Consider the following 57,671-nt stretch of genomic DNA (forward strand, 5'->3'; position numbering starts at 1 on the left):
TGCCGTGAATATACACATATCGGTCATTGAAGTCATTAGGGCATTGTGTCATTTTTTTATATGGATGCCTTGATTTTGTGCAATACTTTCATTAAAACATGTTTAGTAGTTGGCTCGTGCGCGTGATGTGTGCTTTACAAGTCCGGTAACTCATGTATTGCATTTATCAGTATAGCTATTCAAGATGCGTGCTATAGCCTGACTTATTTGCTCCGTTTATAAATGCAATGCTTGTTGAAAATAACAGATGGCAAGCCTTTCCTTTCAATGAATTCTGTTTGTTCAACAGTGTGAAGTCGTTCTGAATTTAATTCGACAATGTCAAAATTCAGGTATCTCATTCTGATTGTATCCTTCTGAATTACTATAATATTGGGAATGAACGACAATGTAGCTATCGCTCTTTGGTTATTAATAGTGATTGCAAATCTCCCCTCCTCACTACCCCCAACATCATCGTTCATCCCTTCGCGTGAGTACCGGAATCCCTCCTTTAAAATAAATTTACTAAAAGTGGTGGCTTTATAATATTTACCAGATGGGGTCGATGCGCTGTCTAATATCCAGGTACCAATTATCTTCTTATTTATCTTATCAGGTTCAGTTGAAGAAGAGCAAGAAAACAGGAGTTCCATCAAAATAATTAGCAGAATATATTTAAATGAAGAAGCCATGTTTTGATAATTATTGCTTTATATCGCCTTTTTCCTTCTTATTAGCATTTTTAGGCAGTTTGTAGCTGATCCTAATATACCTAATTTAAACTCTCACGTGTAATAACATACCGAACTTAAGTTAAAAACTTAAGCTATTGTACACCACGGGTTACGTTATCGCTAAACCCGCGGCAGATACAGATGCAATTAAAAATGTCATTGCGAGGAGCGGCAGAGGGTAGAGCGCGGCAGCGACGTGGCAATCTCATAGCCATGCATATCGAATTGTCATTGGATACGAGATTGCCACGCTACGGCTTAATGATATAATTAGAAAAATTGTCATCCTGAGCGATAGCGAATGATCGTCTTCGATAAGCAAGGCGGCTATACAGGACGAAGAAGATGCTTCGTGCCTACCCATGACAAAGGGACAAAAACTACATAAACAAAAAAAGCGATGAGCCTAAACCCATCGCTTTTCAAAATCCGAAATCGAAAATCCGAGATCCGAAATTATATCAGCAGCCTTACAGGCTCTTCTAATAATTGTTTTAACGTTTGCAGGTAGGCTGCAGCTGAAGCACCATCAACCACGCGGTGGTCGGCGCTCAGGGTTACCTTCATGATGTTACCAGGTACTACGGCACCGTTTTTAACAACCGGTACAGCCTGGATCCCGCTTACAGCAAGGATACATGCGTTAGGTGTGTTAATGATGGCTGTAAACTCGTCAACACCAAACATACCAAGGTTTGAGATGGTGAAGGTTGAGCCTTCCATTTCATTTGGCTGCAGTTTTTTAGCTTTTGCTTTACCGGCAAACTCTTTCACTTCAACCGAAATGTGGCTTAATGATTTACCATCAGCAAATTTGATAACCGGAACCAGCAAACCTTCGTCAACAGCAACAGCAACGCCGATGTGAACATGCTCGTTAGTTCGGATCTTATCGCCTAAGAATGATGAGTTGATTGCAGGGTGCTGCCTTAAGGCAACAGCGCAGGCTTTAACAACAAAATCGTTAAATGAAATTTTAACCGGGGCAATCTCATTCATGCGGGTACGGGCAGCAATAGCCTGATCCATATCAATGGTCATGGTTACATAGAAATGCGGCGCAGTGAACAAGCTTTCGCTTAAGCGGCGGCTGATAGCTTTACGCATTTGAGTAACCGGCCTTTCGCTGAATTTCTCTTCGCCGGTAAAGGTTGGCAATACGATAGGTGCTTTTTCAGCAGCAGCCGGAGCGGCAGCAGGTGCAGCCTCAGCAGCCGGAGCCGCAGCTGGTTTAGCAGATGGTGTATATTCCTCAACATCTTTTTTGATGATACGGCCGCCATCAGCGCTACCTTTTACATCATTAAGGTTGATGCCTTTATCTTTAGCTATTTTACGTGCAAGCGGCGATGCTTTTACACGGCTGTCATCTGAAGATGAGCTTTCAGTAGCAGGTGCAGCAGCAGTTTCTTCTGTTTTAGCTTCAGCAGCAGGTGCAGCAGCTTCAGCGGCAGGGGCCGAACCACCATCCTGTAATAAAGGAGTGATATCAGTACCTTCTTTACCTACTATAGCAATAATGCCGTTTACTTGTGCGGCTTCGCCTTCTTTTACACCTATATATAATAAGGTACCGGCTTCATAACCCACAACTTCCATAGTAGCCTTATCGGTAGCCACATCAGCCAGTGAATCATCAGCTTTTACTTTATCGCCAACTTTAAAGTTCCATTTTTCGATGGTGCCTTCGGTCATGGTGTCACTCAGCAACGGCATACGGATCACCGTGGCCGGGATGCTTGACAGATCAACCTTTGGTGCAGCTGGTGCCGGAGTAGCGGCAGGTGCCTTATCGGCAGCGGGAGCTGCTTCTTTGGCCGGTTCTGCTGCAGCGCCGCTGCCAGCCTGATCAAGTAAGGGTTTGTAATCTTCGCCTTCTTTACCTAAAATGGCAATTACTGAATCAACCGGGGCAGCAGCGCCTTCCTGTATACCGATGTACAGCAATACGCCATCCTGGTACGATTCAAAATCCATGGTAGCTTTATCGGTTTCAATCTCGGCCAGTACATCGCCCGATTTAACCTTATCGCCAACTTTTTTATGCCATTTAGCCAATACCCCTTCGGTCATGGTATCGCTCATTTTAGGCATTTTTACTACTTCGGCCATATATTGATAGTATTATAAATTCTGTATAAATATAGTTTGTTCTCAGTATGAAGTCTAAAGTCTTAAGTTTTTAGTCTGAAGTCAGTGCTTAACTATAAGACTATCGGCTCTCGACTTAGTACTTTCGACTTAAAACTTAGTCCCTGATATAAGGGTAATCTTCCTGAACATAAACATCTGTATATAATTCAGATGCATCAGGCCATGGTGATTCTTCAGCAAACTTAACCGCTTCGTCAACAATAGCTTTGATCTTAGCGTCCATTTCGTCAAACCATGCTTCATCAGCATATTTTTCAGTAATGATAGTTTGTTTGGTAACCTCAATAGGATCTTTTGCCTTGTAGCTTTCAAGCTCATCTTTTGTACGATACTTTTGCGGATCGGACATTGAGTGGCCTTTGTAACGGTAAGTACGCATTTCAAGGAAGGTTGGGCCTTCGCCCGCACGTGCACGCTGAACAGCTTCATCCATTGCCACATGTACCGCAGCTGGGTCCATACCATCAACAGCCGATGAAGGGATACCATAAGGCAAGCCTAATTTGTAAATATCAGTTTGGATGGTGGTACGCTCAACAGAAGTACCCATAGCATAACCGTTGTTTTCGCAAACAAAAATTACAGGAAGCTTCCAAAGTGCAGCCATGTTAAAAGTTTCGGTAAGTGCACCCTGGCGTACGGCACCATCGCCCATATAGGCAATGTTTACAAACTCGGTGCCTTTATATTTTTCGGCAAAAGCTATACCGGCACCCAGTGGTACCTGGCCGCCTACTATACCGTGGCCACCATAAAAATGTTTTTCCTTATCAAACATGTGCATAGAACCACCTTTGCCTTTTGAGCAGCCGGTAGCTTTACCATACATCTCGGCCATAATGGCGTTTGGAGTTACACCTTTAGCAAGTGCGTGAGCATGATCGCGATATGCGGTGATCATACTGTCTTCAGGTTTAATTACAGACATTGCTCCGGCTAAAACAGCCTCCTGCCCAATATACAGGTGGCAAAAGCCCCTGATTTTTTGTTGTCCGTATAACTGTCCTGTTTTTTCTTCGAACCTGCGCATCAATAGCATCTGTTCGTACCACATCAGGTAGGTGTCCTTGTTTATTTCGATTGAACTCATGTATTAAACAACCTTTTTGGAGTAAAGCGCAAATCTAATTATATCCTGCAAAATATCGAAACCTCAAGCAAATTGTTGCAAAATTTTATTTGGCTGCTTTTAGGCATGCCTTGCATCAATAAACCAACCTGTTATGGGATCAGCACAGTCAATTAAGCTAATTTAGAACTTAAAAAAACACACCTTTGGGCAATAAATTATCGTTTTAGGAAGTTTTAGAAGGGTTGTTTTTATCTCAAAGCTCTTGAAAGGCCTTAAATAATTACAACCAAATTACATTGGAGATCGTACAAAAGTCTGTTTATTAAAAGGATGTGCAATAAAAAGCGCTTTTTTATATTTTTCGAAAAATAAGCTGCATTTATTTGCAATTTTAAAAAATATAAATAGTTTTGTAGAGCAAGATAGACATAGTGTCTGATTTAATAAACAATTTGTTGCCCTAACACAACAAACAAACTGATTAAATGAAGAAATTTGCCCTGGCTATTGCCTTACTTTTCAGCGTCGTAGCTTCACAAGCTCAAACCAAAAGTGCCCCGAGCGCAAGTGATGACAACAAAGACGACCAGGAAAGTTTAGGTAAAGCATACTTTTCCCAAATCATGGGAGTTGCTTTATCTGCTACCTCAAACATGAAACTCTTTCACTTTGTATACGATTGGATTGGTACCCCTTATCATTTTGGCGGAAGCTCAAGAAGAGGTATCGACTGCTCGGCCTTTACAAAAGAATTATACAGCGAAGTTTTTAACCTTGACATTAAACGTAACTCACGTGATATTTTCAGCATGGTTAACCCTGTTGCTAAAGATGAGTTAAAAGAAGGCGACTTGGTTTTCTTTAAGATCCACAGCCGCAGCATCTCGCACGTTGGTATTTACTTAGGCAACAATAAATTTGCACATGCTTCATCAAGAGGTGTAGCTATCAGCAGCCTTGATGATGCTTACTACAGCCGTTTCTTTTATAAAGGGGGCAGGTTGTTAGCCTCGTTTAAAGATGAATTTAAAGGTTCGGCCTCCACAGGTAACAACGATATGGGCGACGACGTAGACGAAAGCAAGAACTAAACGATTTTGAAATAAATAAACTAATTTGGTCCCTTCATTTTTATGAAGGGATTTTTTTTATAATGAGATTTTTATTGCTTACAGCAGCCTGCCTGGCGCTGTTTTTACAGGCGTGTAACCACCCGCCCAATAAAAAACAAATACTGGCAGCTGCTCCCAAACCTAAACCCGACACAGCAACAACAGCCATTGCCGCTGTTCAGCCTGATTCATCCATATCCATAGCCGCCGTTGGCGATATGATGCTCGGAACATCCTACCCCAATAATTACACCCTACCACCCGATAGCGCTAAAAACAGCTTCAATGTTATTGCCGGTGAATTGAGAAATGCCGATGTAACTTTTGGTAACCTGGAAGGTAGTTTGCTTGATGGCGGTAGTCCGGCTCATTATAAGCTACACCAGCGAAGTAAAGCTTACTTATTCAGGATGCCTACTGCCTATGCAGGGGTTTTTAAAAATGCCGGGTTTAACTTACTTAGCCTGGCCAATAACCACATCGGTGATTTTGGTGATACCGGGCGCATGAGTACTACCCGTGTATTGGATAGCATAGGTATTAATTATGGCGGCTTGCTTAGTCACCCTTCTGCTGTATTTGAACGCAATGGCATTAAATATGGCTTTTGCGCCTTTGCGCCAAATGCTAATACTTTACCAATACTTGATCTTAAAAACGCTACCCGCGTTATCAGCGAGTTGAAACAGCGCTGTGATATCCTCATTGTATCTTTTCATGGGGGCGGCGAGGGTGTAGCTTATGAGCATGTGCCCTTTGCCATGGAATCATTCATCAGCGAAAAGCGTGGCGATGTGAATGCCTTTGCGCATAACGCTATTGATGCAGGGGCAGATATTATACTGGGGAACGGCCCGCATGTGAGCCGGGCAATGGAGGTTTATAAAAACCGTCTCATCGCTTACAGCCTGGGTAATTTTTGCACTTATAAAAGTGTGAGTGTAGCCGGTGTTTGCGGCTTGGCTCCCTTGTTAAAAGTAAAGCTGAACAAAAAGGGAGAATTTTTGAATGGCCGCATTATATCCCTGAGGCAGGCACATGATAAAGGTTTGGAACTTGATACCCTTAACAGGGCTGCTATCCGGATCAGGGAACTTACCGAAACTGATTTTCCAGATGCGGGATTGCTTATATCAGACACCGGCGAGATCAGTCTTAATCCGGTTATTCAGGCCGAGGGCCTGTAAGTAGCAAAGCGGAGCAACAGTCGCGCAATCTCTGCTTTTTGAAGCTTACCCCTAAACAAGCTGATGCCAAACTAATTTGCTTATCAGTAGTTTATACATCATGGCTAAAAAACCGCTGCTTGAATTTACTGATAGAGGAATTTACTGCGCCCCGGGCAAATTTTATATAGATCCCTGGAAGCCGGTTAATGATGCCGTGATTACCCATGCCCATGCTGATCATGCTTATTGGGGCCATAATCATTACTTAGCGCACCATCTCTCGCGCGAGGTTTTACTTTATCGCCTTGGTGAAATCAATCTGCAAACTGTAGAGTATGGCGAAACCATACTTAAAAATGGCGTGAAAATTTCTTTATATCCAGCTGGCCATGTGATCGGGTCGGCACAAATAAGGGTTGAATACAAGGGGGAGGTTTGGGTTGTATCCGGCGATTACAAGGTGGAAAACGACGGTATCTCCACGCCCTTTGAGCCGGTTAAATGCCATCATTTTATTTCTGAATGTACCTTTGGCATGCCGGTTTACCAGTGGAAGCCACAGGTGCAAACTTTTAACGAGATCAACAACTGGTGGCGCAATAACCTCGATCATGGATTGGCCACGGTATTGGTAGGTTATTCGTTAGGGAAAGCTCAAAGAATATTACAAAATCTCGATCTGTTGAACGGTAAGGTTTATACCCACGGCGTTATCGAAAATACCAATGAAGCATTGCGGCGCAATAGTGTTATATTAAACCCAACTGAAAGGATCACACAGGAAAGCTCAAAAGAAGAAGTGCGTAAGGGAATTATCATAGCGCCTCCATCATCAGTAGGAACGCCCTGGATGCGTAAGTTTCAGCCCTACAGTTTTGGTTATTGCTCTGGTTGGATGGCTATTCGTGGGGCCAAACGCCGTCGCGCTGCCGACAGGGGCTTCGTACTCTCTGATCATGCCGACTGGGATGGCCTTATTACTGCTATTGATGCAACAGGTTGCGAGTGTGTTTATCTTACCCATGGTTATACCGCTACATTTACCCGGTATTTAAATGAGATCGGTTTTAACGCGCGTGAGGTGCATACGCTTTATGGAGGCGAAGAGGAAGACGCCCCCACCCAACCTGCCGCGGAAGGAGAGGAGTTAAATGGATCAAACAAAGTCTCCCCTTCCGGCGAAGATTTAGAGGGGGCTGATCTATGAAAGCCTTTGCACAGCTCTTTCTCTCGCTTGATGAAACCAACAAAACCAACGAAAAGGTTAAAGTATTAAAAGAGTATTTTAATACTGTGCCTGATACGGATAAGATGCACATGCTTGCTTTGTTTACCGGGAGGCGACCGAAACGGCAAATCAATTCAACACTGGTGCGTAACTGGGCTGTAGAAGCATCGCATATCCCTGCCTGGCTGTTTGAAGAAAGCTACCATGTTGTAGGTGACCTTGCCGAAACAATGGCGCTCCTGATGCCTCAAAGTGATGCCAGCAGTAGCAAAACGCTTACCGAGTGGATAGCCGAGATCAATGCCCTGAATGATAAAACCGAGGAGCAAAAAAAGGAATGGCTGATGGAATCATGGGCGATGCTGGATAGTCAGGAGCGCTTTGTGTTTAACAAACTGCTTACGGGCAGCTTCAGGGTTGGAGTATCCCAAAATTTGGTGATCAAGGCATTGGCCGATATCTCCGGATTGGAACCTGCGGCGCTTACCCACCGTATTATGGGAAGCTGGCTGCCCGAAACCTACCAGTTTTCGCAACTGATGGAGGAGCAGGATGCCGAAGCAAATATATCCCGGCCCTATCCTTTCTTTTTAGCTTATCCCATCCAGGAAACATCCGAAAAACAAAAAACACCTGCCGAAGTTGGTATTGCCCTTGGCGATGCCGCCGACTGGCAGGCCGAATGGAAATGGGATGGTATCCGCGCACAAATGATAAAGCGTGGCGGCGAAATATTTATCTGGAGCCGGGGCGAGGATCTGGCTACTGATAAGTTTCCTGAATTGCACCCTTTTCTGAATGCCCTGCCTGATGGTACGGTGATAGATGGGGAGATCCTTAGTTTTCAAAATGGTTTGCCCATGCCTTTCAATGTGTTGCAAACCCGTATAGGCCGTAAAAATTTAAGCAAAAAGATTTTGGAGGAAAGTCCGGTTGCTGTAATTGCTTATGACTGTCTGGAGTATCAGGGGGAAGATATCCGGTATAAAACCCAAACAGAGAGGCGGGGAATTCTGGAGCGCTTACAAGCACAGACTTTATATCCTGAAATATTCCGTATCTCATCACTTATCCGGTTTGAAAGCTGGGAAGAGCTTGGCAGTATCAGGGAGCAATCGCGCGCCATGATTGCCGAAGGGATTATGCTGAAACGGAAAAACGCCACTTACCAGGTTGGCCGCCGCCGTGGCGACTGGTGGAAATGGAAAATCGATCCGCTGTCGGTTGATGCAGTGATGATCTACGCCCAAAAAGGCCATGGCCGAAGGGCTGACTTGTACACCGATTACACTTTTGCCGTTTGGGATGGCGATAAGCTGGTTCCCTTTGCAAAGGCTTATTCGGGCTTAACCGATGCAGAGATCAACAAGGTTGATTACTTTGTAAAACGCAACACCATCGAAAAATTTGGCCCTGTACGCACCGTAAAACCCGAATTGGTATTTGAGATAGGTTTTGAGGGTATTAACAAGTCAACCCGGCATAAATCGGGTATTGCATTGCGTTTTCCACGGATTTTGCGGTGGCGGCACGATAAACCCAAAGAAGAGGCCGATACACTTGATAGCTTAAAGGCTTTGCTGGGCGAATAAGCGCTATAATTTATACCTTTGCGGCTTCTGGATTAAATGACCCTAACTATTAATAACCAATATGATTGTAATCAGTAATTTTCAGGAATTTGAACAACAGGTGGGCAACGACCTTGGCGTTTCATCATGGCATACCATTACACAGGAGCAGATCAACAAATTTGCCGATGCAACCCTTGACCATCAGTGGATCCACACTGATCCTGAAAGAGCCAAAACCGAAAGCCCCTTTAAATCTACCATAGCACATGGTTACCTGACGCTTTCGCTGATCCCTCACCTGTGGAAAGAGATCGTAAAAATCGAAAACCTGAAGATGGAGATTAACTATGGTATAGAAAATTTGCGTTTTGCACAGCCGGTACTGGTTGATAATGAAGTGCGGTTAAAAGTAAAACTTGCCGGTTTGCTTAACTTGCGTGGTGTGATCAAGGCTACCATGGCCATTGAACTCGAAATAAAAGATCAGCGTAAGTCTGCATTTAACGGTGAAGTTGTGTTTTTATACCATTTTATAGGGTAAGGGATAGCTTCTATTTCTATACACTCGTCATTGCGAGGTACGAAGCAATCCCCGATTAGCAGGTCCGCCCTGCGTAGTTCGCGATTGCTTCGTGCAATGACGTTTTTTGTAACTACCTGTACAAACTCTTGCTCTCAATAAATTTCAACACTGGGTCAGGTACAAAATATTGCACATTCTTTTTTTCGGCGATGGATTTGCGGATAAAGGTTGCAGAAAGTTCCATAAGCGGCGTCATGGTGATGGTAACTGAAGGGTGATCGGCCAGCTCGGCATTTTCATATCCGGGGCGCGGATATACATAAATGCGATAATCGCGCAGAATAAGTTTATAGTTTTTCCATTTATGCAGGGTGCCGAGGTTATCAGAGCCCATAATAAGGGCAAACTCATGTTCCGGATATTTTTCCTTTAAATGGGCAAGGGTATCAATGGTATACGATGGTTGAGGCAGTTTTAGCTCTACATCGCTTACGGTAATATTGGTTGCGTTATCTGTAGCTAATCGGGCCATCTCCAACCTGTCATAAGTATTGATCAGGTCGCCATATTTTTTAAAAGGATTTTGGGGCGATACCACCAGCCACACCTTATCAAGTGAGGTATGGTTTGCCATGTAATTAGCGATAATCAAATGCCCTATATGTATAGGATTAAACGAACCAAACAGTAAGCCTATCTTCATGCGGTGCCCCCTAACCTCCGCCACCTGGCGGGGAAATTAAAAGTTTTGTAGATTAAAATGTCCCGGTGTACAAAATGGGATTTTTGTACTCCCCCTTTAGGGGGCCGGGGGGCCAATAAACGTACTCACTAATTCCTCTGCCTCATTGCAGGCCGTTTCAAGATCGTAATTTTTGAGTATAATATCAAATTGTGGAGCGTATTTGAGCTCTTTTTCTGCTTTGGCAAAGCGTTCTTTCAGTTTTTCTTCACTATCAGTACCTCTGCCGGTCAATCTTTCAATCAAAACATCAAGTGATGGGGGCTGTACAAATATGGCAAGTGCCTGAGAACCGTATTTGCGTTTAAGGTGAAGACCACCTTCCACATCAATATCAAATATCACAGTTTTACCTTTTGCCCAGATGCGCTCAATTTCGGTGCGTAGCGTACCATAAAAGGTACCGGTATAAACCTCTTCAAATTCAACAAACTGCTTTTTGGCAATACGGTGCAAAAACTCTTCTTTGCTTATAAAATAATAATCCTGTTCATGCACCTCATCACCGCGGCGTTCGCGCGTGGTAGCCGAAATGGAAAATTCCAGCTCAGGGATTTTCCCAAGCAAGTGGTGTACTATTGTGGTTTTGCCAGCACCCGACGGAGCCGAAAATATGATGAGTTTACCTTCTTTGGCCATTGTTCATTAGTTCATTAGTTCAGTTGTTCATTGGTAGCATAGTCCATAAGATTTGAAAAACCAATGAACTAATGAACCAGTGAACTGATGAACTATAATACGTTTAACAGTTGTTCTTTAATTTTTTCAAGCTCTTCTTTCATGCCTACAACCAGTTTCTGGATATTGGCATCATTGGCTTTTGATCCTAATGTATTGATCTCACGGCCAATCTCCTGCGAAATGAAACCCAGTTTTTTACCGTTTGCATCGGCATTTTTAAGGGTTTCAATAAAATACTCGCAATGCGCTTTTAATCTTACCTTTTCTTCGGTTATATCAAGCTTATCGATATAATAGATCAGCTCCTGTTCAAAGCGGTTTTGATCGATAGCCTCGCGGCTTGCGGCCTCGGCCAAAAATGTATTGAGGCGCTCGCGGATCAAAGGAACCCGTTTTGGGTCTTCCAGTTCAACAAGTTCAAGGTTTTTCAATATGGTATTGATACGGCCTTTTATCTCCTGTTCAATAACATTCCCTTCCTGCGCCCTAAAATCCTGGAAAGCGGCCATAGCCTGCTGAAAGGTCTTTTCAACGGCCTTCCATTCATCCTCAGATATGGTATCTTCTTCGTATTTCACAACCTCGGGTAAACCTAACGCCAACTGAAGCAGGTTGCCTGTTGGCTCGCCAAGCTCTTCACTTACAGCCCTAAGTTGATTATAGTAATGTTTAAGCAGATCTTTATCGATACCGGCCGCTTTTACCGATTGGCTAACCTGTTCGGTATTGATAGATAAATTAACCTTACCGCGTTCAATAAGCTTGCTGCAGTCGTTACGCAACTGAAACTCTTTTTCGGCAAAAATCTTCGGTAAACGAAGTGATAATTCTAAAAATTTGCTGTTCAGGGATTTAACCTCTACGGTATATTTTGTATTGCCCGAATCAAAACTGGCAATTCCATACCCTGTCATGGATTTTATCATGCGCAAAGATAGCAAATTTAGTTAGAGGTTAGAGATCGGAGATTAGAGGTTAAGACAATGCAGGTTTTAAGAAATTCAAATAACAAGACACAGAAACTTCACCGAGCAAAGGGAAACCTAATCTCTAATCACCAACCTCTAACCACCAGCGCGAAGCGCTTTAACACTTTTTCACATTTCAAATAAAATACAGTTCCTATATTTACGTTCAATTATCACTGATGCGCAACTATTTATACCTGCTTGTAACAGGCGTTCTATGCCTTATAACCGTTCATGTTTCGGCCCAGGAGTTTACGGTAAAAGGAGTTATTTCTAAAAAAGTGACCAACGAGCGTGTAGGACAAGTTTTTGTTAAAGATCTGAATACCAAAACACTGATACTTAGCGACGATGTTGGCTGGTTTAGCATAAAAACCCGTGTTGGCGATACCCTGCTTTTTACCAGGGACGATTATACTCCCCAAAAAGTGGTAGTGCTTAATAATAGTGATATGCCGGTTTATATGCAGCCTGTAATTAAGTTAGATGAGGTAAAAGTTGTTGGTCAAACCAAAAGGCAGGAAATAAACGAGGTTTTGAAAGATTACAAGAAACAAGGTTCTACTTATAACGGAAGACCGCCGGCATTATCTTTTTTAAGCAATCCTGTAACCGGTTTGTATGAGCTTTTGGGCACAACTCCTAACCGGGCCCGTCGCTTTGCGCAAAATGCTCAAAGCGAACTGGAGCAGGCCGAAATTCACAAGCACTATAACATACCTTTTGTAAAGCAATATACCGGGCTGGCTACGGATAGCCTTGCACGTAAGTTCATGAATTATTATACGCCTACCTACAAGGATATTAAAGCATGGACTGATTATGACCTGATTAAGCATACCATACGGGCGTATGAATATTACAAGAATAGCAGTGAAAAAGAAAAGCTTGAAAAACTCAACAGTCCAACATTCATCGTGCCAGACTCAGCCGTAAAGCTTGGTGAGGGGCCTGTGGAGCTAAAAAAGGAAAAGAAACTACCGCTTTAAAAAAACTAAGGTTAAATGCCCAAAGTTTCGCAGGCCTTTTCGGCAGCAAGTTTTTCGGCGTTCTTTTTACTGAACTCTTTACCAGATCCCATAACTTCGCCGTCAACACTGGCCTGTACGGTGAATAGTTTGGTGCTTTCACCATCCTGGTTAGTTACCAGTTCAAAAATAATATCACGGCCATGGCGCTGGCACCATTCAATGAGCTTGCTCTTGAAATTGGTTTCAGTTTGCTCAAGCGTATGGATATCAATATGGGGCTTTATGATGTGGTTAATGAGGAAATTTTTAGTAAAGTCATAGCCTTTATCTAAATAAACCGCACCTATCAAAGCTTCAAAAGCATCACCAAGCAATGATCCCTGCCTGCTTGAGTTAAGCATTCGGTTATCATATTCAATGAGTTTATCAAAGCCAAGTTTTTTGCCGAGCGCATTAAGGTTAACACGGCTTACTATTTTTGAGCGCAATTCGGTCAAAAATCCCTCATCTTCATAAGGGTATAATTTAAAAAGTACTTCAGCAACAACACTGCCCAATACGGCATCACCCAAAAACTCAAGGCGTTCGTTACTGTTCTTCACCCCCTTTTTGATGTTTTGAGCTACCGATTTATGGCGAAAAGCCATGCGGTATAAAGACAAATTGCCCGGCACAAAGCCGAGCAAATTCTTTAAAATTTTAACATACTTCCTGTTGGGTGATATATAAAGCTTGTAGAACCGACTGATAGGCATCAAACCACAATTAATCTTCGTACTTTTTAAATATTACAGAAGCATTGTGTCCGCCAAAACCAAATCCGTTGCTTTGCACAATATTAATATCGCGTTTTTGGGCGGTATTGAAAGTGAAATTGATCTTAGGATCAAATGCCGGATCATCAGTAAAGTGATTAATGGTTGGAGGGATGATACCATGTTTTAATGCCAGTATCGATGCAATAGCTTCAACCGCGCCGGCAGCCCCAAGTAAATGGCCTGTCATTGATTTGGTTGAGCTAATGTTGATACGGTATATATCATCGCTAAACACATCCTGTATTGCTTTAATTTCTTGCGGATCACCGATTGGGGTTGATGTGCCGTGAACGTTCACATAATCAATATCGGCAGGTGTAAGGTTAGCATCTTCAAGAGCAGCGCGCATAACAAATGCAGCTCCCAAACCATCAGGGTGAGGTGCTGTCATATGGTAAGCATCGGCGCTCATGCCGCCGCCCATCATTTCGGCGTATATTTTTGCGCCGCGGGCTTTAGCATGTTCTAATTCCTCTAAAATAATGGTACCTGCACCCTCACCGGCCACAAAACCATCCCTGTCCAAATCAAACGGACGCGATGCCGTTGCCGGATCATCATTACGGGTTGATAATGCATGCATGGCGTTAAAGCCACCTATACCCGCTTCGTTGATAATAGCTTCAGAACCACCGCTGATAAACATATTAGCTTTACCCAAACGGATATAGTTAAATGAATCAATCAGTGAGTTATTTGATGAAGCACATGCCGAAACGGTTGTGAAGTTAGGGCCGCGCAAACCATATTTGATAGAAATATGGCCCGGGGCTATATCTGCGATCATTTTAGGGATGAAGAACGGGTTAAAACGTGGCGAACCATCCCCTTTTGCAAAGGCCGTAACCTCATCAAGGAAAGTTTTTAAACCACCAATACCCGAACCCCAGATAACGCCAATGCGACTGGTATCCAGTTTTGAAAAATCTAATCCCGCGTCTTTTACAGCTTCTTCTGTTGAGAATAAAGCGTATTGTACAAAGGGATCCAATTTACGGGCGTCTTTACGACCTAAAAAACCATCCGCGTCAAAGCCTTTCACTTCACACGCGAACTTAGTTTTGAATTTTTCTGTATCAAAACTCTTAATCAAGGCAGCGCCACTTACTCCATTGATCAGTCCGTTCCAATAATCTGAAACAGTGTTACCAATAGGAGTAAGTGCTCCAAGCCCGGTTACTACAACTCTTTTAAACTCCATTTAATCCAGTTAGGGAGTTCTTATTTAACGTTTTTTTCAAGGTAAGCAACTGCCTGGCCAACAGTACCAATAGTTTCAGCCTGATCGTCAGGAATAGCCACGTTAAATTCTTTTTCAAACTCCATGATTAATTCCACGGTGTCTAACGAGTCGGCACCAAGATCATTGGTGAAACTCGCTTCTGGCGTAACTTCACTTTCGTCAACACCCAGTTTTTCTACGATAATAGCTTTTACTCTTGAAGCGATATCAGACATAGTCTTTATAGTTTAATGATTAATAAAAATTCAGTGCAAAGAAAAATAAATTCTGTCAATAAACAAATCTAAAACTTTTACAATATAAATCTCTAAACAAAATTTTATTGAAACAGTTTGTATTAGTAATTTTGACGGCGTAAAAGTAATGATTTTGAACAGGAAATTTTTAAAGTTTGAGATCGATTTTGATTTTGTGCTCATTGCAGTAACAAGCTCACTTAAAGATTACCGGGTTTGTTTTCTTATAAACAAGTACTTAAATTTTAATTTCTCAAAAACCGATGACCTGGAAGTAGATATTTACCCCGGGGCTGAGCCTGTTTTGTTTTCACTATACCGCTACAGTTGGGAAACTACCGAAACCGACTTCTTCTTTATTGGCAATAAAGGCTCTGATGGTTACCTGGTACCAGAAATAAAAAGCGCCGACTATTTTTTAATGATCCGTAACTATATAGATGATAATGAGCTTGATACGATCATCTCATCGCTCAATAAAATACCTGAGATAGTTGCAGCCGTAAAGATTGACCCAAAAAAAATAAAATCACGGGAAAATCTGTTATTTTAGCGCCGAATTTAAAAAGGTGTTGGTTTTAAAATCATTAAATATCCTCCAGTTTTAACCCGAATAATATGGAACTATACTATAATCGTACAAAAATTGTTGCCACCATGGGGCCGGCATCAGCTAAAAAAGATGTTTTATTAGCGATGATCAAGGCAGGTGTTAACGTTTGCCGTCTTAATTTTTCGCACGGTAAGCCCGAAGATCATAAGGTAGTGATCGATCTTATCCGTGAGATTAACGAGCAATACAAAACAAACGTAGGCATCCTTGCCGATTTGCAGGGCCCAAAGATCCGCATAGGCCTGGTAAAGGATGGCGGTATTCATTTAGTTAACGGAACGCACATTAAAATTACTACACATGAGTGTATTGGTAATGATGAGCAGATCTATATTACTTATGATACCTTCCCTCAGGATGTACAGGCAAATGAAATTATTTTGCTTGATGACGGTAAACTGCAATTAAGGGTTATTGAAACCAACAAAATTGATACAGTTATATGTGAGGTTGTTCACGGCGGTATTTTAACATCACGTAAAGGTGTTAACCTGCCAAACACCAAAGTATCTATCCCAAGCTTAACCGAAGAGGACCTGATCAACCTTGAATTTGCCCTTAAACAGGATGTTGAATGGATAGGCCTATCTTTTGTGCGCACAGGCGAGGATATTATTGACCTGAAACGTATTATAGCACGCAACGGTTCGGCAGCTAAGGTTATTGCCAAAGTTGAAAAACCGGAAGCTATTGATAATATTGATGCTATTATTGCCGCTACAGACGGTGTAATGGTTGCCCGTGGCGACCTTGGTGTTGAAATGCCGCTTGAAGAAGTGCCATTGCTGCAAAAAATGATTGCCCGTAAATGCCGTGCCGCTTCAAAACCGGTTATCGTAGCTACCCAGATGCTTGAATCAATGATCACTACGCCGCGCCCAACCCGTGCCGAAGTAAATGACGTTGCCAACTCAGTACTTGACGGTGCCGATGCTGTGATGCTAAGCGGTGAAACATCAGTTGGTGAGTTTCCGGTTATCGTTATTGAAACTATGGCCAAAATTGTGCGTAATGTTGAAGAGTTAGGCTATCCTTTTAATGCTCCTAAACAGGCAGTAGCTAAAGATCAGTCATCTCCGGATTTCCTGATCAATGCGCTTTGCGAATCTGCCGTACACATTGCTGAGCAAAGTAATGCAGTTGGTATCGTTTCAATGACCACTTCGGGTTATACTGCATTTGAAATATCAAGCCACAGGCCTAAAGCCAGTACATATATCTTTACGTCGAACAAGCAATTATTAAATGCGCTTAGCCTTGTTTGGGGTGTAAGGGCATTTTACTATGATCAGCTGGAAAGCACAGATCAAACTATTGCCGATGTTAATGAGATCCTTAAAGCTGAAAACCTGATCAAATCGGGCGATGTGGTTGTTAATACAGCTTCAACGCCTATTATTAAACAAGGCAAAACCAACACGCTTAAACTGAGCGTTGTTGAATAAGAATATTTAAGATCTTACTTTTAATGAAGAAGGCTCGCCGGGATAACTGGCGGGCTTTTTTGTTGGGGCTACACCCTGGAAACGGGCGTAAAAACAATGCCGGCTACCCGAAGATAAACCGGCAAAGCACAATTAAAATCAAACATAATCCAGTTTAGGTTGAATGGGTTGATCTCTCTTGCTATCCTAAAAAATAAAAGGTAGATGTTTCTTTAATAAAGGCTATCCGCGTTTGTAAAAGCGATTTAAGCATTTGTCGCAGCGGTAATGTTTTACCTGAAGCCAGGGGAGTAATATTTTAACAAGGGCTCCCCTCTTTATCCTGTCGCAAAATTTATTTTTACATCTTGGGCATATTGCGGCAGATGTTTTGCCAATGGTAGGAATAGCATGAGGTTGGCTATTGTCAATATCGGGCTTATCCTTGTTAAAAATTACAGTCATTGTATTAGGGGGAATAGTATGTAACAAAGCTGCCCATAAACAATATAATAAAACTGCCATTTAACTTCACAAAACCGCCATTTGTGTTAAAAAAGCCATCTTTGAAGTTAAAATATGCCTGAAAACTAAAAAGACTAACTAAAATGACAGCCCAACATGAGGTTTAAAGCAATTCGTTAACGTCTCGGCCGTAATGTTCTTTAAACAATTTACTGAAGTATGCGGGGGTATCAAATCCTGCAGCGTATGATACTTCGGCAATGGTGCGGTACTTACCGCTTTCAATAGCTTCGCGCCCAATTTGTAACCGTATAGCGCGGATATATTTGTTAGGGGTAAGCCCGGTAATTGATTTTATGCGGCGAAACAATTGACGCTCACTGATGGCAAGTTCATAACTCAGCGCGGCAAGGGTGAGATCCGTTTTACCGGTATGTTTCCGTACCATAACTTCCAGTTCCTCAAGCCAGGATAAATCGGCCGGTGAAAGTACGAGATCCGGGCTTTCTGTGGCTTGCTCAAACTGCTGACCGTTTGCTACAATAATTATGTCCTCATCGTCCGGAACAGTGGCCCCTGAACGGGCAGCAGCATTGTTGATAAGGTTTGCAGTGCGTGCAAGTAACTCGCTGCTTAAAAATGGCTTGGTAAGGTAATCATCAACGCCTGTATGAAGCGCTTTGAGTTTATGTCTTGTATCAGCCAGCGCCGTAAGCATAATCACCGGGATATTGCAATAAGCTGGGCTTTGTTTCAGGGTTTCAAGCAGGGTAAAGCCATCCATTTCGGGCATCATCACATCTGAAATGATGAGGCTGGGCGTTGCAGGGAGTTCCTGGAGCTTTTTTAATGCTTCGCGGCCGTTATTGGCCGTAATGAGCCGGTACAGAGGGCGTAAAATATCTGCAATATAAGCCGCCATTTCATGGTGATCTTCTACAAGCATGATCAGTTGCTGGCCGGTATCAGGCTTACCAAACCTGGCAACTTTAAAGTCATTTTCATCAACAGTTATTTCAACAGCAGGTTCGCTGGCAATTTTAAGGGGAATACAGGCTTTAAATACTGCACCCTTTTCCCAGTTATTCTCTACCGTAATCCCCCCGCCCAAAAGTTCAGTTAATTCGCGTGCTATAGCAAGGCCAATACCTGTTCCGCCTTCCAGCGGCGCTTCATCATGTTTGCCCTGATAATAACGGTCAAAAATATGCGGCAGGTCATTTGGCTGGATACCCATACCCGTATTTGCCACGCTAAATTCAATCATGTTGGGCTTTGTAGCTACAGTTACGGTAATAGTGCCTGTATGCGGGGTGAATTTGATAGCGTTGCTGATTAAATTGTTGGCTATCTTTTCAAACTTTTCCTGATCGAGTAAAACGAAAAGTGTTGGGCTAACAGAGTTAAGCAAGCTGTAATTGATTTCCTTATATTCTGCAGCTGATGCAAACGCCTGAAACAGGGTTTTTACAAATGAAGATAATGCAACGGCTTTTGGAGTTATAACTAATTTCCCTGCTTCCAGTTTACCAAGGTCGAGCAGTTCATTAACTATATTAAGCAGCTTTTTACTATTGTTTGATATAGTTTGCAACATTCCCCTTTGCTCATCTTCATAGTTGTTAAAACTCATCAGTTGATTTGCCGGCCCCATGATCAGCGTTAACGGGGTGCGCAACTCATGGCTTATATTGGCAAAGAAGCGCGTTTTCATGGCATCCAGTTTTTCCAGCTGGCTATGTTCTTCGGCCAGTAAAGCGGCTTCCCTTTTCTTTTTGATGATGAACCAGCGGTAACTCAAAACTGATGCTATAGCAATAACCAGTGCAAGTGCAATTAAAAAATTGCGCTGCACTTTAACCAGTTTAGTTTGAGTGGCGGCTATTAATAAGCGTTTATCTGCCTGATATTTTTTATCCAGTTCGGCAGCATCGTGTGTTTTGTCGAGTGCGTTGATGCTGTCGTTAAGCCGGCTATACAGATAATTATATTTAAAGGCATTTTTATAATCATCGATGCCCTTATATGCAATGGTTAAATGGTCATAGATATTTTTTTGAATGGTGATATTACTTTGTTCTTCGGGTTGTATATTAACAGCCATCTCGCCGTATTGTACAGCTTTTTTAAAATCCTTATGATCAACATACATGGTCATAAGCTCATTAAGATTATGCTTTTCGAGCGTTTTAAAACCTCCTTTACGTGATGTTGCCAGTGCCTGCATCAGTATGTCTTCGGCCTTTTTATCCTGATTGGTCATGAGGTATAAGCGGCCAAGGTTGCCCTGGTAGCGGGCTACGCTAAAATCTGAAAGAAAATGCTGATACTTTTTATCAAGTACCTTCTCCATTAAGAGGGTTGCTTTGGCCAAATTGGTGGGGGATGACATGCTTCGTTCAGAAAGTATGTTGGAGATATTGCTCAGCGCGAAAATATAAGCAGCAGTGTCCTTTATACTTAATGCATCTTTTGAAGCCTGTTCTGCATATGGCAGGGCCTGTTTAGGGTTGTCAATTGACCGGTAGATGTCGGCAATGCAAGCGCGGCAATCAATACTTAAACTTTTCCATCCGCGGCTATCGCATTCCTTTAATATTTTAAAAGCAACATTTAAGGCCTCAACTGTTTGGGCTTCGCGGCTCAGCATGTAAGCGGCCATGATAGGCGACTTTTCATAAGTTAATGAATCGGCAGGCGTTGCGAGTTTAGTGGCTTCACGGGCAAATGTTAAGGCATCGTGTTCGTTCCCGATACCGTAAGCTTGATAGGCCTGTGCCAGTAATACCCGTGCTTCAAACGGTTTATTGTTATTTTTCCGGGCCGAATCGATGAGATTTTTTGCAAGCACAGCGGCCGAATCCTGGCTTTTCATTCCCCTTAGCATTTTCAATATTGGTTCTTTACCGGGCTTGGACTTGTTTTGGGCCTGAGCCATAAAACCACACAAAAAAATAAAGAAAAGTAAAACGAGCCTTCGAAAAGGGCGGGTAGGGGTAATTGTAATAGGGGTCATGATATAGAGGCCAAATTACAATTTTATCGGTGCCGGGAATTAATTAATTTGATATAAATTTCCTTATAAATAACTTTTATCCAGAATGTTTTCCAGTGTGCGCTTTTTAAATCAATAGTTAAAATTGTTTGTTTTGTTGTTAATATTACGGCATTATAAACGGCATGACCGGCATAAAGCTATAATTGATTACTTTAGCAGCTGGTATTGTTATAAAATTACCCATGAAACATTACGGACTAATTGGTTTTCCGCTTTCTCATTCATTTTCAAAAAAATTTTTTACTGAAAAATTTGAAGCCGAAGGCATTACAGATGCGCGCTATGATCTCTACCCCATTGAGCATATCAAAGATTTGCAGGACCTGCTTGATGAACATCCCGACATTTGTGGCCTTAATGTAACCATCCCTCATAAAATTAATGTTTTGCCATTATTGGATTGGATAGAGCACGATGCCCGCAAAGCTGGTGCAGTGAATTGTATCAGGGTAACAGCCGAAAGCCCGATAGAAGCTGCATTTTCGGGCGAGATAGGGGTTAAAGACCATGATTTCAGGTTGGAAGGGTACAATACCGATATCTACGGTTTTGAGCAGTCATTAAAGCCTTTAATTGGCGATGGTAATGATGATGCCCTGATTTTGGGTGATGGCGGTGCCGCCAAAGCAGTAAAGTGCGTACTCGAAAATTTAGGTATCAGTTATAAAGTTGTTACCCGGAAGCCAACGCACCATGCGGATAATATTTTGTTTAAAGATCTTAAGCCGCATCATATAACACAGCATAAGATCATCATTAACACAACTCCGTTAGGAACCTACCCCAAGGTTGATGAGTGCCCGCCTATCCCCTATGATTTTATAGGAGACGGTCATGTTTTATACGACCTGATATACAACCCTGAAGAAACCCTGTTTTTAAAGCAAGGCCGCGAGCGAGGTGCTGTAACAAAGAATGGCTATGAAATGTTAGTTTTACAAGCCGAAAAATCATGGGAGATCTGGAACTCAAAAGAGAAGCATCCATGAAGTATTTAACCCTTTTAGTAGCGGCATTGCTGTTTCTGGCTGCGTGCGGCAGTAATCATGACTACGCGCCTAAGCCACGTGGTTTTTATCGTATCCCATTCCCCAAAAAAGAATACCAGGATTATGCTGCCGGTTGCCCGTATACCTTTACCTACCCTAAATACGCTAATATCGAACCCGATAAAAAACGCGATGCTAAACCTTGCTGGGTAAATATGCAGTTTCCGCAGTTTAATGCCACATTGCATTTAAGTTATCAGCCCATCACTTCAAAAAAAGAGTTTCACCAATTGGTTGAAGATGCACGCACGTTTGCCTTTAAGCATACTGTTAAAGCAACATCTATTGATGAAGGTATTATCCATTATGCCGATAAAAAGGTTTATGGTATTTATTATACCATAGATGGCAATGCAGCCTCGTCTGCCCAGTTTTTCCTTACAGACAGTACGCATAACTATATCCGTGGAGCACTATATTTTAATAGCGAGCCCCGGCTTGATTCCATCCAGCCTGTACTTAATTTTATAAAGCAGGATATGGCTGTGATGATCAAAAGCTTTAAGTGGAAGTAGGGTGTAGAGGCAAGACTTGAAGAACCAGGAGGCAGGTGTCTTTCTATTGAATTAGTGAAACCTAAGAAAATAGGTTTAAAGGTTAATAATATGGAGCTGATTTGTTTTTGAACTTTTCTAACTCAATTGCTTCTTCAAAATAAGCTTTAAATTTAGTTGAAAGTGCTTCGTCCATAAATTTAATGATGGTGTATCCGCTATCAAAGCAAATAATTTCCACAACCGCTCCTGGATATTGAATATTACCGTTTTTCCAAACGATAGCTGTATTTTCTGCATAAGGCAAATTGTTCAAATCAACCTGTATCTGGATTTGTTGAGGCACGCCGAGAAATATGCCCCATATAATTTGCATTTCGGTGTTGGCCACAGCTTTAAACTCTGCAGCATTTAGTATCCGATATTCATCATCCATACTAATCGGCGGCTGGCTACCATCCCAAACACAATACTCTAAATCAGTTACCAACCAATTCAGGTCGGCGATATCATTAAATATCGGCTTTATAACTTCTTTAAGATTTGTATGATAATCAAACTTATTGCTTTTACGTAAGATCCAGTTCATATCAATAAAGATAGGTTTTAGAATATATTGAGCAATTTAAAACATGCTTATCGATAACGCTGTTATAAATATGCCGGGTTTCCGGTTTAATAATAACTCAACAATGAAACTCATCAAAATCAATAAAATACGTACTGATATCCGGCTGCATACCGAAAGCCTTGCCCATAGCGGGTTTAAGAAAATATTTGAAGGTATCGATCAGCTTAAAATAAAAAATGGTGTTGATAAACTTGGCCTCGAAGGTTTTATTAACCAATGCGCCTGTCTTGCGGCAGGTTCCGGTGCTATGGCGGGCAGTGGCGGCATGTTTACGCTGATAGCAGGGATCCCTTTTGATTTCATCAACCTGATCACCCAGCAGTTCAGGGCTATTATGGGTATCATGTATTATTACAGGGGTACCTATGACAATGGTTTTGATGATTTCATGTCGTTAGTGGCAACATCGGTAAGGGTTGAAGCTGGTGTAGCTATTACCAAAAGCATGATGGAAGGCATTGCCGAACGAATGCTGATGATATTAGGTACCCGCACCGCCGAACGCCTGGTGCCCGTTGTAGGGGCTGTAATTGGCGGCACAGCAAATTACCTGTTCATTAAACGCATGGCCGAACAGGTTAAGCGGATGCAGAAGGATTATGTAGTGATTGAGGTGGGATAGAAAATCAAGTGGCGGACTATGCGAGAGATTTGGGCTAAAGCCCGCGCTTAGCAATGTTTTTATCCGTTGGTTAAAACCAATGGCAATGAAGCTAAATTTGGGGTTCATCGCCATCACTTCTGTCGGTAATGAACTCGAATTTTCCATTCATTGCCGTCCCATTTATGGGACGGAACCCAAATTATACAAAGTGGCTTTAGCCCAAATGAACTATGTATTAAAGCGTTTTCGATTGTAAAGTCTATCGGCTTTCAGCTTCCCAAAAGCTACATTCCATCAAACATGCTCAGATCAAATTTAGGTTTGATGGCATATCTAAGCTGCACCAACCCGCTCGAAAATTGCTCGCTGCTCAGTAAAATAAGTTCTACACGATCTTTTGAACCGGTGAATAAAGGCTTCCCTCCGCCTAAAATAATGGGGTGAACCGAGAGCATAAACTCGGTGATCAAGCACCGGTCGATAAATGCAGAAACAAGGCTTGCACCTCCAAATAACCAAATATTGCTGCCTGCTTGGTTCCTGATCTCTTCTACACGCGCTGCAAACTCGGTGCTATTAATAATTTCGGTATTGGGATTTTGTGATGCCCGAAGTGTATCCGAAAAAACATACATTTTTAGGGCTCCAAACATTTCAGGATCGGTACTCATGAGCAAATCGTAGCTTTTACGACCTATGAAAATGGCATCGCTGCTGTTTAGAAACTCGGTCATCCCATAATCCTGATCGGTAAGGCACCAGTCATATTCGCCGTTAGTACCTTCAATAAAGCCATCGAGGCTCACCGCAAGGTTTAAAATTATTTTACGCATGGGTTATTCTTCAGGTGTATTATTCATTTCCTGCCACTGCTTGCTGAACGATTTATCAGCCACGTTTGGCATGTCGCGTAAATGGCCCCATGTGCGTTTAAAAAAAGTTTTGAGCAGGAAGTTTTTCATGCCGCCGCCAAAAAAATCGGTAAGCTTGCGTTTAAGCATTCCCTTTTTCCAGATAGCCCAACCCCAGCGCTCTTTGTTGGTAACCAGGTTCTCATTCACCGCGTCACGGCGGTTCAAGAGCAACATTTTGTGGATATCGATCTTAACCGGGCAAACTTCTGTGCATTTGCCACATAAACTTGAGGCGTAACTCAAGTGCTTAAAATCTTCCATACCACGTGTATGCGGGGTAATAATAGAGCCTATCGGGCCGCTATAGGTGGTGGCGTAAGTATGGCCGCCAATGTTTTTATAAATTGGGCAACCATTGAGGCATGCCCCGCAGCGGATGCAATATAGTCCCTGGCGCTGGTCTTTTTTTGCCAGCAGATTAGTACGTCCGTTATCCAGCAATACTACATACATTTCTTCAGGGCCGTCGGTTTCATTTGATTGGCGCGGACCGCTCAGTATGCTATTATACACAGTAAGGTTTTGACCAGTGCCGTGGGTTGAAAGCATTGGCCAAAACAAATCCAGATCGGTAATGGAAGGAATGATTTTTTCAATACCCACAATGGCTATATGTATTTTAGGGAATGTGGTACAAAGGCGCGCGTTCCCTTCATTTTCGCTGATAGCAATGCTGCCGGTATCAGCCAGCAGGAAGTTAGCGCCTGTTATGCCTACATCGGCCTGTACATATTTTTCGCGAAGCAGTTCGCGGGCTTTCAGGGTAATTTGTTCGGGTGTGGCGTCAATGGGGGTACCAAACTTTTCGTTAAAAAGCTTCGCTATATCCTCCTTGCTCAGGTGCATAGCCGGGGTAACAATATGGTAAGGCTTTTGGCCTAACAACTGTACTATATATTCGCCAAGATCTGTTTCGAGCGACTCGATCTGGTTACTTTCCAGAAATTCATTGAGGTGAATTTCTTCAGTAACCATCGATTTTGATTTTACTACGGTTTTAGCATTGGCCTTTTTGATAATATTCAGGATTTCGCGCTGGGCTTCTTCTACATCATTAGCCCAAATCACCTTGCCGCCGCGTTTTTGGAAATTTGCCTCAAATTCGGGGAGGAATTTATCAAGGTTTTCCATCACCTTCCATTTAAGCACATGGCCTTTTTTCTTGGCATTATCTAAATTGATAAGGCGCGACAAGCCCCGGGATACCGCTGTATCATACCGGTCAATATTGAAATTGATAATCCGGCGATGATCGGCATCAAAAGCCTTCTCCTCCGATTTTATCAGGAATTCTTCAGCGGTTGCTCCCATATATGCGAAAGTAGGGTTTTGTTTTTATTTTTTATGGTGAGCGGTTGATTGAGTTGATTAAGTGAGTGGTTTTTTATTTTTTGAACATCTTATTAGTTAAATGGTTTTCGCAAAATCAATTTTCCTTTAACAAAAAGAGGCGCAAGTGATGCGCCTCTACATAAAATATTTTCAGCGAGCAGAACCACTCACCTAATCAACTCAATCAACCAGTCACTACTTCCCAACAGCATCCACTGCGGGGCGTTTATCGCGATTGGCCAATTCCCAGCCGGTGTAAAATACCAGTTGAGCGCGTTTGGCTAACAGCGGGAAATTGATCTTGCTTACTTCATCGCCAGGCTGATGGTAATCGGCATGAACACCATTAAAGTAGAAGATAATAGGTACGCCGTGTTTTGCAAAGTTGTAGTGATCGCTGCGGTAGTAAAATCTGTTAGGATCATTAGGATCATCATACTTATAGTCAAGTTTTAGTTTTGTATAAGTATTGTTGGCGTTTTCACCAATTTCATGCAGCTCCTTGCTCAACATAGCCGAACCGATAGGGTATACATAGTTTGCGGAATCGGGTTTGCCAATATATTCTTCGCCAACGCGGCCAATCATATCAATGTTTAAATCGGTAATGGTATTAGCCAGCGGGAATACAGGATGATCTGAATAATACTCAGAACCTAATAAACCTTTTTCTTCGCCTACGTTACCTAAAAACAGGATACTGCGGCGTGGGCCATGACCGTCTTTTTTTGCCTTGGAGAAAGCCCGGGCAATTTCCAAAATGCCGGTAGTACCTGAACCATCGTCGTCGGCACCGTTGTTTACTTTATCCTTTGCCTTTTCATCGGGGTTTAAGCCTATATGATCATAATGCGCCGAAAAAACCAATACTTCATCTTTCAGATCGGTACCCGGCATGTAGCCCAATACGTCAACCGCTTTTACATCATTTTTTGTAGTAGCGTAGTTTATAACCACGTTATTTTTAATATCTGCCGCAGGAGTAACCGCCGCTGCCGAAGCAGATTTAAGGTCGGCATAGGTTTTACCTGTTGATTTTACAAGTGCGTCGGCCAATGTAGCAGTGATATTGAACACAGGTGCATTCGTATTTGCCGGTTTAGCCGCTTCATCTTTAATGGTTAGCTTAGGGCTTGTTACGCTTTTACCAAAACGGGCCAGTGCAGCTGCAATACCCGGGTTGGCAGCTAAAATGATCGCCGGATTTTTGCTTTGTAAATTCTTTACAACCTTCATGCGCGCATTGGTCATGCGATAGCTGGTATTGGGTGTAGTGCCTGCTTCTGGTTTATCCTCGTTAATCCAAAGCACAATTTTCCCTGCCAGATCGGTATTGCCAATTTCAGCATCGGTACCATAGCCAACAAATACGATGTTATTTACTGATGTGCTTTTATCCGGGAATGAACCTCCTAAATAAAAGTCGGTGCCATACTCAAATGATTTTCCGTTAACCGTAAATGCGGTTACTTTCAAAGCATTTTCGGTAAGGGGTACATTCAAGAAGTATGACCCGTTAACAGGTGCCTGCAGCCCTAATTTTTTAAACTCATTGGCTATGTAATTAGCGGCTTTTTCGGCACCTGGTTTACCCGTTTCACGGCCTTCAAAGGCATCTGAAGCCAGGATGCTCAGGTGCTTTTTCGCATCATCTGCAGTTATCAGCCCGGCGTATTTCATAGCCGTGCTGTTCTGCTGTGCACAGGCCGTCGTTGCCGAGGCCAGTGCAATGAGCAATAATGGTAATTTATTCATTCTTTTAGTTAATAGTTCTTTTTTAAGGTGCCCTTTAAGGTCAAAGGCTAAAGGTTAAAGGCGAAAGGTAGCTGCATCTTGCAAAGCGAAAGACGATAAAAACCTTTTACCTTTTGCCTTTAACCTAAATCAAGCGCACGCAATTTTCTCCACACGATGGGCATGCCTGCCGCCTTCAAATTCAGTATTTAAAAATGTAGTTACAATTGCCGTCGCTTCTTCGGGGGTAACAAAGCGGGCAGGTACGCAAACTATGTTGGCGTTGTTATGGCTGCGGGCCAGCACAGCAATTTCTTCTTTCCAGCAAATGGCCGCACGAATATTTTGGTGTTTGTTGGCTGTTATAGCCACACCATTAGCCGCACCACAAATCAGGATCCCCAGGTCGCATTCGCCGCTTTCAATGGCATTAGCTACGGGGTGCGCAAAGTCAGGATAGTCAACCGATTCAGATGAATAAGTGCCGAAGTCTTTTACTTCGGTCATTGATAGGGCCGCGGTTAAAATTTCTTTGTATTCATACCCGGCATGATCCGAACCAATTGCAATTTTTAATCCTTGCTTCATTTAACAAAAGTATAACGTTTTACCGTGTTTAAAGGTAAATAATTTGTTATAAACAGGCCAGTGTGTAAACGCTCAAAAAGATGGTTTCTCAGTCCTTAAAATATGCGGATCTCACTTATTTGCTGCTTTAGCATAGAAAAAGCAGCCGACAGCTTAAAAAGACGTTATTAAGCTCTGTCTAAAGCTTCTTCTTTTTTGATCTTACGTTTTTCAACAAGGCCGGCTACAATTATACTAACCTCGTATAATACAAACAGCGGGATACTAACCACGGTCATGGTAAGCATATCAGGTGTAGGGGTAACTACCGCAGCTATGACCAGGATCACCACAATGGCATACCTGCGTGTTTCTTTCATGAACTTGGGCGTCATGATACCCAGATTAGCCAATATATAAACCAGGATAGGCAATTGAAAAACAAGGCCTGTAGCAAGGGTAAGGGTTGCCACCGAAGATAGGTAAGAGTCCGTATCAATCAAATTCTCAATAGCCGCGCTTACAGTATAGCCCGACAGGAAGTTGATTGACATCGGTGTGATTACATAGTAACCAAACAGGACACCCAAAAAGAAAAGAAAACAGGCATAAAATACAAATCCGGTAGCTGCCTTACGCTCCTTGTCATGTAACGCAGGCTTTATAAAACGCCAGAGTTCCCAGATCAGGTATGGAACGCCCAGCGTGATCCCGATTATTAATGCCGAGTTGATCTGGAGCGTAAACTGACCAGCCAGTTCGGTATTGATCAGGCGGATTTTAACATTACTAACGCAAAAGCCGTCGCGATGCAGGGCAGCACCGATTTTGCAAAGCATACGGTAAGTCCAGAAAGTTGACTTGCTGGGCCCCATGATAATGGTATCAAAGATCCAGTCGTAGTAATAAAAAACAACAGCGGTAAATACTACAATGGCTATTGAAGCACGTATAAGATGCCCCCTTAAAGCCTCGAGGTGATCAAAGAAAGACATTTCTGCCTCTAACGTTTTACCTTTTTCCTTTATGGCCTTGATGATCTTGTTTTCGCTCATTGTAATATATACCGCTGTATCAACGCTATTGTGCTAAATACGTTTAATAGTATGAAGTTAGTTTGAATTTATTTTTATAATTCAAATGTATCCATAAACTTGGTGGTAAAATTACCAGCGCGGAAGTTTGGATCCTTCAATAATTTTAAATGGAATGGAATGGTTGTTTTAACGCCTTCTATCACGAATTCGCTCAATGCGCGCTCCATGGTGCTCAAAGCTTCATCGCGGGTTTGGGCCACGCAAATAACTTTGGCAATCATTGAATCATAATTTGGAGGAATAACATAGCCGGTATATACGTGTGTATCTATACGCACACCATGTCCGCCCGGAGAGTGGAAATTGGTTATTTTACCAGGTGAAGGACGGAAACTGTTAAACGGATCTTCGGCATTGATACGGCATTCAATGGCATGCATTGTTGGCTCGTAATTTTTACCAGAGATGGGGATGCCTGCAGCAACTTTGATTTGCTCTTTGATCAGGTCAAAATTGATCACCTCTTCGGTAACCGGGTGTTCAACCTGGATCCGGGTATTCATCTCCATGAAGTAGAAGTTACGGTCTTTATCAACCAAAAACTCTACAGTACCGGCACCTTCGTATGAAACAGCTTTGGCACCTTTTATAGCGGCCTCGCCCATTTTTTTACGTAGTTTTTCGGTCATGAAAGGTGAAGGTGATTCTTCAACCAGTTTCTGGTGACGACGTTGGATAGAGCAGTCGCGCTCAGAAAGGTGACATACTTTGCCAAACTGATCACCCACAACCTGAATTTCGATGTGACGCGGGTCCTGAACATATTTTTCAAGGTATAAGCCATCGTTACCGAAAGCAGCACCAGACTCGGCACGGGCAGAATCCCAGGCGTTTTCAAATTCTTCGTCTTTCCAAACAATACGCATACCGCGGCCACCACCACCGGCAGTAGCTTTTAATATAATAGGGTACCCAATTTTGTTGGCGATAGAAATACCTTGTTTAACATCGCTAAGCAAACCATCTGAACCGGGAACGATAGGTACACCAGCTTTTTTCATGGTATCCTTAGCTGAGGCTTTATCACCCATCTGGTTGATCTGCTCGGCAGTGGCACCGATAAATTTAATGCCATATTCAGCACAAATGGCCGAGAACTTGGCATTTTCAGACAGGAAGCCGTAACCAGGATGGATCGCATCTGCATTGGTTAATTCGGCAGCCGATATGATGTTTGGAATATTTAAATAGGAATCGCGACTTGGCGGCGGACCGATACAAACAGCTTCATCGGCAAAACGAACGTGAAGACTATCGCGGTCGGCGGTTGAATATACAGCTACCGTTTTAATACCCATTTCTTTACAGGTACGGATAATACGAAGGGCGATTTCGCCACGGTTAGCTATTAATATTTTTTTAAACATTGTTTTTCTTTGATGTGCAAATTACAGATGTGCAAATATGCAGATGAAAATATTAACGAATGATTGATGGGCAAATATGTAAATTATAAATGTGCAAACGAATTAAATATCATTTGCACATCTGTAATTTGCACATCAGTTCATTAACTAAACTGGTTCTACTAAAAACAGGGGTTGATCGTACTCAACCGGTGAGGCGTTATCAACAAGTACTTTTACGATACGGCCCGAAACTTCTGATTCAATTTCATTGAATAGTTTCATAGCTTCAATGATACATACTACGCTACCTGGTTTTATCTCATCGCCAACGTTTACAAACAAAGGTTTATCCGGGCTTGATGAACGGTAAAAAGTACCGATCATAGGTGATTTAACGGTAATGTATTTTGATGTATCAGGAGCAGCCGGTGCAGCAGGCTCAACCGGGGTTGGTGCCGGAGCAGATGGCAATACCGGAGTAACAGGTTGTGTAACTGCCGGGATAGTAGCATGAACCACCGTAGGCTGTACCTCGTTGGTTTTTATTGTGATCTTAAAATCTTTTTGCTCGATTGATACTTCGTTCACGCCCGATTTGGAAACAAAGCGAATAAGGTCCTGAATTTGTTTAATATCCATGTTGAAGGATTAATTGGTTTTGGACAAAGTTTATACCTAAATTATATATTAATGTGCAAACTACAGTTGTGCAAATATGCAAATCCATGTATTGATGTGCAAATGCGTTGTGTTGCAAATTATACGTTAGTTAATTAATCAGAGGTTCAATTACGTTGATAATTGAACAGTTTTATATGTTTTTATAAGCAGATAACATGTGCCGTTTACAGATGTTTTAATTTTTTGATATGGTAGATATGCTTTGATAAAGAAAATCAGCACATCAGCATACCTGAAATTTGCACATCAATAAGCCCACTTCAAATACACCGCGCCCCAGGTAAATCCGCCGCCAAAAGCTGCTAAAATCAGGTTATCCCCTTTCTTAAATTTGCTTTCCCATTCCCACAAACAAAGCGGGATTGTTCCGTTGGTGGTGTTACCATAGCGCTCAATATTGATAATAACTTTATCGGCACTGATACCTGTACGGTTTGCAGTAGCATCAATAATGCGCTTGTTGGCCTGGTGCGGTACCAGCCAGGCAATATCATCGCCTGTTAGGTGGTTACGTTCCATTACTTCGTGCGCAACATCGGCCATGTTGGTTACTGCAAATTTAAATACAGCCTGGCCTTCCTGGTACGCATAATGCTCACCGGCGTCAACGGTAGCATGGCTGGCTGGTTTTAATGAACCGCCGGCTTTAAGGTTAAGGTACTGACCTCCGGCACCGTCGCTTCTTAAAATAGAATCGATCAGGCCGTTGCCTTCCTCATTTGGCTCAAGCAGGGCCGCGCCGCAGCCATCACCAAAAATAATGCAGGTAGCACGATCTTTATAGTTAACAATAGCCGACATTTTATCGCCGCCAACAACCAATACTTTTTTATGCTTGCCGCTTTCAATAAATTGAGCGCCTGAAGTTAAGCCGTATAAGAAACCGGAGCATGCAGCCTGCAAATCAAATCCCCACGCATTTTTTGCACCAATTTTGTGGGCTAAAATGTTGGCCGTAGCCGGGAAGATCATATCGGGGGTGGTAGTACAAAAGATGATAAGGTCGATCTCATCGGCACCGATACCGCGTTTTTTAAGGAGCTCGGTAACGGCGGGGACCGCCATATCAGATGTAGCAAGGCCTTCGCCTTTTAATATGCGTCGCTCTTTGATACCGGTACGGCTGGTTATCCATTCGTCGTTTGTATCAACCATTGTTTCCAGTTCCTGGTTGGTTAATACATAGTCGGGAACGTAACCATGTACAGCGGTAATAGCGGCATGAACTTTACTCATCTTTATAAAATTACTGGAATGCTTGTTTTATTTTATCAACGAGGTTACTCTCTATCATGTTCCTTGATAAAAGGACCATGTTTTTTATCGCCTCGGGGCTCGAGATGCCGTGACCAACAACAACGGGGGCATTTACACCCAGTATTGGGCTGCCGCCATATTGTTCATAATTAAACCTGTCAAAAAACTCGTCCTTCAGCTGTTTCTTCCGCGTTACAACATAAAACGATTCTGCAAGCTTTAATATTACATTGCCTGTAAAACCATCACATACATACACATCGGTGCCTTCGCTAAAAAGATCGCGCCCTTCAACATTGCCAACAAAGTTAAACAACTTTGTTTCTTTCATTAACGGGTAGGTAGCCTGGCAAAGTAAGTTGCCTTTTTCCTCCTCTTCGCCAATGTTAATGAGCGCAACCCGCGGGTTAGGTATATCATAAACAGTTTGGGCAAACAGGCTGCCGAGTACGCCGAACTGAACAAGCACATCAGGCTTGCAATCGGCATTGGCACCTACATCCAACAAAATACCCAAACCTCCTTTAAGTTTGGGTACAATAGTAGTCATAGCCGGGCGTACAACACCCGGAATAGTTTTTACGCTGAACATGGCGCCAACAAGCATAGCGCCGGTGTTACCAGCCGATGAGAAAGCCTGAATTTCGCCGGCTTTAAGCAGTTGGAAACCAACTGATATGCTCGAGTCAGGCTTTTGAACAATAGCTTTAGTCGGGTGTTCGCCCATACCAATAACTTCGGTTGTATGTACAAACTCGAAGTTATCAGGGCTTACACCGTTTTCCTGAAGAATACTTACTGTAACTTCTTTATCGCCAATGAGTACCAGTTTCTGGTCGGCAGATAAAGTTTTATACGCTTCGATAGCTCCTAAAACAGCTGCTTTGGGAGCGTAATCACCGCCCATAATATCTAAGCCAATCTTCATTTTCAGAAAATTAAACTTAGGCTACTGCTGCTTTCTCAATAAGAACTTTACCGTTGTAGTAAACGTTACCATCAACAGTATACGCACGGTGTGGCAAGTGCACAGCGCCTGTAGTTTGGCAGGTAGTTAAAGTTGGAGCTTCCGCTTTGTAATGGGTTCTGCGTTTATCTCTCCTTGATTTTGAAAATTTCCGCTTTGGATGTGGCATAATATCCTAATATTAATTATTTATTCATGTTCCTGAGCGCATCCCACCGTGGGTCTGTTTGCTCACTTTGTTCACCATTTGCCGATAAGCTGTTAAGCTTGTCAAGCATTTCTTTATCACAGGTTGAGGTATTACCCTCGCCGCAAATTGATATAAACGGCACTGCAACATTAATGTATTCATATATCAACCCGGCAATATCGATCTCGTGATCATTTTTACCAAGTGTTATAATCTCTTCATCCTCGTCAACTGCTTCATCGCTAAATTTAGCTATCTGCTGTTCGGTAATGTCAAGTTGTATTGGCAATACCTTCAGGCACCTGTCGCAGTTGGCATCAATCGTGCCATCTATCTTAAAGTTCAGGATCAGCATAGTTTCCTGCTTGTCCAGTTCAACTTCACAGTGCAGGGTTGCTTTCTTAACGAGTGAGTATTCAAACTCGTCAAAAAAATCATCCTGTATGTCATACTCAAACAGGTGTTTCCCCAGTTTAAGCCCCGTAAAGGGAATCGAATATTTTTTAAGCGATTTCAATGAGCAACAATTAGCCCGCAAATGTATGGAAAAATACCATAACTGGAAAGTGTTTTTTTATTTTGGCCCTGCGGTGAGGCGAAAGGACAAAGGCTGAAGGTAAAAGGTTGATAATTAATGAGATTGATAGCAGGTGCATAACCTCCTTAATTGCCATCAAATCAATTAACTAAAACCTCGGGTTTCATTTTTGAGGCCAGCTGCAACGCTTTATACGCATTTACTATACCTCCTGTTTTTGATAACGTTGTAAAATCAACCTTTTCGGTTTTGCTGCCTGGCTTTAATACCATAGTGCCGGTAAGCGGGGTAGCCGAACCTAAAATAGCTTCCTTTACCTGCCTGGCGCTCAGGGTTGGATAATATTCTAATATCAAAGCAGCTATGCCCGCTGTTATTGGCGATGAAAAGCTGGTGCCGTCTTCGGTATCAACTTCAGCATCGGTAGTGATAGAGGTTACTTTAACCCCCGGTGCAAAAATATCAACGTTTTTTTTACCATAGTTTGAAAAATCGCCGGCAAGGTTTTGCCCTAACTTAGGCCCCGAAGCGCCTACACTGATCACGTTATCCGCGTCGGTTGATGATCCGTCTAAAAAAGTATCATTCGGAAATTCGGGCTGGGTATCCATGTCCTGGTTGTCATTACCGGCAGCCATCACCAGTAAAACATTTTTTGATGCGGCATATTTAAAGGCAGCATCAACCCATTCCTTATGCGGCGAGATCTTTTTCCCGAAGCTCATGTTAACCACACGTGCGCCATTATCAACCGCGTAGCGAATGGCGTTGGCTATATCTTTATCGTATTCATCACCATTAGGCACAGCCTTAATGATCATGAGCTTTACATTATCGGCAACACCGTTAATGCCATAGTTGTTGTTGCGTACAGCGCCGATAAGCCCGGCTACCCCGGTACCGTGTGCTGCATCGGCAAATTTTACCAGGTTGTTGCCGTAAGGCTTGCCATCCATGGTATCCGGATCATCACCTACAATACGCTTGCGCGATGTAAGGTCAGGAGATACATCATTGTTAAGCTTCGCCAGGTATTCGCTTAAGTCTTTAATAATTTTGGCGTTGGTAGAGCCCGCTCCTTCCTGTGCAAATACCGATTCCCAAACATATTTACTTTGGCTTAAGGTATCGTTAGCTACTTTAACCTTAGCCAGATCTGCCTGGGTAAAGGTGCCGTTCGCCGGTAAATTAAGACCGCGTTTAATATACCCACTGGTAACCATCAGCGCGTTCATCACCGGCGAAAGCTGGCCAATTTCGGTATTAGCTTTGTTTACCGTTGAATCATAAACTGTTTTTACACGCAGCCAGTAAGCATACTCTTTTTTATTGGTATTGGCGGTTGAATCGGTAACTGAAGCGTATTTGTCTTTTAATTTATTGTATTCACGTACTTCTTCAGTGGTTTCGGTAAAGTCGGCCTTGCCACCGGGGCCGCCCAAAAAGTTCCAGCCATGTACATCATCAACATAACCATTATGGTCATCATCAATGCCGTTGCCCGGAATTTCCTTTTTATTTACCCACAATACTGTCTTTAGGTCGGTTTGCGAGGTATCGGCGCCACTGTCAATAGTTGCCACAACAACAGGTTTGCTTTTTTTGCCCTGTACAAATAAGTAAGCTTGTTTCAGGCTGATGCCATAAAAGCCACTTTCCTTTAAATCAAGCAGGTGCCAGGCTTTTGGCGGGGCGGGGTCAGCAACGGGTGCTTGCTGTGCCAATGCCGGTAAATTAATTAATAATGCTGCTGATAAAGTGGTTGCGCTTACGTACTTACAAAATTTGAACATGAACAGTGTATTATTATATAATGTCTTATGTAAAGACCAATGAATCGTTTTAGTTTTTATTTTAATCTTCCAGCCTTTTACGTGCCGGTTTTCATTTAGGTTAATTTTTATTTCGGGGCGTTGCCTCCGGCCGGGCTATCCGCTCATACGCCTGCAGGCATTACGCTCATGGCCGGTATCCGCTGCTATCCCTAACGCTATCTGAATCGGGATTTGGGTGGATTATGGGGATGGACAGGATTTTATTTCTTGTCCCAATTAATTTATAAAAACAAGACAAGCAAATCCCATAAATCTTAAAATCCCCCAAATCCTGGTTCAGACAATCCCCTACAAATCAAACTTGATCCCCTGGGCTAAAGGCAACGTTTTTGAATAGTTTATAGTATTGGTTTGCCTCCTCATATAAACTTTCCATGCATCTGAGCCTGACTCCCTGCCGCCGCCGGTTTCCTTTTCACCGCCGAATGCGCCGCCTATTTCAGCACCGGATGTACCGATGTTAACATTGGCAATGCCGCAATCAGAACCAGCGTAGGATAAAAATTGTTCTGCCTCACGTAAATTATTGGTCATAATGGCTGATGATAATCCCTGCGGAACACCATTTTGTAAGTCTATCGCTTCCTCGATATCGCTGTATTTAATGAGGTAAAGGATAGGCGCAAAAGTTTCATGCTGCACTATCTTAAAGTGATTTTCAACCTCCGCAATGCAGGGTTTCACATAACAGCCCGATTCATAGCCCGCTCCTGCCAGCTTGCCGCCCTCAACCACAAAGTTGCCACCTTCGGCCTTGCATTTCTCAATCGAGTCAAGATATAAAGCAACAGCATCAGTATCAATCAGCGGGCCCATGTGGTTATGTTCATCAAGCGGGTTACCTATCCTGATCTGTTTGTAAGCATTAACCAGTTTTTGTTTAAAGGCCTCGTAAACGCTTTTGTGAATAATGAGCCTGCGGGTACTGGTACAACGCTGACCGGCAGTGCCTACAGCGCCAAACACCGCCCCAATGAGCGACATATCCAGGTCGGCATTTTCGCTGATGATAATGGCATTGTTACCGCCAAGCTCCAACAGGCTTTTGCCCAACCTTGCGCCAACAGCTGCGCTCACAGCTTTACCCATGCGGGTTGAACCAGTGGCCGAAACTAAGGGAACCCGTGTATCGGCAGCCATTAGTTCGCCAATGTTACGCTCGCCAATTACCAGGCATGAAACGCCCTCTTCAATATTATTCTTTTTAAAAACTTCCTTTGCTATGTGCTGGCAGGCTATAGCCGTTAAAGGTGTTTTTTCTGATGGTTTCCAAATGCATACATCCCCGCAAACCCAGGCTAACAGGGAGTTCCAGCTCCAAACAGCAACGGGAAAGTTAAAGGCCGAAATAATACCAACAATACCCAGCGGATGATATTGCTCATACATGCGGTGCTCGGGCCTTTCGCTGTGCATGGTTAAACCATACAGCTGGCGGCTCAGGCCTACGGCAAAATCGGCAATATCAATCATTTCCTGTACTTCGCCCAATCCTTCCTGCAGGCTTTTGCCCATTTCGTATGATACCAAAGTACCCAGGTCCTGCTTGGCAGCGCGGAGGGCCTCGCCAATCTGGCGTACAATTTCGCCGCGTTTGGGTGCAGGTGTTTTACGCCAGGTTTTAAATGCTGAGGCAGCTTGTTCAACAACCTGGTTATAATCCGCTTCGGTTGCAAGGCGTACCGACGCAATCTTTTTGCCGTCGACCGGCGACGTTATATCTTTTACCGCGGCACCGGCACTGCTGCCCCAGGTGCTGCCTGTACTAAAGGCTTCATTAATATCGTTTATATGTAAACGTTTTAGGATATCTGAAATATTAGGCTCCATAATTGTTACTTTTGTCAAAGGTAGAAATCTTTAGGGCAATTTTTCAGAATCACTCATCGCTTGCCTGTTGTATCAATTATCATTAATTATCAATGATTTGTATTTAACAGTTGTTGAGAATGTTTGAATGTTGAAAACTAAATTGCATTTTGGTTGCTTACTTATTGTAATTTGAGTCTCAATAAGTCTTTACAAGGCAATTTGTCAACCTAAAGCGGATGTTCTGCAAACAAAATTGAATGGAAGAAGAATTTGAATTTGGTTTTACCGAAGACCCAAAATTCTCGGTAGAACGGTACGAGGAAATGATCAGAAATCAGGACTTGTACTTTTTTGATGCCCAGGCGTTTGAGAACATTATCGACTATTACATCGAAAAAAATGATCCGGCCAGGGCATTACAGGTAGCAGAGTACGCGCGAAGCCAGCACCCTTTTGCGGCAATTTTCCTGATAAAACAGGCCCAACTGCTTGTGGTAAGCAACAAAGTTCCGGAAGCTTTTGCCGCACTGGATAAAGCTGCCATGCTCGAAGCATCTGACGCGGATATATATATTATCCGTGGCAATTTGTATGAAAGCCTGGAACGTTATGCCGAAGCGCTGGAAAATTACGAAAAGGCCCTTGACCTTGCCGAAGAGACCGACGAGATCCTGTTGCACATAGCCTACGTTTACCAAAACATGGGCGATTATGACACGGCCATAACTTACCTTAAGCTTTGCCTTAAGCAAAATATGGAAAACCAGGATGCCCTTTACGAGCTGGCTTTTTGCTATGATGTAATGGACAACCAGCAGGAAAGCGTTCAGTTTTACCAGCAATATATCGATAACGAACCATACAGTTACGCCGCCTGGTACAATTTAGGCAATGCCTATACCAAGCTGAGCCTGTTTGAAAAAGCTATCGACTCCTATGATTATGCCATATTAATTAAGGACAGCTTTGCATCGGCCTATTTCAATAAAGGTAATGCATTAGTTAACCTTGAAAAATACGCTGAAGCTATAGAAGTATACCGCCACACCTTTGAGTACGAGCAACCCAATGCAGATACTTATTGCGCTATTGGCGAGTGCTATGAAAAGCTGGAGCAAATGGACGATGCACGCGCTTTCTACAAAAAATCGGTGAAGATGGACCCTAAGCTGGCTGATGCCTGGTTTGGAATTGGTGTTACCCTTGATTTTGAGGAACGTTACTTTGAAGCGCTGCACTTTTACAAAAAAGCGCTCGACCTGGATATAGCCAATGCTGATTACTGGTTTGCTATAGCCGATGCTGAGTACAAACTCGGCCATTTAGATGAAGCAGAAAAGGCCTACGAAAAAGTAGTGGAATTAAACCCGCTGGATATTGACGCATGGCTTGATTATTCATCGATACTTTATGAGCAGCAAAAGCTTAATGAAGCTATTGAGATCATAGCACAGGCTATCAAAAATAATCCGGAAGCAGCAGAGCTTTACTACCGTATGGTAGCTTACCTGTTTGCCAAAGGCGAATACAATGAAGCCCTTAATAACCTGGAGTACGCCTTAGCCGCAGACCCGGAAAAACATTACATCCTGTTTGATTACCTGCCGCAATTGCAAAAGAATAAAGTAATTGTGGATATCATTAACAGGTATACTAAGTAGGGAGTGAATGGTTGATTAGGTGAGTGGTTGGTTGGGTGAATAGTTCTATCTCTTTAATAAAATAAAACACGAAAAGACACATATAATTATGCGTCTTTTCGTGTTTTAAGATAAAACCGATTGCCAACAGGATCGAAGTATAGTCAACCACTCACTTAATCAACCCAATCAACCACTCACCATTCCACAACAACAATGAATTTACCGTGAGCTTTAAAATCATTTAACATTTCAAATTTGCACATCTGCATATTTGTTGCGACCTTTGCCTCGTTAGAACTTTTAGTTATAGGCTATAACAAATACTCACAATGAACTACACTATCAATCATCTTCCTGAACGTACAGCTAAACCACGCGATAAAGGCATCACCATGGTTATGGATAAAGGCCTTAGTTTGCGCCAGGTTGAAGATTTTATTGAAGTAGGCGGGCCTTATACTGATATTGTAAAACTGGGTTGGGCTACATCATATGTTACTCCTAATCTTGAGCAGAAATTAAAACTTTACCGCGAGGCCGGCATTCCGGTTTATTTTGGCGGTACGCTATTTGAAGCCTTTATCGTACGTAATCAGTTTGATGATTATCGCCGTTTACTGGATAAATATCAGCTGGAACATTGCGAAGTTTCTGACGGGTCAATTACGATTGAGCATGATGTAAAATGTAAATACATTAGCGAGCTGGCCAAACAAGTTACCGTTATATCTGAAGTGGGTTCAAAAGATGTGCAAAAGATCTTCGCCCCCTATAAATGGATCAAACTGATGAGCGCCGAAATTGAGGCCGGCTCATGGAAGGTTATTGCCGAGGCCCGTGAAAGCGGAAATGTAGGCATCTACCGCGATTCGGGCGAGGTACGCCAGGGCCTGGTTGACGAGATCCTGACTCAGATTCCCGAAGGAACCATTATATGGGAAGCACCCCAAAAAGCCCAGCAGGTTTGGTTCATTAAACTGATTGGGGCAAATGTAAGTTTGGGCAATATAGCCCCTGCGGATATCATCCCGCTTGAAACTTTAAGGTTAGGTATCCGCAGCGATACTTTCGACCATTTTTTAGAGATGTAATTGTTGACTGATCTTAATATAACAATTAACCCAAGCCCTCAGAGTAATCTGAGGGCTTTTTGTTTTCATCCCCAAAGTGAATAATCTCTTCTATGTCATTGCGAGCGCAGCGTGGCAATCGCATGCTATACAGAGCGCCGTGCTAATAGGGTACTTCATCCCCATGCAGGCAGCCACTGTCTTGTCCTAAAGGTCACAAGTCAGCCCCACACAGGCAGCCACACAAGACTTGCGCCAGCGGGTGCCCTAAAGGTCACAAGTCAGCCCCACACAGGCAGCCACACAAGACTTGCGCCAGCGGGTGCAACCTCTCCACCACGTCATTGCGAGGTACGAAGCAATCCCAAACTCTACAGGGCGAACTTGTATAGCTACTCTGCCAGTCGGGGATTGCTTCGTTCCTCGCAATGACGCTTTTATTTATATTAACCAATGCTGTTCCCTTCCTTAAAAAACATAAAATCCATAATTATTAACATCGTAAAAATCTAAAAATCAAGCTATTTAATTTACGCAATCCTCATCTGCCGCATTTACTGCCAACCCTGTGGAAAACTCCGGCTATTATGCTATTCAGCATACTGATAGATTTGAGTTAAAACCCCTGAACTTTTTTTTGTGTTGCATCTACTCAGTTAATTTTATCATAATTCACGAAAAGCTATGGCTAAAAACATTACCAGTAAGGCGCCCGCAACAAGCGGAGGAAAGGGACTCAAAGCAGAACGCTATTTCAGCAAAGAAGGCATCAATGTTTATGACCTGTTTAAATATGAAAAACGCTCGTCGGTTATCCGTAACCCATCCGGCGATGCCGTGTTTGAAATGAACGATGTTGAAGTGCCGGCAGGCTGGTCGCAGGTGGCCACTGATATACTGGCCCAAAAATATTTCCGCAAGGCTGGCGTTCCGCAGCCTGACGGCACAACCGGAGCCGAAAAAAGCATTAAACAGGTTGCCCATCGCATGGCCAATTGCTGGAAAGATTGGGGCATGCGTTACGGTTACTTTTCTACTCCTAAAGATGCCGATATATTTTACGACGAAATAGTTTATACCATAGCAGGGCAACTGGCCGCGCCAAACTCGCCGCAGTGGTTCAACACCGGCCTGCATACATCATACAGCATTACAGGAAAGCCGCAGGGGCATTATTTTGTGGATCCGGTAACAGAACAGCTAAGCAAATCGACATCAGCATATGAGCGCCCTCAGCCTCATGCCTGCTTTATTCTTTCTGTTGATGACGACCTGGTGAACGAAGGTGGCATTATGGACCTTTGGGTTCGCGAAGCCCGTATCTTTAAATACGGATCGGGTGTTGGTACAAACTTCTCCAAGATTCGCGGTGATAACGAAAAGCTGTCGGGCGGCGGTTACTCTTCCGGCCTGATGTCGTTCCTTAAAATTGGCGACAGGGCAGCAGGTGCCATCAAATCGGGCGGAACAACCCGCAGGGCAGCAAAAATGGTTTGCCTTGACCTTGACCACCCCGAAATTGAAAGTTTTGTGAATTGGAAGGTAGAGGAAGAGAAGAAAGTAGCTGCTTTAATAGCTGCCGGTTATTCTTCAGATTATGAGGGTGAGGCCTATCGTACAGTATCCGGTCAAAATTCAAACAATTCGGTACGGATCCCCAATAGTTTTTTCAATGCACTTAAAACGGGTTCAAGCTGGAACCTAACCAGCCGCATGAGCGGCAAAACGGTAAAATCCATAGCTGCACAAAAGCTTTGGGATGATATTTCATTTGCCGCTTGGGCCTGTGCCGATCCGGGTGTACAGTTTGACAGTACTATCAACGAATGGCATACCTGCCCCGAAGGCGGCCGGATCAATGCATCCAATCCATGTTCGGAATACATGTTTTTGGATAATACGGCCTGTAACCTCGCATCTATCAACCTCGCCCATTTCTTTGATCCGCAAACCCGCGTGTTTGATGTAAAAGGCTTTGAACACGCCTGCCGCATGTGGACCATCGTACTGGAAATTTCGGTATTGATGGCGCAGTTTCCATCGAAAGAAGTAGCGCAATTATCATATGATTATCGTACGCTTGGTTTGGGTTATGCCAACCTTGGTTCGGCATTGATGGTAAATGGCATTCCTTATGATAGTGATGAGGCCCGCGCTATTGGCGGAGCGATTACTGCTATCATGACCGGTACTGCTTACGCTACCTCGGCCGAAATGGCCCGGGAACTTGGAGCTTTTAGCCGTTATAACGATAATAAAGCGCACATGATGCGTGTAATGCGCAACCACCGGTACGCCGCCTACAATTCAACCGAAAACTACGAGGGACTGGAAATAGCCCCTCCGGGTATCGATCAAAAGATCTGCCCTGATTATTTGCTTTCAGCGGCCTGCAACGCCTGGGATAAAGCCGTTGAAATGGGTGAAAAATACGGTTATCGTAACGCGCAAACCACCGTAATTGCACCAACAGGTACTATTGGTTTGGTAATGGATTGTGATACTACCGGCATAGAGCCCGATTTTGCCTTAGTGAAATTTAAAAAGCTATCTGGCGGGGGATATTTCAAAATTATCAACCAGGCAGTGCCCGAAGCCTTACGTAACTTAGGCTACCAGGAGCACGAGGTTATCGCAATTGTTAATTACGCCAAAGGTGCAGCCACTTTAAAAGGAGCTCCGCATATCAACATCGATATCCTTAAAGCCAAAGGTTTTACTGACAACGAACTGGAAAAACTGGACAAGGCAATGGTATCAGCTTTTGAAATTGGTTTTGCATTCAATATCTGGACATTAGGCGAAGACTGCCTGAAACGTCTTGGCATAAATGCCGAGCAATACAACGCTCCTGATTTTAACTTGTTAAAAGCAATAGGTTTCAATAAGAAACAAATTGCCGAGGCCAACGAATATATCTGCGGAACCATGACCATTGAAGGAGCTCCGTATCTGAAGTTACAACACTATCCAATTTTTGATTGTGCCAACAAATGCGGTGCAAAGGGCGAACGTTATATCCACGCTCATGGTCACATCAAAATGATGGCCGCCGCACAGCCTTTCCTTTCGGGGGCTATCTCCAAAACCATTAACCTGCCTAACGAAGCTAAGGTTGAAGAGATCAAAGATTGCTACGAGCTTTCATGGCAGCTGGGTTTAAAAGCTAATGCGCTTTACCGTGATGGCTGCAAACTGTCGCAACCACTGTCGACCAAATCGGACGTTAAAGAGGAAGCCGACGAAAAACTGGATACCGTTGAAGAAGTATTGGGCGAAGCGGCCAACGTAAAACTGAGCGACTTAACCCCCGAACAGGTTATTGAGGCAGCAATAGCTATCATGGAAAAATCGAAGGACACGGCCTTTATGCGCCAGCTTTCGCGCGTTGTACAAAAGAAACACCTGCCTTATAAACGCCGCGGCTTTACACAAAAGGCCAGTATCGACGGGCAAACCGTTTTTGTGCGCACTGGTGAGTACGAGGACGGCACCCTGGGCGAGATCTTTGTGGATATGCACAAAGAAGGCGCAACATTTCGTTCACTCATGAACTGTTTTGCTATCGCGGTTTCCATCGGATTGCAATATGGTGTACCATTGGAAGAATATGTAGAGAAATTTACCTTTACCCGTTTTGAGCCGGCCGGTATGGTTGTTGGCCATACCAATATCAAAAGTGCAACATCCATTATCGACTATATTTTCAGGATGCTGGGCTATGAATACCAGGACCGGACCGATCTTGTACACATCATTACCGATAAGAACGGCGTATTAGGCAATCCGCAAATGGGCGATGAGGATTTCAATGTTGATGAAACCAACGTTTACCAGCCATCTACCCATAATCAGGTATCTTCAGAAAATTCTTCAAATGCTCAAAGAAAAGGCTTATCTTTCGACGTTAGTATGGGTGTGCAAAGCGATGCACCAAGCTGCAACGTTTGCGGGCATACCACGGTACGTTCGGGCACTTGCTACAAATGTTTAAACTGCGGTAACTCTATGGGTTGCTCTTAACAAAAGGATTTTCGATCAATTATAAATAGTTAATTATGTGACAGCCCCGTCCCTCAGGCGGGGCTTGTTTGTTTTTAGGGCGGTAATTATTACTTACTGTCATAACAAATTAAGCCAATCAAAAAACTCCCCCTTTAGGGGGCCGGGGGGCTAATTATTTATAACTTAGCTTTTATGAACTCTATCCTACACATATTAAATGGTGATGCCGCGTTAGATGGTTTTGATCAGACCGGGCTCGACGGTGATGTTATGGTTTGGCGTGAAGTATTTTCTGAAGGTCCGCTGGAGGAAAATATCCTGTCGGGTAGTTTTTGGAGCGCCCGCCGCAACTGGATCGAAAAAACATTTGACGCACCCGAGGGCGATTATCAGCATAAAGTGTTGGATGAATTGGGCAAACTCAACAGCCAGTATAAAGAGATCAACCTGTGGTTTGAATTTGATTTGCATTGCCAGGTAAACTTGCTGGGTGTTTTGGAAATGCTATCGCTCAAAACGGATATGTCGGCACCGGCTATTTACCTCATTTGTTTGGCAGATTGTATTCAGTTTGATAACAAGAAAGGCCTTGGTGAACTAACCGGCGAGCAATTTGAAGAATTGTACGATGCGCGCGAACGCCTGAACGAATGGGAACTGGGCCTTGCCTTTGATGCCTGGAGACTGTATGTAAATAATGACCTGGCCGGGTTAGAAAAATGGCTTAATGAAAACTCCTTTTGGGGTGCCGTACCCCTGCTTAAACCCGCGCTAAAAGCACACCTGAAACGGATGCAAATCAATGCAGATGGGTTAACTTATATTGAGCAAAGACTATTGGATATTTACAACAGCGGCGCTAAAACCAAATCAGCCATTTATATTGTGTTCTGGAAAACTGAAAGTATTTTTGGTTTTGGTGATTCGGAAATTGATATCTACCTTAATAGATTGCAAGAAAAGGGGTTGATTGAATTATAGATTGCCTCCCTGCGGAAGCAATAGCCCATGAATTGACAATTCCCTTCCCTGGGTTTAAGTTTACCCACAAAATTTATCAATCCAAAATTTCAATAGGAGGCACCTACGGAGCCAAAAAATCTCCTCTTTAGGGCTATAAACACGTGGCCCCGCTGGGGCCGGCTGGTTTTATAATATAATCAGATACTAATTAATGCTTAAGGACAGATGCACCGGAGGTGCAAAAGGTTTGTAGCATAAAAGTATAGAAATACCTTTTGACCCAGAGGGTCAAAACAAAACACCTTGCTGATTAAACGACAAAACAATTTTGTGGGTTAACTAAACCCCTGGGAGGGGTGCGTTGGGGCTGTGTATTGGCAGGGAGGGGTTTATACGTCTTGCTCACGATTAGGCAACTCACTTAAACCTTTCCCTACACCTTCTCTGGGGAGGAAATCGGACAGACCCCACCAATATTCGTAAATGCCCCCTATGGCACCGTAACCGCTATTGTAGGTGAGCGTTCACTTTCATTCTTCATCCTGTCAAGTGCCGTAACCACATAGAAATATATTTTACCCTTAACAACGGTATTGTCATCATAACCCAGCGCAGGATCATATTTGATCTTGAGGATATTTTTAGGATTTTCGATATCAATTTTTTCGCCATCATCAAAGCGGTATACAACATAGCCATAAACCGGCTCTTCGTCTTTAGCCAGCGTTGGCGTGAGCCATCTTACCGCTACGCTTTTGCCTGCGGCTTTGGCCGTAACCTGTTGCGGGGCATTAGGTGGTATCGAATCGCGCCATAGCATTACAGGCGGCAGTGCAGGATACTGGTAGTAATTATCCCGCAATGAATCGGTAAAACCAAGCGGATTACTGGTAAGTGAATTTGAACTGAAATAAACACTGCCCTGTACCCTTGGGTTATCACGTATGAGTTCTATTTGCTGTGGCAACTGCGCAGGGTTTCTGAAAGCCTGTACCTTGCGCTCATTGATGCGGTATGCAGCCTGCCCTATATACAAGTGCCTGCCGTAGGTGTTATCACTCCACCAGCTTAGTAGTTTTTGAAAATCGGCAGCGCGGTTGCCTATCTGCCAGTAAAGCTGCGGATTAATATAATCTATCCAGCCTTCTTTTACCCATTTACGGGTATCGGCATAGTTTTCATAATATGACGAGCCGCCGTTGGTTTCAGAGCCTTCTTCATTTTGAGCTTTATTGGCCCAAATACCAAACGGACTGATACCGAATTTGATATTAGGGTCATGCGCATGTACGCTATCTGCAATCATTTTTATCAGCAGGTCTACATTGTGGCGGCGCCAGTCTTTAATGTTATCATAGCCTTCGCCATACTGTTTAAACGTTGCATCATCGTTTATTTTTTGCCCGGCAATGGGGTATGGGTAAAAATAATCGTCCATGTGTACACCGTCGATATCATAGTTATCTACCACATCCAGTATCACTTGTACAATATAATCGCGCACCTCGGGCAAGCCTGGATTAAAAGTTTTTATGCCGCCATAGGTAAAAAACCATTCTGGCTTAATTTTGGTGATGTGCTGTGGGCTTAGCGCTGCAAAGTTGCCATCAAACGTAGCACGGTAAGGGTTAAACCAGGCATGCAGCTCCATGCCGCGCTTGTGCGCTTCGGTAATAGCAAACTCAAGCGGGTCATAGTTTGGGCTTGGTGCCTGCCCTTGTTTACCGGTTAAATATTTTGACCAGGGCTCGCGGCTTTTGGCGTAAAAAGCATCGGCAGCGGGCCTTACCTGTAACATAACTGCATTAATGCCGGTTTCCTGGTGCGAGTTTAATATATCGATAAGCTCCTGCTTCTGTTTTTCGGATGGCGACCTGGAATTGGTGGGCCAGTCGATATTAACCACGGTAGCTATCCATACCCCCCTGAATTCGCGTTTGGGCTGCATTTTTGCTTCAACCGGGGCCGGTACAAGCTCGGCCGGCTGTGCGCTAACTGTTAAGTATGTAATCAGGGATATGATCAGGAGTATGAACCGTTTGTATATATGCATCAAATAATATTAAGTTAGAAAGCTGCAAAGATATAAACTCATAACGTAGCAGGCTTATTATGAAGTATAAAAATTGAAGCCGTATTGTGTTTTAAACATTTTGTATTTATTTTAGCACCACGCCTAACACAATTGATGTAATAATTTTTTTTAAATCATATTTTTATTGTTTTAACGTTCAATAGGTTGATCATTAAAAATAAACACGCCTGTATATACTTACAGGAGAGCGCTTTACATCAATAACAGTTGATATTTCGCCAAAAACTAAACACTATAGCTAAGCTTTTGTTATACCACTTGCTTAACTATGCTAAAACTTAACATTTAATTGCTATGGAAAACCAATCTGGGCAACAACAACCTAAGAAAAACTCAAACGTCATTTATTTTCTTATCGTAGTAGTACTTGCTTTATTGGGTACCGATGTGTACCTGTACCTGCAAAAAAACAACTCCGATAAAAAAATAGTTTATCAGCATGATGAGCAAACAAGGCTTCAAACCGAGCTTGACAGTCTTGAATCGCAGGTTGAACAGGTCACTGCAGGCAAAGCCAAAATGACCGCCGCGCTAACCGCCAAAAACGACTCGTTAAAGTCGACCATCAAAATTCTGAGAGCCAAACTGGCTAAAGGTAAACTTACCACGCAGGAACTTGCCAAAGTACAGGAAGATGTGAAACAGCTTCGCTATTTTGTAACTAAGTACACTGCTGATATCGATGAGCTTAAAAAACAAAACACATCGCTTACCAATGAGCGGGATACCCTGAAAACCAACCTGGCAACAGTTGCTAAAAAGGTGGATACGCTCTCCAAACAGAATGAAGATCTTGGTGCTAAGGTTAAAGTAGCCCAGGCGCTCAAGCTGGCAACATCAGATGTGGTGGCCTATAAAATAAAAGGTAGCGGCAAGGAGGTTGATGTAACCCGGGCAAACCCGGCCAAAAAATTGAAGATCAACTTCACCGTAGCCAGTAACACTCTGGCAACAAAAGCCATGCATGATATCTATGTACGTGTTATTGATCCTACCGGTAACCTGATCACTGCACCTGATTCGGGCACTTTCAGCGCCGACGGCCAGGATCTGCAATACACCTACAAAACATCAATTGATTTTAAAGATGATGGTTCACAATACACCATCGACTGGATCAACCCAACCTTACCATTTCAAAAAGGAACATATACCATTATGCTTTATGCCGATGGCGGTACTATGGGTAAAACAGGTGTAACACTTAAATAATTTTCGGCACTGATTTTTTCGAATCAGGACGAATTACACGAATAAAAGGGAGAGGCCCGGTTTGCGTAGCAAACCGGGCCTCTTTTTTCTGATTATGTTGTTTCGCAAACCCCTTTAAAATCATGTCATTGCGAGCGCAGCGCGGCAATCGCATGCTATACAGGGTGGCCATGCTTCCGTGCGATTGCCACGCTGCGCTCGCAATGACATAATGGAATTTACATTTTCATCAGCGCCGGGCTTATCCTTAAATAAACCTCAAATCCAACCGGGGCACTGCCATAAAGCGGTTTTAATGCCGTTGGCGATACATTTAGCGTTGCTTGTACACCACCAGTTACATTGGTATTTTTAAAGCTGCTTAAAATGCGGTTAACCCCTAATGTTAAAGCGTTGATATTGAAGTTGGGGTTTAGCGGATAGGCGTCATGCATGTCCAATTCCTCAGCATCTTTTTGCACAAACTCATATCTGCCATAAACAGCGGTTTTGTTGAGTTGAAAAGTATTCTCTAACAATACAGATGGCTGCGTTTTATGATTATCCGAGTAGTGATTTTGTCCGTAAACCAATGTTGTTGCAACATAACTGTTTTTACCTAACATTTTGGTATGGATGGCTGAGGCTGTAAACCTATTCACGTTTTGCGCCGGTTCTGCTTCTTCCGGGCTGTGGATCCATCCCTCAGATACCTGCAGCGCCCATTCTTTTGACGGATTGTAAGATAAACGGGCCGAGTACGAATCGAACCGCATCTTATCAAAATCATACCGGTGTTCATCCGGCTCGCGGCCTGTAAATATAGATCCCTCCAGCTTTACATTTTTTATGCGGAAACCCAATGTAGCTACCCCAAAGGTAATATGTGTAGCGTCCTGGTAATGATGACCAAGCGGTGCATCGGGATCATTGATAGCCGATAACCTGTGCATAAACACCGGCGGACCTAATGCCGGTTCGCCCGGATATCCAAAAGAGAGGGAGATATCGGCATCCTTTGCCACGCGTTGGGTATAGGCCACGCTCAACTCAGCAAAAAGATCATGTGGGTGTTGTTTATCAACCAGTTTTTGCCCTTTATATGATTCGCCGGTTTGATAAAGGAGCGGATAACCGCCATTGCCAACCAAAAGAGGATCAAGAGAGAACATGGTGTTGATAGAAAACAGACCATTGTTACCCACCTTACGCTGGGTCATGAACATGAGCCAGTTAGGCACATCGAGCCTGTTGCTGCCTCCGCGTTTGCCGGAGTTAAAAAGGTCCTGGTTGTTATAACGGGCAAAGAAACTTCCGTGCACCATGCTCATCCACTTTTTACCATGGATCATGTAGGCATACATCGGCGTTTCATCCGGCACCCATGAAGTTCCGGAACCGTCGCGGTTCATGGGTAAATCGCGCGAGAACTGGCTGGTCATCATCATATGGTGGTGCATGGGGGTATCCATTTTCATATCTCCCATGTTCATACCGTCCATCACCATGGGTTTTGTGCTGTTCATGCGTAGATTTTTCTTTGTCGTATCGCTCATCTGCATGTCATGATGATGTTGGGCAAATGTGCTAACCGACATCACGGACATGATGATGAACAAAATATATGATTTCATAGCAGAGTAGGGTTATAGATTAAAAAAATTGTACTCCAGCCTGATGAGGTACATGTTCTTGGTATTTCGCTGCATATCATTATAGATAGGCGTACGATACGAGAAATCAAGCCGGCAGGTGCTGTTAAAGATCAGCTGCAGGGCAGGTGCCACATCCAGGTAGCTTTCGCCATGACCAGGGTTGGCTTTGCCCAGCAGCTCGCAATACAGGTTAAGATTTACCTGTTTATAATCGCGGTAGTTTCTTGGTAGCAGTAAATACCCGCCCGATAGGGTATAGGCTGCCGCATTACGAACCCTTTCTGTTGGTACTTCATAATCTCCGCTATTGTTAAAGGCGCGCAAATAACTTGCAGAGCCCGATAGCGCCAGTTTGTGCAATAGTTGTGTGAAAACCACCCCGCCCTGCGCGCCGCTGTTATCACCTTCTAACGTTATTTCGCGGTTGGCTATAGGATTGTTAATGCTTGATAGTTTGGCAAAAAAAGCTCCCCTGAAATGCCGCTGAACGGTATCGATAGATAAAAACCGGTATTTGGCGTACACGCTGCCTCCTTCAAAATGCTGATTGGAGCTATAATAATCAGACATATACACAGATCCATGCACCATAATATGGCGGTTAAGGCCGTACATAGCTTCAATGGTGCTGCGGTTTTTATATGTTGGTGTAAAGTAACCCTGGTTTTCAACACGGATGCCCAATGAGCCCGTCGCCATATTACTGGCAGGCTCTGTATTTACATACAGCTCCTGCGCCAATACGGGGCAAGCCATTGCCATAAGGCAAACAGCCAATAATATCTTCTTCATAAAAATGATGTTAAATGAAGAACTATATAGCTAAATGATAAACCCGGCCACTTGCAGGGGCGGTGTCGGTAACCTGGCCGAGATATTTTTTAGATACCGATTTAGGGGCAAAACCGTTATCAACTACAATAAAATTAACGTCGCCGGTAAACGATTTATCGGCAGCGTTAAGCAGGCGGTAGGTATCGCCTCCGTAATTGAAGGTGTTTTCGGCAACCTTGGTATTGGCAAAGTTAAAAGTGGCCTTTAAACTGTTAACTGAAAAGCCCGAACCCTGAACCTTTTTACTGATCTGCTCAAAATTTACCGGCACATCGTTTTTAAAGGTAATGAGATAGGTATTGCGGATAAGATCGGTTTTAATTTCGCCGACAAAAGGCAGCGCACGCAGCGCTTTTTCAGTTGATTTGGCGCAAAGGGCGCATGTAAGGCCGCTAACCTGCAATTCGGCTTTAGTAAATTGTGCTTTAGCTGCGGTTACAGAAAGCGAAAATATGATGATGAATATTTTTAAAGATTTCATGTTGATCGTGTAATTAATTGTTAGATAATAAACTGATGATAAGGTTTACCGGGTTAACAATTAACAGATCAAATGCGGAAGATACAGTTGCGGATAAAGGTGGCAATGCCCTGAACAGGCGGATCGGGTGGGCCGCGGTCATAAAACCTGTCGGACGAGGAGGATGGCAAAGCAGGAAAAAGACTATCAAACGACCAGCTCGGCAGTTCAAAGCCAAACATCTTCGCCAAAAATGAGGTTGCTTCGCCCTGGTGAGCGTCTTTAACCTTTACTTCAACCTGTTTGTCCTTGCAGCATTTCATTTTGCCGCCCTGCTTGTCCATTTTACAATTAACAGCAGGCGCATCAATTTTTACAGATGCTACATAGTTACCGCAGATATGGAAATTAAGAGCAAAGCCCAACACTGTAACTGTATACAGCATAGTGAGTAATATTGCTCCTGACCTTTTTACCATATTACAAAAGTAGGTGATTAACTTGTTGATTACAAAATGTTTTTATCAGTTTGAATAAGTCATGACTTAACAAATGTGCAATTAGTGATTTTAGCATATACAAAAAAGCCCCGGCCTTGCGCCGGGGACTTCCTCATTAAACTATTAACTGATCTTATTATCTTATTTAATTATTGAGCTTGTTTAGCCTGCTCTTTCATTTTTTCGTTGGCTACAATGGTAATCTCAACCCTGCGGTTTTGCGCACGGCCATCTGCAGTGGTATTATCTGCAATTGGCTCGCTTTCGCCTTTGCCGGTTACAGTCATACGTGATGATGATACATTGCCTGCAGCCAGGTATGATTTTACAGCATCAGCCCTTTGTACCGAAAGGGTTTGGTTATAGCTATCAGAACCGGTATTATCGGTATGGCCAATGATGGTAATATTAGTTTCCGGATTTTTTTGCAGTGAAGCAGCCAGGTTCTGCAAGTTGGTTTGTGCAGCAGGCTTCAAATCTGATTTATTGGTATCAAATAGGATACCTGAATCAAACTTAACTAAAATACCTTCGCCTTCGCGGGTTACTGTGGCACCCGGTACTGTTTGTTTTATTTCAGCAGCCTGCCTGTCCATATTACGACCAATAAAAGCACCCGCAGTGCCACCCACGGCACCACCTATGATAGCGCCTAAAGCAGTATTACCGGCGGCTTTACCAATAAATGCACCTACTGTTCCTCCTGCACCTGCACCAATAGCAGCACCTTTTTGTGTTTTTGTAAGTGAATTACATCCTGAGCCTAACAGGCCTGCAGTAGCTAATGCTATGCCAAGGGTGGCTACTTTTAATTTAAGCGTTCTCATCGTACTTGTATAGTTATGTTATACCGTACAATTTACAAAGCAGATGCCAAAATGAGGTGATGGCAGTTTTAATAACCACATTCTTTAAAAGAACATTGCCTATCAATCACAGCAATATTTTTTTAATGATAAGTAAAGTTAATTTCAACGAAGTAAAGAATGCTGGATTGGATACGTTTTCGATACTGCCCGGTTTTTAGTACAAAATAGCCGTAAAATTTTCGATACAGTACAACATGACATGTTTTTTGCTGTTTTAGGACACAACAATCAATGTAGCCGGGAAGATAAGTTTGAAAGTGCTTCCTTTGCCTTTTTCGGAAATTACATCAATTTCAATATCATGAAAAGCTGCAATTGATTTTACAATAGGCAGTCCCAGTCCAAAGCTATCCTGCTGTAATGATTGTCTGAATTTTTTGAAGCGATTAAAGATCAGCGGTATAGCGTCTTCGGCAATGCCTATGCCGGTATCGGTTATACTGATCATAAATTTATTATTTACCGTAACACCGGTTACATTAATACTGCCACCTTCATTGTTGTATTTAATAGCATTATTAATAAGATTAAAGAACAGGTTAAAAAGTAAAAATTTATTGATGTTGACAAAATGCCAGTTATCAGGCATGGTCATTTGATAATCTATGTTTTTATCCTGCAGCCTGATCGAAATCTCGTCATAAACTTCCTGTAATAGTTCGGATACAGAAACCTTATCTTCTTTTAAAAACTGCTCGTTCTCTATCTGCGAAATAAGCAGCAGTGTTTTAGTGATGCTTTTCAACCGGTTCAGGATCTTCTGCATTTCCAGCAACCGGCCTTTAAGCTCGTCGTTGATATCTTCCTCCTCAAACATATTCTCAATTTTTGACTGGAGGATGGAGATCGGTGTCATGAGCTCATGCGAGGCGTTGGATATGAATTCCCTTTCTTTATGAAACTTATCGGCAATAGTTTCAATCATGTTATGAATACTGATATCCAGGTGCTGAAAATCGGAGGTGGTGGTGCGTACCTGCCGGTAAGTATGAAAATTAGGGAATTTTTGCCCTACAAGTTTAGTTTTAATAATAAGCCTTAATGGTTTAAGCACATAGGTTGAGTATACCTGGTCGGCCAATACGGTAAGCAGGATCATACCCAGTAATACCTGGAAGGCAATATTTTGCAAAGGTACGCTGGTTTCATCCAGTGTATCCACGCTTTTCCCTATCTCCAGCAGGTAATTTTTGTGTTTTACCTTAAATGTATGGCTTAATATACGGTACTCTAAAGTATCCCCCTCGCTAAAAAGGCGCTTGCCTCTTTTTATAGTATCCAGGAAATAATCAGGATCAACTTCAGCCAAACTGATAAACTCTTCTTTAAGCGGAAGGTAACTGCCATAGTCTTCGCCGTTTTCGATATAGGTTTCAATGCCTTTGCTTTTTACAATTTGCAGCAGCTTGTTTTTTTGCTTAATGAGTTTGCTATCAACATAGTTACTGCTGATGTTTTTGATCAATACAGGAACCAGCAACACAAAAAGTATCACGATAACCAGCTTGGAGATGGCGTTAAAAAGCGTAAGTTTTGTTCCTAATTTCAAATACTCAGGCGTTGATCTTTATTTTATAGCCCAAACCCCGTACCGTTTCCAGCCAATCGGGCGGGGCATAAGCATTTAATTTTTTGCGGATGTTTTTAATATGTGCGTCGATGTAATTGCTGTCGTAATCATTATTCACAACACTGCCCCAGATGTGCTCGCTGAGCTGCATGCGGGTAAGCGTACGGTTTTTATGTAATATAAGGTAGGCTATAAGGTCGAACTCTTTTTTGGTGATGGTATTAACCACGCTGTTGTAATAGGATATAGTTCGTGCGGTAAGGTCAATCAGGAAGCCGCCCAGTTCAACAATATTATTTTTTACCCCAAACTTACGCCTGATAATAGCCTGCATGCGGCTTTGAAGCTCAAGCAATGAAAAGGGTTTGGGCAGGTAATCATCGGCACCAAGATCAAGGCCTTTAATACGATCACTGATTTCGGCGCGGGCAGTTAATATGATACAGGCTGCTTCCGAGTTGGTTTTTTTGGATTCCCTGAGCAGGTCGAGGCCATCATAATCGGGCAAGCCAAGGTCTATCAATATGAAATCGTAAAGGTTGGTGGCAATTTTTTCGGATGCCGAGGCACCGTCAAAGCACACCTCGCAGATGTAATTATAGTTTGAAAGAAAAATCTCCAGTTCGTGGGCAAGTGCGGTTTCGTCTTCTATTATTAAAACATTCATGTATTTTGGCTAATAAAAAACGTAATAAAAAGTTAAATTATAAAAAGACTCGCGACGGTTGAGCAAGACCCCTTCTACGTTAACAGGGATTGAATATTTATATGAAAATTCAAACGTGTAATGCGGCCTGTTATATGCCACCGGAATTTTGAAGCTATAATTAAGCATATTGAACCGGCGGTTACGGCTGGCATAACGCGGATCATATTGGATAGAGATATTCGCAGCCTCATCCCTGAAATGATGATCAAGGGAATAGCGCTGAACAAAATTCTGTGTACCCAGGATGAAATTGAAAGATGGGTTAAAGGAAAGGAAATCCTGATCGTCAAAAATGCTCCAGCTGCTTTCCCAGTATTTGGAATTGCTTACCGTTAAAAATATATCATTGGATTTTCCAAAAAGGTAATCAAGCACGGCGCTTGTCTTCAGATATTTCCAATCATACGAATTTTTAAAGTTGATATCATTAGATGAAGCCGACTTGATAACCTGGGCAGCATCCCGTGCAAAAAAGAAACGGGTATAACTTGCTGAGCCCGAAAAAGCCTTCGAAAATTTATAAAAATAACCGCCGCCAACATCAACCTCATCAACAGGGGCATAACCTAAAACTTTAAAAGCCGAGCCATATAAAAAAATGCCCGATTTGGTATTATAAATCAAATCGGCAGTAACGAAAGGGTATTTTACAGGACCGGTGCGGCCGAAAAAAAGTACATCGCTGCCATAACTAACCCCGGCCGATACTGACCGTTTACGGATAATAGTATCAGAATCGGCAACTAAGGAATGCTTACCAACAAAAAGGCGCAAGTCAATATCCGCAGCAAATACGGCACTGCTTGTAGCCACAAAAAAAAGTAAGCAAAGGTATTTCATCAATATATTAAATTGTTTAGCCTGTTTAATTGCCATTTCTTCTCGGTATTTCAGGTGGGCGCTCCATGCCTTCGGGTCTGCGCTGCCTTTTGGGTTTAGGCTTAAGTGGTACAGCATCGTCATCAACTGTAGCCGGCTTAGCCTGCCGCTTTGCTTTGGCTATTTCTTTGATCTTTTTCTTTTCATCCTCTTGCTGTTTTTTGGTTTTGGCGGTATCGGTCTTTAATAAAGTGTACGACAATATCACCGGCATTTTGTTACCGGTATAAGCAGGTGCATCAATGTTTTTTGTAAGGGCACTGGCAGATGATATACGTATAGCAAATATCAATAACAGGACAATATACGCAAACCACTTTATCATTTAGGAGAGGAAAAGGTAAAAATAAGGCTCAAATAACGGTTGATTTAAATGTTTACACCAAAATGAGAAAGGTACAATAATAGCAATTCATTTGCAGGGGCACTTGTAAAAATGCCGATGCAAATGAATTATAACAGATCACAAATTATGATGAAAGGTTTATGAACTAACTTTAATTGCTGAAAATTAAAGAACTATGTCTTTTGATGGATAAACGCGGTTTTGATCATCAATAATAACACAGGCAACCTGGTTAAGCTGATTGATCATGTACAAACCTGCATTAACACCAATGGAGAGTATTGGCGTAGCCAAAGCATCGGCAAATTCGGCGGTTGGGCTAAGAATGCTTACGCTTGTAATACCGCTAACCGGGAACCCTTTTTTAGGATTAAATACATTAGTGAATTTTTTATTGCTGATGCTTGCATATTTTTCGGCATTAACCGATGTGGCGAAAGCAAGGTTACTGATCTCCAGATCAGCAAAAGGTTGATTTTGCTGGGTCATATCAGCATCGGCAACAGTCCATGGTTGCAGGCCTGGTTGTAAACCCCAGGCAAGCAGGTCGCCGCCAAAGTTGATTACGCCACTGCTTACACCATTCATTTGTAATACATATTTAGCCCTGTCGGCAGCATAACCCTTGCCATTTGCACCAAAGCCTATACGCATTCCTTTTTCTTTCAGAAAAACAGTTTGCTTTACGGCATCAAGAACTATGTTTTTGTAGCTGGCCAGTGACAGTGTACGTTTAGCAGTTTTTACTGCAGTGTTTTCGGTAGTATTTTCATTAACCGCATTATCTGCCAGGTAAGTAATATCAAAAGCACCGTAAGTAAGTTCAGATATTTGAATTGCCCTGTTAATGAGCCTGAAGGTTTCACCATCTGCTTTTACCGGGGCTATGCCTGCATTGCGGTTTATCTGGTTGATGCTGCTATCATCGCTAAAAGCCGAAAGCAGTTTTTCAACCCTGTTAATTTCATCAATGGCAATGTCAATTTGCTCATCGGCCAGTAAGGGGTTATTGCCCACTACACTAATCTCAAATTTATCGCCCATTAAACGTAAGCTACGTTTGT

51 protein-coding genes (1 of these 51 only partly in view) are annotated in these 57,671 nt (G+C 42.9%); 16 read left to right on the top strand and 35 right to left on the bottom strand.

Going from position 1 to position 57,671, the window contains the following annotated elements; translation table 11 throughout:
* Nucleotides 1–203: 203 nt before the first annotated feature.
* The 3 genes from MTO98_RS03075 to pdhA all read right to left on the bottom strand — a co-directional run bounded on the left by MTO98_RS03075 (nucleotide 204) and on the right by pdhA (nucleotide 3,960).
* The gene (locus tag MTO98_RS03075) at nucleotides 204–674 is read right to left on the bottom strand and encodes a hypothetical protein (RefSeq protein WP_243485167.1); all 471 of its coding nucleotides are present in this window, start codon (nucleotides 672–674) and stop codon (nucleotides 204–206) included.
* A 498-nt stretch (nucleotides 675–1,172) separates the two neighbouring features.
* Nucleotides 1,173–2,828: a dihydrolipoamide acetyltransferase family protein gene (locus MTO98_RS03080; protein ID WP_243485168.1), complete on the bottom strand. Its 1,656-nt coding sequence runs from the start codon at nucleotides 2,826–2,828 to the stop codon at nucleotides 1,173–1,175.
* Between the two features lie 136 nt (nucleotides 2,829–2,964).
* Nucleotides 2,965–3,960 (bottom strand): pyruvate dehydrogenase (acetyl-transferring) E1 component subunit alpha, encoded by a 996-nt coding sequence (gene pdhA, locus MTO98_RS03085; protein WP_243485169.1) that lies wholly within the window; start codon nucleotides 3,958–3,960, stop codon nucleotides 2,965–2,967.
* A 467-nt stretch (nucleotides 3,961–4,427) separates the two neighbouring features.
* Between pdhA and MTO98_RS03090 the strand changes: the two genes are divergently transcribed.
* From MTO98_RS03090 to MTO98_RS03110, 5 genes are all read left to right on the top strand, one after another.
* Nucleotides 4,428–5,033 carry a C40 family peptidase gene (locus MTO98_RS03090; protein WP_243485170.1) on the top strand — a complete coding sequence of 202 codons (606 nt, stop codon included), beginning with the start codon at nucleotides 4,428–4,430 and terminating at the stop codon, nucleotides 5,031–5,033.
* Nucleotides 5,034–5,095: 62 nt separating this feature from the next.
* Nucleotides 5,096–6,241, top strand: coding sequence for a CapA family protein (locus tag MTO98_RS03095; RefSeq protein ID WP_243485171.1), 1,146 nt, complete (start codon nucleotides 5,096–5,098; stop codon nucleotides 6,239–6,241).
* 100 nt (nucleotides 6,242–6,341) lie between these two features.
* A complete protein-coding gene (locus MTO98_RS03100; protein WP_243485172.1) occupies nucleotides 6,342–7,430 on the top strand; it encodes a ligase-associated DNA damage response exonuclease in 1,089 nt (362 codons plus the stop codon).
* Complete coding sequence (locus MTO98_RS03105) at nucleotides 7,427–9,043, top strand: ATP-dependent DNA ligase (RefSeq protein ID WP_243485173.1); 1,617 nt, start codon at nucleotides 7,427–7,429, stop codon at nucleotides 9,041–9,043. The genes MTO98_RS03100 and MTO98_RS03105 overlap by 4 nt, the downstream gene beginning before the upstream one ends.
* Before the next feature lie 61 nt (nucleotides 9,044–9,104).
* A complete protein-coding gene (locus tag MTO98_RS03110) occupies nucleotides 9,105–9,566 on the top strand; it encodes a MaoC family dehydratase (RefSeq protein ID WP_243485174.1) in 462 nt (153 codons plus the stop codon).
* Nucleotides 9,567–9,678: 112 nt separating this feature from the next.
* On the opposite strand, the gene nadD is transcribed toward MTO98_RS03110, so the two are convergent.
* The 3 genes from nadD to MTO98_RS03125 all read right to left on the bottom strand — a co-directional run bounded on the left by nadD (nucleotide 9,679) and on the right by MTO98_RS03125 (nucleotide 11,897).
* A complete protein-coding gene (gene nadD, locus MTO98_RS03115; RefSeq protein ID WP_243485175.1) occupies nucleotides 9,679–10,251 on the bottom strand; it encodes a nicotinate (nicotinamide) nucleotide adenylyltransferase in 573 nt (190 codons plus the stop codon).
* Nucleotides 10,252–10,347: 96 nt separating this feature from the next.
* Entirely contained in the window at nucleotides 10,348–10,929 is a 582-nt protein-coding gene (gmk, locus tag MTO98_RS03120; protein WP_243485176.1) for a guanylate kinase, read from the bottom strand.
* A 92-nt stretch (nucleotides 10,930–11,021) separates the two neighbouring features.
* The gene (locus MTO98_RS03125) at nucleotides 11,022–11,897 is read right to left on the bottom strand and encodes a YicC/YloC family endoribonuclease (RefSeq protein WP_243485177.1); all 876 of its coding nucleotides are present in this window, start codon (nucleotides 11,895–11,897) and stop codon (nucleotides 11,022–11,024) included.
* Nucleotides 11,898–12,118: 221 nt separating this feature from the next.
* Between MTO98_RS03125 and MTO98_RS03130 the strand changes: the two genes are divergently transcribed.
* On the top strand, nucleotides 12,119–12,928 hold the full coding sequence (locus MTO98_RS03130) for a hypothetical protein (protein ID WP_243485178.1): 810 nt from the start codon (nucleotides 12,119–12,121) through the stop codon (nucleotides 12,926–12,928).
* A gap of 11 nt (nucleotides 12,929–12,939) precedes the next feature.
* On the opposite strand, the gene rnc is transcribed toward MTO98_RS03130, so the two are convergent.
* The 3 genes from rnc to MTO98_RS03145 are packed head-to-tail and all read right to left on the bottom strand — an operon-like array spanning nucleotide 12,940 to nucleotide 15,186.
* Nucleotides 12,940–13,665, bottom strand: coding sequence for a ribonuclease III (gene rnc, locus MTO98_RS03135; protein WP_243485179.1), 726 nt, complete (start codon nucleotides 13,663–13,665; stop codon nucleotides 12,940–12,942).
* 10 nt (nucleotides 13,666–13,675) lie between these two features.
* Nucleotides 13,676–14,929, bottom strand: coding sequence for a beta-ketoacyl-ACP synthase II (gene fabF / locus MTO98_RS03140; protein WP_243485180.1), 1,254 nt, complete (start codon nucleotides 14,927–14,929; stop codon nucleotides 13,676–13,678).
* 20 nt (nucleotides 14,930–14,949) lie between these two features.
* The gene (locus MTO98_RS03145; protein ID WP_031266521.1) at nucleotides 14,950–15,186 is read right to left on the bottom strand and encodes an acyl carrier protein; all 237 of its coding nucleotides are present in this window, start codon (nucleotides 15,184–15,186) and stop codon (nucleotides 14,950–14,952) included.
* Nucleotides 15,187–15,334: 148 nt separating this feature from the next.
* On the opposite strand from MTO98_RS03145, the gene MTO98_RS03150 reads away from it, so the two are divergent.
* Complete coding sequence (locus tag MTO98_RS03150; RefSeq protein ID WP_243485181.1) at nucleotides 15,335–15,760, top strand: IPExxxVDY family protein; 426 nt, start codon at nucleotides 15,335–15,337, stop codon at nucleotides 15,758–15,760.
* 65 nt (nucleotides 15,761–15,825) lie between these two features.
* Nucleotides 15,826–17,265 (top strand): pyruvate kinase, encoded by a 1,440-nt coding sequence (gene pyk, locus MTO98_RS03155; RefSeq protein WP_243485182.1) that lies wholly within the window; start codon nucleotides 15,826–15,828, stop codon nucleotides 17,263–17,265.
* Between the two features lie 607 nt (nucleotides 17,266–17,872).
* Here the strand turns inward: pyk and MTO98_RS03160 are convergent.
* The gene (locus MTO98_RS03160; protein WP_243485183.1) at nucleotides 17,873–20,584 is read right to left on the bottom strand and encodes an ATP-binding protein; all 2,712 of its coding nucleotides are present in this window, start codon (nucleotides 20,582–20,584) and stop codon (nucleotides 17,873–17,875) included.
* Nucleotides 20,585–20,949: 365 nt separating this feature from the next.
* On the opposite strand from MTO98_RS03160, the gene MTO98_RS03165 reads away from it, so the two are divergent.
* Together MTO98_RS03165 and gldD are read left to right on the top strand one after the other, a co-directional pair.
* Nucleotides 20,950–21,756, top strand: a complete 807-nt coding sequence (locus MTO98_RS03165) for a shikimate dehydrogenase (RefSeq protein WP_243485184.1) — start codon at nucleotides 20,950–20,952, stop codon at nucleotides 21,754–21,756.
* Nucleotides 21,720–22,331, top strand: coding sequence for a gliding motility lipoprotein GldD (gldD, locus tag MTO98_RS03170; protein WP_243485185.1), 612 nt, complete (start codon nucleotides 21,720–21,722; stop codon nucleotides 22,329–22,331). Before MTO98_RS03165 ends, gldD begins: the two co-directional genes overlap by 37 nt.
* Nucleotides 22,332–22,413: 82 nt before the next feature.
* Here the strand turns inward: gldD and MTO98_RS03175 are convergent, their stop codons facing one another.
* Nucleotides 22,414–22,899 (bottom strand): hypothetical protein, encoded by a 486-nt coding sequence (locus MTO98_RS03175; protein WP_243485186.1) that lies wholly within the window; start codon nucleotides 22,897–22,899, stop codon nucleotides 22,414–22,416.
* Nucleotides 22,900–23,002: 103 nt separating this feature from the next.
* Between MTO98_RS03175 and MTO98_RS03180 the strand changes: the two genes are divergently transcribed.
* Nucleotides 23,003–23,563, top strand: a complete 561-nt coding sequence (locus tag MTO98_RS03180; protein ID WP_243485187.1) for an EcsC family protein — start codon at nucleotides 23,003–23,005, stop codon at nucleotides 23,561–23,563.
* A gap of 266 nt (nucleotides 23,564–23,829) precedes the next feature.
* On the opposite strand, the gene MTO98_RS03185 is transcribed toward MTO98_RS03180, so the two are convergent.
* The 13 genes from MTO98_RS03185 to MTO98_RS03245 all read right to left on the bottom strand — a co-directional run bounded on the left by MTO98_RS03185 (nucleotide 23,830) and on the right by MTO98_RS03245 (nucleotide 37,836).
* Nucleotides 23,830–24,378 (bottom strand): dihydrofolate reductase family protein, encoded by a 549-nt coding sequence (locus tag MTO98_RS03185; protein WP_243485188.1) that lies wholly within the window; start codon nucleotides 24,376–24,378, stop codon nucleotides 23,830–23,832.
* Nucleotides 24,379–24,381: 3 nt separating this feature from the next.
* On the bottom strand, nucleotides 24,382–25,770 hold the full coding sequence (locus MTO98_RS03190; RefSeq protein ID WP_243485189.1) for a LutB/LldF family L-lactate oxidation iron-sulfur protein: 1,389 nt from the start codon (nucleotides 25,768–25,770) through the stop codon (nucleotides 24,382–24,384).
* 216 nt (nucleotides 25,771–25,986) lie between these two features.
* Entirely contained in the window at nucleotides 25,987–27,546 is a 1,560-nt protein-coding gene (locus MTO98_RS03195; RefSeq protein ID WP_243485190.1) for a M28 family peptidase, read from the bottom strand.
* 129 nt (nucleotides 27,547–27,675) lie between these two features.
* The gene (gene rpiB / locus MTO98_RS03200) at nucleotides 27,676–28,113 is read right to left on the bottom strand and encodes a ribose 5-phosphate isomerase B (protein ID WP_243485191.1); all 438 of its coding nucleotides are present in this window, start codon (nucleotides 28,111–28,113) and stop codon (nucleotides 27,676–27,678) included.
* Between the two features lie 167 nt (nucleotides 28,114–28,280).
* Nucleotides 28,281–29,147 (bottom strand): twin-arginine translocase subunit TatC, encoded by an 867-nt coding sequence (gene tatC / locus MTO98_RS03205; RefSeq protein ID WP_243485192.1) that lies wholly within the window; start codon nucleotides 29,145–29,147, stop codon nucleotides 28,281–28,283.
* A gap of 74 nt (nucleotides 29,148–29,221) precedes the next feature.
* On the bottom strand, nucleotides 29,222–30,556 hold the full coding sequence (gene accC, locus MTO98_RS03210) for an acetyl-CoA carboxylase biotin carboxylase subunit (RefSeq protein WP_243485193.1): 1,335 nt from the start codon (nucleotides 30,554–30,556) through the stop codon (nucleotides 29,222–29,224).
* A gap of 147 nt (nucleotides 30,557–30,703) precedes the next feature.
* Nucleotides 30,704–31,177, bottom strand: a complete 474-nt coding sequence (gene accB / locus MTO98_RS03215; RefSeq protein ID WP_243485194.1) for an acetyl-CoA carboxylase biotin carboxyl carrier protein — start codon at nucleotides 31,175–31,177, stop codon at nucleotides 30,704–30,706.
* A 288-nt stretch (nucleotides 31,178–31,465) separates the two neighbouring features.
* Nucleotides 31,466–32,455, bottom strand: a complete 990-nt coding sequence (locus tag MTO98_RS03220; protein ID WP_243485195.1) for a beta-ketoacyl-ACP synthase III — start codon at nucleotides 32,453–32,455, stop codon at nucleotides 31,466–31,468.
* A gap of 10 nt (nucleotides 32,456–32,465) precedes the next feature.
* Entirely contained in the window at nucleotides 32,466–33,404 is a 939-nt protein-coding gene (gene plsX, locus MTO98_RS03225) for a phosphate acyltransferase PlsX (protein ID WP_243485196.1), read from the bottom strand.
* 16 nt (nucleotides 33,405–33,420) lie between these two features.
* Nucleotides 33,421–33,612 (bottom strand): 50S ribosomal protein L32, encoded by a 192-nt coding sequence (gene rpmF / locus MTO98_RS03230; RefSeq protein WP_090534782.1) that lies wholly within the window; start codon nucleotides 33,610–33,612, stop codon nucleotides 33,421–33,423.
* A gap of 16 nt (nucleotides 33,613–33,628) precedes the next feature.
* Nucleotides 33,629–34,150 carry a DUF177 domain-containing protein gene (locus tag MTO98_RS03235; RefSeq protein ID WP_243485197.1) on the bottom strand — a complete coding sequence of 174 codons (522 nt, stop codon included), beginning with the start codon at nucleotides 34,148–34,150 and terminating at the stop codon, nucleotides 33,629–33,631.
* Between the two features lie 161 nt (nucleotides 34,151–34,311).
* Nucleotides 34,312–35,964: a S8 family serine peptidase gene (locus MTO98_RS03240; protein WP_243485198.1), complete on the bottom strand. Its 1,653-nt coding sequence runs from the start codon at nucleotides 35,962–35,964 to the stop codon at nucleotides 34,312–34,314.
* Between the two features lie 330 nt (nucleotides 35,965–36,294).
* Nucleotides 36,295–37,836, bottom strand: coding sequence for an aldehyde dehydrogenase family protein (locus MTO98_RS03245; RefSeq protein ID WP_243485199.1), 1,542 nt, complete (start codon nucleotides 37,834–37,836; stop codon nucleotides 36,295–36,297).
* A gap of 239 nt (nucleotides 37,837–38,075) precedes the next feature.
* Here MTO98_RS03245 and MTO98_RS03250 point away from each other — a divergent pair, with 239 nt between their 5' ends.
* From MTO98_RS03250 to MTO98_RS03265, 4 genes are all read left to right on the top strand, one after another.
* Nucleotides 38,076–39,479, top strand: a complete 1,404-nt coding sequence (locus tag MTO98_RS03250) for a lipopolysaccharide assembly protein LapB (protein WP_243485200.1) — start codon at nucleotides 38,076–38,078, stop codon at nucleotides 39,477–39,479.
* A 311-nt stretch (nucleotides 39,480–39,790) separates the two neighbouring features.
* Entirely contained in the window at nucleotides 39,791–40,552 is a 762-nt protein-coding gene (locus tag MTO98_RS03255; protein ID WP_243485201.1) for a phosphosulfolactate synthase, read from the top strand.
* Between the two features lie 663 nt (nucleotides 40,553–41,215).
* Nucleotides 41,216–44,554, top strand: coding sequence for a vitamin B12-dependent ribonucleotide reductase (locus MTO98_RS03260; protein WP_243485202.1), 3,339 nt, complete (start codon nucleotides 41,216–41,218; stop codon nucleotides 44,552–44,554).
* A gap of 174 nt (nucleotides 44,555–44,728) precedes the next feature.
* Nucleotides 44,729–45,517 carry a DUF1835 domain-containing protein gene (locus tag MTO98_RS03265; RefSeq protein ID WP_243485203.1) on the top strand — a complete coding sequence of 263 codons (789 nt, stop codon included), beginning with the start codon at nucleotides 44,729–44,731 and terminating at the stop codon, nucleotides 45,515–45,517.
* Between the two features lie 472 nt (nucleotides 45,518–45,989).
* Here the strand turns inward: MTO98_RS03265 and MTO98_RS03270 are convergent, their stop codons facing one another.
* Complete coding sequence (locus tag MTO98_RS03270) at nucleotides 45,990–47,552, bottom strand: glycoside hydrolase family 10 protein (RefSeq protein WP_243485204.1); 1,563 nt, start codon at nucleotides 47,550–47,552, stop codon at nucleotides 45,990–45,992.
* Nucleotides 47,553–47,888: 336 nt separating this feature from the next.
* On the opposite strand from MTO98_RS03270, the gene MTO98_RS03275 reads away from it, so the two are divergent.
* Nucleotides 47,889–48,806 carry a hypothetical protein gene (locus tag MTO98_RS03275; RefSeq protein ID WP_243485205.1) on the top strand — a complete coding sequence of 306 codons (918 nt, stop codon included), beginning with the start codon at nucleotides 47,889–47,891 and terminating at the stop codon, nucleotides 48,804–48,806.
* Nucleotides 48,807–49,024: 218 nt separating this feature from the next.
* Here the strand turns inward: MTO98_RS03275 and MTO98_RS03280 are convergent, their stop codons facing one another.
* The 10 genes from MTO98_RS03280 to MTO98_RS03325 form a co-directional block, all read right to left on the bottom strand.
* A complete protein-coding gene (locus tag MTO98_RS03280) occupies nucleotides 49,025–50,419 on the bottom strand; it encodes a hypothetical protein (RefSeq protein ID WP_243485206.1) in 1,395 nt (464 codons plus the stop codon).
* Between the two features lie 12 nt (nucleotides 50,420–50,431).
* Entirely contained in the window at nucleotides 50,432–51,232 is an 801-nt protein-coding gene (locus MTO98_RS03285) for a hypothetical protein (RefSeq protein WP_243485207.1), read from the bottom strand.
* Between the two features lie 22 nt (nucleotides 51,233–51,254).
* Nucleotides 51,255–51,755: a heavy-metal-associated domain-containing protein gene (locus tag MTO98_RS03290; RefSeq protein WP_243485208.1), complete on the bottom strand. Its 501-nt coding sequence runs from the start codon at nucleotides 51,753–51,755 to the stop codon at nucleotides 51,255–51,257.
* A gap of 68 nt (nucleotides 51,756–51,823) precedes the next feature.
* A complete protein-coding gene (locus MTO98_RS03295) occupies nucleotides 51,824–52,213 on the bottom strand; it encodes a hypothetical protein (RefSeq protein ID WP_243485209.1) in 390 nt (129 codons plus the stop codon).
* A 170-nt stretch (nucleotides 52,214–52,383) separates the two neighbouring features.
* Nucleotides 52,384–53,061 (bottom strand): OmpA family protein, encoded by a 678-nt coding sequence (locus tag MTO98_RS03300; protein ID WP_243485210.1) that lies wholly within the window; start codon nucleotides 53,059–53,061, stop codon nucleotides 52,384–52,386.
* A 256-nt stretch (nucleotides 53,062–53,317) separates the two neighbouring features.
* The gene (locus tag MTO98_RS03305) at nucleotides 53,318–54,652 is read right to left on the bottom strand and encodes a cell wall metabolism sensor histidine kinase WalK (RefSeq protein WP_243485211.1); all 1,335 of its coding nucleotides are present in this window, start codon (nucleotides 54,650–54,652) and stop codon (nucleotides 53,318–53,320) included.
* Nucleotides 54,653–54,656: 4 nt separating this feature from the next.
* A complete protein-coding gene (locus MTO98_RS03310; RefSeq protein WP_243485212.1) occupies nucleotides 54,657–55,340 on the bottom strand; it encodes a response regulator transcription factor in 684 nt (227 codons plus the stop codon).
* Nucleotides 55,341–55,349: 9 nt separating this feature from the next.
* The gene (locus MTO98_RS03315) at nucleotides 55,350–56,258 is read right to left on the bottom strand and encodes a hypothetical protein (protein WP_243485213.1); all 909 of its coding nucleotides are present in this window, start codon (nucleotides 56,256–56,258) and stop codon (nucleotides 55,350–55,352) included.
* Nucleotides 56,248–56,586: a hypothetical protein gene (locus tag MTO98_RS03320; RefSeq protein WP_243485214.1), complete on the bottom strand. Its 339-nt coding sequence runs from the start codon at nucleotides 56,584–56,586 to the stop codon at nucleotides 56,248–56,250. Before MTO98_RS03320 ends, MTO98_RS03315 begins: the two co-directional genes overlap by 11 nt.
* A 186-nt stretch (nucleotides 56,587–56,772) precedes the next feature.
* Nucleotides 56,773–57,671: the 3' portion of an FAD:protein FMN transferase gene (locus tag MTO98_RS03325; RefSeq protein WP_243485215.1), read on the bottom strand. It continues 40 nt past the right edge of the window; only the last 899 of its 939 coding nucleotides appear in the window; its start codon lies beyond the right edge, outside the window; the stop codon is at nucleotides 56,773–56,775.

Source organism: Mucilaginibacter sp. SMC90 (genome assembly GCF_022811725.1).
Classification (GTDB): Bacteria; Bacteroidota; Bacteroidia; order Sphingobacteriales; family Sphingobacteriaceae; genus Mucilaginibacter.

What these genes read in the sequence shown, in the direction of transcription:
- MTO98_RS03090 (WP_243485170.1), top strand. Translation starts at nt 4,428, where the DNA reads ATGAAGAAATTTGCCCTGGCTATTGCCTTACTTTTCAGCGTCGTAGCT.
- MTO98_RS03310 (WP_243485212.1), bottom strand. Translation starts at nt 55,340, where the DNA reads ATGAATGTTTTAATAATAGAAGACGAAACCGCACTTGCCCACGAACTG.
- MTO98_RS03145 (WP_031266521.1), bottom strand. Translation starts at nt 15,186, where the DNA reads ATGTCTGATATCGCTTCAAGAGTAAAAGCTATTATCGTAGAAAAACTG.
- gldD (WP_243485185.1), top strand. Translation starts at nt 21,720, where the DNA reads ATGGGAGATCTGGAACTCAAAAGAGAAGCATCCATGAAGTATTTAACC.
- MTO98_RS03100 (WP_243485172.1), top strand. Translation starts at nt 6,342, where the DNA reads ATGGCTAAAAAACCGCTGCTTGAATTTACTGATAGAGGAATTTACTGC.
- MTO98_RS03190 (WP_243485189.1), bottom strand. Translation starts at nt 25,770, where the DNA reads ATGGGAGCAACCGCTGAAGAATTCCTGATAAAATCGGAGGAGAAGGCT.
- accB (WP_243485194.1), bottom strand. Translation starts at nt 31,177, where the DNA reads ATGGATATTAAACAAATTCAGGACCTTATTCGCTTTGTTTCCAAATCG.
- MTO98_RS03290 (WP_243485208.1), bottom strand. Translation starts at nt 51,755, where the DNA reads ATGAAATCTTTAAAAATATTCATCATCATATTTTCGCTTTCTGTAACC.
- MTO98_RS03260 (WP_243485202.1), top strand. Translation starts at nt 41,216, where the DNA reads ATGGCTAAAAACATTACCAGTAAGGCGCCCGCAACAAGCGGAGGAAAG.
- MTO98_RS03245 (WP_243485199.1), bottom strand. Translation starts at nt 37,836, where the DNA reads ATGGAGCCTAATATTTCAGATATCCTAAAACGTTTACATATAAACGAT.
- plsX (WP_243485196.1), bottom strand. Translation starts at nt 33,404, where the DNA reads ATGAAGATTGGCTTAGATATTATGGGCGGTGATTACGCTCCCAAAGCA.
- MTO98_RS03130 (WP_243485178.1), top strand. Translation starts at nt 12,119, where the DNA reads ATGCGCAACTATTTATACCTGCTTGTAACAGGCGTTCTATGCCTTATA.
- MTO98_RS03315 (WP_243485213.1), bottom strand. Translation starts at nt 56,258, where the DNA reads ATGGCAATTAAACAGGCTAAACAATTTAATATATTGATGAAATACCTT.
- MTO98_RS03240 (WP_243485198.1), bottom strand. Translation starts at nt 35,964, where the DNA reads ATGTTCAAATTTTGTAAGTACGTAAGCGCAACCACTTTATCAGCAGCA.
- pdhA (WP_243485169.1), bottom strand. Translation starts at nt 3,960, where the DNA reads ATGAGTTCAATCGAAATAAACAAGGACACCTACCTGATGTGGTACGAA.
- accC (WP_243485193.1), bottom strand. Translation starts at nt 30,556, where the DNA reads ATGTTTAAAAAAATATTAATAGCTAACCGTGGCGAAATCGCCCTTCGT.
- tatC (WP_243485192.1), bottom strand. Translation starts at nt 29,147, where the DNA reads ATGAGCGAAAACAAGATCATCAAGGCCATAAAGGAAAAAGGTAAAACG.
- MTO98_RS03150 (WP_243485181.1), top strand. Translation starts at nt 15,335, where the DNA reads ATGATTTTGAACAGGAAATTTTTAAAGTTTGAGATCGATTTTGATTTT.
- MTO98_RS03250 (WP_243485200.1), top strand. Translation starts at nt 38,076, where the DNA reads ATGGAAGAAGAATTTGAATTTGGTTTTACCGAAGACCCAAAATTCTCG.
- rpmF (WP_090534782.1), bottom strand. Translation starts at nt 33,612, where the DNA reads ATGCCACATCCAAAGCGGAAATTTTCAAAATCAAGGAGAGATAAACGC.
- MTO98_RS03095 (WP_243485171.1), top strand. Translation starts at nt 5,096, where the DNA reads ATGAGATTTTTATTGCTTACAGCAGCCTGCCTGGCGCTGTTTTTACAG.
- MTO98_RS03180 (WP_243485187.1), top strand. Translation starts at nt 23,003, where the DNA reads ATGAAACTCATCAAAATCAATAAAATACGTACTGATATCCGGCTGCAT.
- pyk (WP_243485182.1), top strand. Translation starts at nt 15,826, where the DNA reads ATGGAACTATACTATAATCGTACAAAAATTGTTGCCACCATGGGGCCG.
- MTO98_RS03300 (WP_243485210.1), bottom strand. Translation starts at nt 53,061, where the DNA reads ATGAGAACGCTTAAATTAAAAGTAGCCACCCTTGGCATAGCATTAGCT.
- MTO98_RS03165 (WP_243485184.1), top strand. Translation starts at nt 20,950, where the DNA reads ATGAAACATTACGGACTAATTGGTTTTCCGCTTTCTCATTCATTTTCA.
- MTO98_RS03125 (WP_243485177.1), bottom strand. Translation starts at nt 11,897, where the DNA reads ATGATAAAATCCATGACAGGGTATGGAATTGCCAGTTTTGATTCGGGC.
- MTO98_RS03280 (WP_243485206.1), bottom strand. Translation starts at nt 50,419, where the DNA reads ATGAAATCATATATTTTGTTCATCATCATGTCCGTGATGTCGGTTAGC.
- MTO98_RS03220 (WP_243485195.1), bottom strand. Translation starts at nt 32,455, where the DNA reads ATGAGTAAAGTTCATGCCGCTATTACCGCTGTACATGGTTACGTTCCC.
- MTO98_RS03295 (WP_243485209.1), bottom strand. Translation starts at nt 52,213, where the DNA reads ATGGTAAAAAGGTCAGGAGCAATATTACTCACTATGCTGTATACAGTT.
- MTO98_RS03285 (WP_243485207.1), bottom strand. Translation starts at nt 51,232, where the DNA reads ATGAAGAAGATATTATTGGCTGTTTGCCTTATGGCAATGGCTTGCCCC.
- MTO98_RS03160 (WP_243485183.1), bottom strand. Translation starts at nt 20,584, where the DNA reads ATGAAAAGCCAGGATTCGGCCGCTGTGCTTGCAAAAAATCTCATCGAT.
- MTO98_RS03195 (WP_243485190.1), bottom strand. Translation starts at nt 27,546, where the DNA reads ATGAATAAATTACCATTATTGCTCATTGCACTGGCCTCGGCAACGACG.
- gmk (WP_243485176.1), bottom strand. Translation starts at nt 10,929, where the DNA reads ATGGCCAAAGAAGGTAAACTCATCATATTTTCGGCTCCGTCGGGTGCT.
- MTO98_RS03320 (WP_243485214.1), bottom strand. Translation starts at nt 56,586, where the DNA reads ATGATAAAGTGGTTTGCGTATATTGTCCTGTTATTGATATTTGCTATA.
- nadD (WP_243485175.1), bottom strand. Translation starts at nt 10,251, where the DNA reads ATGAAGATAGGCTTACTGTTTGGTTCGTTTAATCCTATACATATAGGG.
- MTO98_RS03185 (WP_243485188.1), bottom strand. Translation starts at nt 24,378, where the DNA reads ATGCGTAAAATAATTTTAAACCTTGCGGTGAGCCTCGATGGCTTTATT.
- MTO98_RS03255 (WP_243485201.1), top strand. Translation starts at nt 39,791, where the DNA reads ATGAACTACACTATCAATCATCTTCCTGAACGTACAGCTAAACCACGC.
- MTO98_RS03110 (WP_243485174.1), top strand. Translation starts at nt 9,105, where the DNA reads ATGATTGTAATCAGTAATTTTCAGGAATTTGAACAACAGGTGGGCAAC.
- MTO98_RS03105 (WP_243485173.1), top strand. Translation starts at nt 7,427, where the DNA reads ATGAAAGCCTTTGCACAGCTCTTTCTCTCGCTTGATGAAACCAACAAA.
- MTO98_RS03080 (WP_243485168.1), bottom strand. Translation starts at nt 2,828, where the DNA reads ATGGCCGAAGTAGTAAAAATGCCTAAAATGAGCGATACCATGACCGAA.
- fabF (WP_243485180.1), bottom strand. Translation starts at nt 14,929, where the DNA reads ATGGAGTTTAAAAGAGTTGTAGTAACCGGGCTTGGAGCACTTACTCCT.
- MTO98_RS03075 (WP_243485167.1), bottom strand. Translation starts at nt 674, where the DNA reads ATGGCTTCTTCATTTAAATATATTCTGCTAATTATTTTGATGGAACTC.
- MTO98_RS03275 (WP_243485205.1), top strand. Translation starts at nt 47,889, where the DNA reads ATGGAAAACCAATCTGGGCAACAACAACCTAAGAAAAACTCAAACGTC.
- rpiB (WP_243485191.1), bottom strand. Translation starts at nt 28,113, where the DNA reads ATGAAGCAAGGATTAAAAATTGCAATTGGTTCGGATCATGCCGGGTAT.
- rnc (WP_243485179.1), bottom strand. Translation starts at nt 13,665, where the DNA reads ATGCCTATCAGTCGGTTCTACAAGCTTTATATATCACCCAACAGGAAG.
- MTO98_RS03270 (WP_243485204.1), bottom strand. Translation starts at nt 47,552, where the DNA reads ATGCATATATACAAACGGTTCATACTCCTGATCATATCCCTGATTACA.
- MTO98_RS03265 (WP_243485203.1), top strand. Translation starts at nt 44,729, where the DNA reads ATGAACTCTATCCTACACATATTAAATGGTGATGCCGCGTTAGATGGT.
- MTO98_RS03175 (WP_243485186.1), bottom strand. Translation starts at nt 22,899, where the DNA reads ATGAACTGGATCTTACGTAAAAGCAATAAGTTTGATTATCATACAAAT.